We start from the raw sequence: 57671 nt of genomic DNA on the forward strand, positions 1-57671 counted from the left end.
ATCTCTGTGTCAAACAAGGCGTATTTTTCTGCTAAAAACTATTTAAATCGTCGTTTCAGTCAGGCTCTGAGGGTGCGGGAGTGGAGAAATACCTTTCGTTGTATTGAGTAGGTAATATTTTTTCCATTTAGAACATAAAGTCGAATTTCTCGCGTAATCAATGGTCCTGCAGTCATATTCTCAAATGACGCAAAAACAGAACAAGCCGTTTCGTATCCTAACGAAACAACCATATCTTTCATTTTCTCTCCTTGTTTATGGCCTCGAAATTTTCCGTATGTGGCGGCAACTTGTCGAGCAAGGAACTCAGAATGTGTCCAAATATTTGATGTTTGCTCAATCACCTGAAGAATGTGTTTTCGTAGACCATATTTACACATTATCCACAAAGCGGCCATTAAGAAAAAAGGGTTGCGATCTACATATTGGGAGGAAGCCAATTGTTCGGCTAAATTACGGATATCTCTATGTAATATACTGTTTGGAATAACGTGCCAGTCAGTAAGAACCTTAGATGCGAACATAATCGACGCGTCGTCCAGAATATCTGGACCGGTCAGATATGTTGCTATGCTGTTAAATCTGTCTCGCCTTGGTCCGAGCTCACTAAAATACCGTAAAATGCTATCGCGCATCCCTGGATCTGACGACAACCTATTTTTTGCGAATTTAAGTGCGTAGTTATCATCTACAGTTGTAAAATGGTTCAAATACCGCTTTGAAACTTTCTCCCACTGCCCTGTGGGTTCTATTTTCTGGAATTTATCAAATTATTTTCGTACTTTATTAATAAATTTTTTCTCCTATTTCCGGAAATAGGAATAGTTTTAAGATCATTTTTCACTTTATCTAAGAATTTATTTTCCTGTGCGTAGAAAATTTTCTTGCTTGGCTAGCAGAAAGTATTCTGGTTTTACCAGAGTTTAATCGCAATCCCCGTGTCTGCAGTATTTGATCTAAGTCTCTAAGTAGACGATTGCCTCTCTGAGAGGGAATTTGTGGTTGCTGTTATGTCGTCAACCCACCTAACGAAGCAATTATTATTTGTTATCTTTAAAAAAGAATCTACTTTGTAAAGGTATACATGACTCAGAAGGCGTGGGGCGTCGAAATTTACTTGAGGGAGGCTTCGATTGGATGGTGGTAGATAATCTGGGCGCCAGCTAATTTTGTCAAGAACCAAAAATAAAATATCAAGAATTACTTCCCCTGTGCTGTGAAGTTCTGAAATAATGTTGCGTAAGTGGGAATAGTCAATATTGTCAAAATATTTGGCTATATCGGTTACGCAAACATAATTATGACCACTGGACATTGCTAATCGCATATTGGAAAATTTTTGCCATTGGCGAAACCAAATATAATCTCGTTCAAAAGAAATATCGGCTTGAGCAAATCCGTGAATTCTGCTAGAAAATTAATTTTTGGATGGTTGTTTTTTTTAGGGCGGTAGGTAAAATATTTTCCACAATACATTGAAGGATCAAGCAGTCATTGACGGATGGCAATACTAACGTTCTTGTTACACCCAACTTCTTTTCAATGCGAACGGGAACCGATCTCTGAGGAATATAATTTCCAGAGTATATTACATTACAGAGTCGTGAGAATATTTCTTTTCTATTCCAATGAAAATTATTATAGTCGTGTAGGTCTGGTATTTCTTGATCTCGAAGGCCGGGCCTTATATATTTCTTCCATAAATTCTCCATAATTTTAGGTGAAAATACTTTTTCGAGTTCGGATATTCGGCTGGTAAGGCGTTTTGTATGGAAAGAATGGAATGGAGACAGCATTATATAGCTCATTTTTTTGGGTGGCGAATATTATTTTTTAATATGCGCAATTTTTGATTTTTTTGCATATATAAAAATATTATTATTCGGTTTATTGAAATAATTTCTCTATTTAATACAAATATCCTGAAAACTTCGTAGCCTCATTGTGGATGGTTTCTCAAAAAACGTAAACAGAGAAAAAACTAAAGATTTTTCTGGTTTTGGTGAACCTTGCGATCCAATCAAACGTCCACGTGGAGGCGGAAGCGGCCATTGGAGACGGCATATTTTTCTATCTTTCAGGGGGTCAACGGGGGAGGCACTCCCCCTTGCCAGTTGCTCGATGCGACCCTTTGGGTAGCCATTGAGCACTGCTGGCTCCCGGCCTAACTCCAGCCTTTTCTGAAGATATCGTCGGGATAGGAAATCGCCTCGACGGTCTGTCTGAGATTGGTCGTCGTGATGCCGCTCAGATAGGTCGAAGTCCCTTGGCTCTTGTGCGTTGCCTCATGGCCGAGAAGCCTATCAATCCAGATTTCCCGAATGTCGGCTGAAGCGTTCCGCAGTTGCGTCGAGACGCTGTGCCGAAACGAATGGAACGTAATCTCAGCAGGAAGTCCAAGACGTGTTTTCATCGTGGAGAATGACCGTCCGAAGATTGTCCCTCGAACACCGTCCTTCGACATGTTGAGGCTGGGAATGAGATACGGGCCGTCCGTTGTGTCTTTCAGGATGAGCAGTCCTGCCTCAATGAGTTTGGAGTGCACAGGAACAATTCGTGTTCCAACGTCGGTCTTGGGTGACCATCCGCTGTCTGTATGAGGCTGGATGACAAAGCAGGGAATACCGTCAATCGTTTGAAGGTCTTCTGTTCTTAGATGACAGATTTCCCCCAGCCTCAGGCCTGAGTAAGCCCCTATCATCGTGACGAGCCGGAATGTGCTTTCTGGGACGGAGCTACTGGGCCACTCTCCTGTCATGACGGTGTGTAATTCCTGAGTGCTCCAACCTCGCCGAATGGTCTTGGAGCCGTTCTCAAAGCTCCATCCGGTCAATGGGTTTTTCTTGACCAGTTCCCGTTGCAGCAACTGGTTCCAGAGGGCTGAGAGCCGCATCATGTGGTTCTTCACGCTCTTGCCGCTCAGAGTGGGGCGTTCGTCTTCTCTGGCACGGTCTGCCTCCTCTGTGAGTGTGAGACTGCTTTTCCGCTTTCCCAGTGAGGCAGGCAGGGAAAACAGTAAGTCCCGGAAGGCTCCGGCTTTCTCGCCGCCGATGATAGAGACAGGCGCATCACCAAAGGCTTGTAGGAACAGCTCTACGGCTCTCTGGGTGGCTTTGCAGGTGTCAGCGCTAGCGTGTGGGTTTTTGAGAACAAACCGCGTCAGAGCCTCAGACAGAAGCAAAGGCTGGGGCTTCGGCTTGGGTATTGTGACTGCCAAAGCCTTTCGCATGTTCTGCGGTCGTGGTCTCGGTCTTGAGACGGGTAAAGGTACCGCTTTAATGCTTGCCGGACTGTCGAGCAGGCGATGCAGGTCACTCAGTGCGTCCCGCACGTGCGGGACGGCTTGTCGCGCCTGTCCCGCAGCCAAAGCCTGAGAGGTCTTCTCAAAGAGTTCGGTTGTTCTCGCATGAAGCAAAGAGGCCCGCTTACGGGCTTCGTTCTGATAGCCTGTTTTTAAAGAAACCCAGATTTCTCGCTGGTTCAGCACAGAGCGTAGGGCAGGGGGTACGATCCGGCGGAAGTGATAAGTGGTGCCGCGAATACGGAGCATGAGACGTCCTTCAGTAGGGAAGGACGGTGGAGCAAAGAGTGTCTTTGCCCCATTCAGGCCGAAAAACCGTTCATTTCCGGGAAGTCTGTGGTGCGAGCTGCGGGACTCGAACCCAATGTTGCGGGACGCGTCCCGCAGCCAAACTCTTGAAAAGATGTCGAAAACGCCGACGCCAGTCTTTCAGTTGCCATATACTCATCGGGATTCTGGCAGACATTCTGGTAACGTCAAGACGCCATAGAGCCCTCTGCGCGAGGGGGCCTTATCAGGAGCGTAGGCCGTGGAGCAGCCTGCTGGCCGTCATTAAGACGGCGCGAAACCTTGCACTCCGACCTGAAGTGTAAAGAGGGAGCCTGCGGCACACATAAACAGATGGTCACGCTTGGGACCACCAAAGGTCAGGTTGGAGCAGCCTTGTGGCAGCCTGATGCGCCCAATGAGTTTTCCGGCAGGGTTGAACACCATGACGCCACAGAGGCCAAGCGGGCCTGAAGCGCCACACCAGAGATTTCCAAAAACGTCGACGCGGATGCCATCGGGATTCATCTGGATGCCATTTAATTGCATGGTGCTGAAAATGCGACCGTTGCTCAGAGTGCCGTCTTTGACGTCGTAAACATGAATGGCCTGATCTCCCCCGACGGATTGACCGGGGCCTTTGGGCGTGGAGACGACGTAAAGCTTTTTATAATCTGGCGAAAAGCAGAGGCCATTCGGGTCGCGAATGTCCTTTTCTTGCAGAACAGCTGTCAGTGTGCCGTCTGGAGCAATGCGAAACACGTGGTCTGCCTGGCGTTTTGTGCCGCCAATTTCGCCGATAAGTTCTCGCCCGATATTCCATCTGATTTTGCCGTCTGGATTTGTCGGACCACCGGGCGCATCGGGATGACCTTCGGCGAGATTTGTGCCGTATCCCGGGTCTGTAAACCAGACGCTGCCGTCAGGGTGCGGAACGATATCATTGGGAGAATTGAGACCCTGCTCATTATAGCGGTCAGCAAGGATTTTGACGCTGCCATCATGTTCCCAACGGACCACGCGACGGAAAAAATCTTCGCAAACGATGAGACGTCCTGTGAAGTCGAAACAGTTTCCGTTGGCGGCATAGCTATCAGGACGGAAGTCTGAAATCTCGCCCGTCTCCCATGTATACCGCAGAGCACGAGAACGGATGACATCGCTTAACACCAGAAAGCGGCCTTCCGTGCTCCATGCGGGCCCTTCCAGCCATCCGCCTTGGTCCCAAACGCGACGAATAGGGGCTGCAAAATAGGTCAGGTCTTTGAAGGACGGGTCGAGAAAGAGGACGTCAGGGTCAGGGAGGAAGCTGGGGCTAGCTTGTGCTCCCCAGGCTCGTGCAGGCTGGCTGACGACGCTGGAAGGGGTAATGCTTCCAGAAGGATTAGCCGCTTTTGCGTTTTTGAAGCCGAGGAGAGAGGCGCCTGCCAGCCCTGTGAGAATAGTACGGCGGGTCGGGGGCTTTTTCAAAAGGTCGGTCTTGGAAGATGAAAAGGGCGCAGTCATCACGTTCTCCTTGGCTCATATGCGTCTTGTCACGACTGCCCAAGTGAGAGAAGTCACCATTTCGTATGGTTTTCCTTGAGGGATATTTTTTGAAAATTTTGAATTTCTCAAAATAAATCCACTCTACTTTCGAAGTATTTTTATTTTTCGTCTGTCATTTTCTGAAATTCAGTTTCTGAATTGCTATTCTGTTTTTGGGAGTTCTTCTGTCCTGAGCCAGCAGTGCTTCGTGGCTACCCACGAAACAGCTGGCAAGGGGGAGTACCTCCCCCGTTGACCCCCTCAAACGCAAAAGAAAACAGGATGCCTCGTTATGCCTACTGTTCCATCTCCATCTCATATCCGCTCTTCCCGTCTGTCCGTTCGTGCGTCGCCTGACGAAACAGAACGCTGGAACAATGCCGCTCATGCTCGTGGTCACGCCACAACGGCTGCATGGGTTCGAACCTTGCTGCACGATGCAGAAGTCTCTCATCGTTTTGGCGGAGATGTCGGTGCTGAAATCCGTGGCCTGCGCGGCGAACTATCTCGCATCGGCAATAACCTGAACCAATTGGCTCATATGGCCCATCTTGGCGATGCTGCGGCTTGTGCTGATACGCTGGAGCACATCGACCGCCTTAAGGACCGGACAGATAGTTTGCTGAAAACTCTGCGTCCGGCACGTATCCGCAGGGTTAAGCTTCCGTCGCATTCTGCTCCCGTGCACTTGGTGCACTGAACACGCATCGGCCTTCGCAAAGTGCGATACGATGATTGTGCAAGAAACCAGAATTAAAACGAGTAGCGGGCACAAGGCTGTCTCAAGGCATGTTCTGTCTGCCGCAAAGAACGAAGCCATCCGCCTCATGGCTGGCAGTGACTATCTGCTCAAGGATTGGATGAAAGAAGCGAAACGCGAAGGCATTCGATACGGCCTGCGGCATATCGCCTTCAATCCGTCTGAAGCGATGACAGACCAGCAGCTCTCTGACTTTGCGGGAGACATCTGCCGAGAACTTGGGGCTGATCCCGAACGAACAACATTCGTTATTCATCAGAAAGACGGGAAAACTCACGGCCATCTCTTATTGCCTGAGTGGCAAGAGGACCATGTTCTCAGCAGCAAATTTTCATGGGTCAGATTGGAAAAACTGGCTCGTCTGACGGAGGTGAGGCTGGGGCATGCTTTGGTTCCAGGACGGCATGACAAAGCTATCGTCAAAGCCCTTAAAGAGGGTGGGGAGCATGACGCTGCCCGAAAAGTTGAAGCCCTGATTCCGACTGAGAAGACACCGCCTCCCGTTGCAGCCTATACGTCACAAGCAAGACGGATGGCGGAACGCCAGGATTTTGATCTTCCCACTGCACGACGGGAGATCATGACGTTCTGGGAGAACTCCGGGAATGATTTGCGGAAATTCAGGCATTTCCTGTCGAGCAAGAACTGGCACATGCGGGCTGGAGATCGAACAGATCGCGGGCGTGAGGCCCACATCATCGAGACAGCTGATGGCGTGTTGATTGGGTCATTCACGCGACTGACGAAAGTCAGAATGAAAGACTTCCGACAGCTTCTTGAAGACGAAGCGTCCAAAAAGCCGCTTCTGGATCTGCGTCCTATCGCTCAAAAGAGCCAGGCACGAGAAGCCAGACGGATCTTCCTGAGCCAGCGGGAACATACTGACGAGACGACGGCAGAACGGCTTCGGATTCAAGAGCGTCTGCCCAGCATTGTGCCGTTCAAAAACCCTGAGCGTCTGAGCCCCGGATTGCAGATCTATTTCAAGGACTGGAAGACGGAAATGCAAGCGGCCCGTGGCGTTTTGAACGCCAAGCATCCGTTAGAAAAGAGGTATGGACCGGAGATACCGCTCGATATTCAATCTCAGCGGATCATGGCCTGGATTCAGCAAGGACGAGAGCGGTTAAAGAAAGCCCATGAGGCTGTGCAGCGTGCTCGCGAAGACTTGGAGCAGCTGGAAGCAGGGCGTTGGGTCCTGTTCAAAGGACAGAAAGTCTCGAAGGCAGAAGAGGCTCTACAACAAGCGTTAGCGCAGCTCGGTGAAATCCTGCGCTATATTGTGCAGGCAGTTCTTTATTATCTCGGACTGAGCGGCACAAAGCCTGCACCGTTGCAGCGCTCCCGGTTCCGATTGAACGGCAGATGAATTGTGCGGAGTATGCGGAGAGTAGGCAAAAGCTTCTCCGCACCCTTCTTAACGAAAAGGCATGTCGCGTTTGGGTGAAAGGGCATTGTCGCGATGCGGAGCACAAGCGTGCCCAACTTATTGAACAATGGCATGAAGAGCGTGCGCCAGAAGTTGAGAAGGCGGAACAGGCAGTCGTTCAGCTTCAAACGCTTGCACGACCGCCACGCCGTATCCCTGATGACGTCAGGACCCGCATCGTGACACTCAAACGGCGTGGAGACTTTCAGGGGGCTTTGAGTGAAATCGGTCTGTTTTGCTCTGCGCTTAAACTCCGGCCATCAGAAGATTTACCGCACATAGTGTTACATAAATCTTTTGATGTGATCCGTCGAGAAAATAACACTCAAGGAATTTTTCTGTAGAGAGCTCATTTTGTGCTTTCGTCTAATAGACTGGCTCAAGAATCGTTCTGAATTATTTTTGTTAGAAAACTGCGCGTCGTTCGGATTAAAGTTTATGACGTTTGGGGATTATTATCATAATTTCATAACTATAAATCGTGATTTGAAGTTTAAAATGCCTAATCGAACTTTAGATGAATAAAATTTTTCTATATATAAATAGGTTATCGTTAATATAAAAGATTAATTTTATAAAAGGATGAATTTTTTAAAAAATTAGAAAATATTTACCATATATATTTCATGATACTTTTAAATATTTTGACAGAGCATCGAGTGTCATCGATACTTTTGCACTTGTTTCGCGTTGTTTGGGCCAGACCAAGTGCAACTTCAGGCCTGAGGCGCTCATATCCGGCGCGAGATCGACCAGCTCGCCACTCTGCAACTCTTTTTCAATGAGCCAGCTTGCAAGCTGCGAGATTCCAAGTCCAGCCTTCACTGCTTCGACCTGTGCTTCCGCGCTACCTAGCACAAGAGATGAGGATATGTCGCGGCGCTCTGTGCCATCACGCCCTATATCGAACTGCCATGGTGCTACAGTGCCATCCGAACGCCCGTAAGTGACACAGTCGAAACGAGAGAGATCAAATCGATCCGTTGGGCGTCCATGTCGTTTAGCAAAGGTCGGTGCTGCACAAAGAACCAGATTTTCCGTCCCAAGATATAAGGAGCTGAACCCTTCCCGTGCCTGATTTACTGATAAAAGGCGTACTGCAACATCGGCTTTTTCCTCGACTAGATCTAGCATTTTATCGTTAAACGCGACCTGCGGTCGTAAAGCCGAATGGGTGGAAGCAAGACGCAAAATGATAGGCATTACGCGCATGCGCCCAAATGCGACCGGCACATGGAGACGTAAAGCTCCGACAGGTTCCGCTCCCTGTGCTTGTAGCATTGCTTCGGCTTCGGCGAGCTCGGTCATTACCCTCACGCAGGTTTCGTAATACGCGGTGCCAGCCTCGGTTATCTCCAGGCACCGGTTTGTTCGTTCGAACAACTTCTTGTTTAGCCGTATTTCCAGTCGCCCTACCGCTTTGCTGACCGCAGAAACTGTCAGGTGCAAATGCTTAGCGGCGGCCGTAAAGCTGCCGCTTTCCACCACCGCTACAAAAACCTCGAGACCTTTCAGATTGTCTGGCATATCGATCAAATGGTTTCCAAAAATTCAATCCTCATGCGAATTAATACCTCATGACTAGAATTTATATCAAGTTTAAGGGAAGGAAAACTGGAGAGTATCGCTATGCATGGTCCTACCCCCAGCCTATCTGCTGGTGAGTCCAACACGGGGCTGACGGTAACCCTTTTATCTATCGCTGCATTCGCAATGACGACGACGGAATTCATTATTGTTGGCCTTTTGCCGGCTCTGGCAAAGGAGTTTTCAGTTTCGATTGCGTCGGCTGGACAACTTGTGACGCTTTTTGCCTTCACGGTAATGGTATCTGGACCTCCCCTGACAGCCTTACTATCTCATTATAATCGTAAGCATCTGTTTCTTGTACTTATGCTCGTGTTGATGGCAGCCAATATACTGGCTGCGGTTGCTCCTACCTTTTGGGTCCTGGCAGTAGCCCGCTTCGTCCCAGGTATGGTCATCCCGATCTTCTGGGGCACGGCGAGTGAAACAGCAGCTGATCTCGTTGGCACAAAAAAGGCAGGTAAGGCGGTTGCACATGTTTATATGGGTATCGCGGCCGGTATGGTGTTGGGGATCCCCATCGGCACGCTTGCGGCCACGGTTGTTGGGTGGCGCGGTACATTTTGGGGGCTGTCCGTTCTTTCATTAGCCATTTTCGGTTTACTCGCCCAGAGTATGCCATCGATTGCCGGGAATGACCGTGTCCATTTGTCACATCAGTTAAAAATTTTACATCAACCGATCTTTCTGGCTCATTTGCTGTTATCTGTGTTGGTCTTTACGGCAATGTTCACAGCCTATACCTACCTTGCTGACACGCTAGAAAAGATCGCTCATGTGCCTTCCTCGCAGATCGGATGGTGGTTGATGGGCTTTGGCGTGGTTGGTTTGGTCGGGAATTCTTTTGCTGCTCACTTTGTTGGTCGACACCCGATGCGCCCAACTATCGTCGCAATAATAGTTCTTGCGATTAGTACTGTTGCGACGGATATGTGGGCTCATAATTCTTGTGAGCTGACAATCCCGCTCGCTCTGTGGGGCATGGCTAATACCGCGCTTTTTGCTATTTCGCAGGTTCGGGTGATGAGCGCTGCAAGTCATGCCCAAGCTCTCGCTGGCACTCTCAATGTATCGATGGCCAATTGCGGCATTGGTTTAGGCGCCATCATGGGAGGATTTGTAATTGAAAATTTTGGCATCCAATTTTTGGGTTTGATAACCAGTATCATTGCGCTTTTAGCTATAGTACTGGCGATCGGTATCGGACGAAAAACAGGGAAGGTCGCGCACTAAAAACTAAAATGGAGGAGTAGGCCGCGTTGACAAAAGGTCTATACCTCATCCTAAGATCTGATTCACTGGTTGCTTCGGGTGAAGCGGGGATGGCACGAGGGGATCTGACGGATCGTGAATGGTCGCTGATTAGTCCGCTTTTGCCATCCGAGTGTGGCCGCTGGGTACGGCCATCCGGAGACAACCACCGGTTTCTCAACGGCATGTTGTATGTCCTACGCACCGGTTGTCCGTTGCGGGGCATGCATGAGCGTACGGAAAATGGAACTCGGTCTATGTCAGGTTCCGGCGTTGGGCTGAATAGGGTGTCTGGGATGCCCTGCTGCAAACTCTGGTGGACCTAGATGGTTCGAACAACCCTCTTTTCCTGTTAATTCAGAATTGTAATCTATTGATATCGTTATGTAGTAGAAGCGCTTATGGTGGGTTTCTCGAACCCTCCAGCTGGCTGCCCTAATCTAGTTCTGAAAGATGTTGCCCGGCGCATAAAGGAGCGGGGTAACCCACATAAACTGGCGATCATCGCGATCGCGCGGTGCCTCATCATAATCGCCAATGCCGTCCTTAAAACAGCAGGCCTGCGGTGGCGTATTGGCTCGGCTTCTTAAGCACAGTTACTGGGCCATCCAGTCCGAAGTCGCGATGTTGGTCATTTTGCTAAGAACCGGGCATGTGCGTAGTTCATCCTGCAGAGAAAGTCGCAGAAAATCAATAAATGCTTTAACGCGCAATGGCTGATGATGACGAGAGGCCGAAACCGCTTGAATTGGAATAAATGGTGGACGCCAACCAGGCAACACCTCGACAAGTCGCCCCGATGTAAGTTCGGAACGTGCACTCCAAATTGACTTAAGAGCGATACCGGCACCGCCAATGCAAGCTCCTTGGGCGGCGCCGCCGTCACTACTCAGAATGGTCCAGCTAACATCTGTCGACACCTGTTCCACTCCCCGCTTCAAACGCCAGGTTGTCACTGGCGGATCACCTAGTACAATACAACGATGTGTTGCGAGGTCAGCGGGTGTCATAGGAGCTCCATGCTGAGCTATGTAGTCCGGCGATGCAACGAGGACGCGCCAATCCGGAGCGATTGCACGCGCCACCAATCCAGAATCACGCAACGGAGCCTGACGAACCGCTATGTCAATATTCTCCCCCACAATATCTAACAATTTGTCCGTTGAAATCAGTTCAATTTTCAGGCCTGGGTTCTGATGTAAAAATTTTCCAAGGATAGGAGCGATCAGTCCGGATGCGAATTCAATTGTAGCAGTGACGCGCAAGGTCCCAACCACTTCCGTTTTGTGCATGCTGACAGAAGCCTCGGCAGCTTCAATACGTGATAGAATATCGCGCACCATTGGGATAAACGCGTAACCTTCATCAGTCAGGCGCGTCTTGCGTGAAGATCTATTCACGAGGCGCACACCAAGGTCACGTTCTAACCTGTTTAATCTCTTGGAAACAACAGTCAGCGAGATACCTAGATTTCGCGCCGCTTTCGACAGGCTGCCAGTACTGGCAATCTGCGCAAACACACCCATATCCTCATGGTTGATCATCAGAACAGCCTATTAATTTAGTTGCCCCTAAACGAGGGGGATTTGCTGTGCGCGCCAGATGCAGAAAAGGCTAAAAAACTCTTACACATCAAACCGCACATGCGAGTAGCGTGACCTAATGCCGATGTTGTAATCTTTGCGCCAATAACAATTTAGATATCTCCCCCAGAGAACTCGTCCCCTTCGTCGAATGAGAAATCCAGCTTTCGCACTTTGATATCTTGATTCCCTGAGAAAACAAGAAAATATTGCATAGATAATAAAACCTATACCAACCACTTGTGAAAATAAAAAATGGAATAGATTTAAATATAATGTCGGGAGGAGGTTGATGAATTGCGTTAAATACATAAACAATTCAAAAGAAATATTTCATAATCTATATTATTGCAACGAATCTATTATCAATAAAGTAAATATTTCCATTGTAGTAATATTATTCGGCGCCGTTCTTCCTGAGGTCTCTATGGCGGCCCCCGGTGATGGTGGCGTATTTGCAAAATCAGATGCTGAACTCCAAATGGCAATGCCCTCTATGGCGTCCTCAATGGAGACTATCCCTGGATTTTTACAATCACCTGGTGGAGTTCCGTCTTTTGGCCCTCCATATGGCACAACACATGCGTTTGGGGACTGGTTGGGTATACAGCCCTGGCTGCAGAAACGCGGCATTTATGTCGCGCTCGATGTTTATGAGAGTTTTGCAGGAAATATAACCGGCGGTAGGCAACGCACTCAGACTGCCGCAGGACAAGTCGCTGCTACGGTCGACTTAGACTTCAACAAACTTATTGGGGGCAGGTGGTCTCAGGATTTCTGGCTGCACACATTGGCTGTAAACGGTAATGGACGGAACCTGAGCGGCAATATCGGCGACAACGTCACACAGGCACAGCAAATCTACGGTGCACGTGGAAATGTCGTGGCGCATCTTGTCGATGCCTATTTTGAGAAGGCTTGGCTAAATCGAAAAGTTGACTGGTCTATTGGCTGGATTCCAACTGGCACTTTTTTTAATCAGGCTCCTTGGGTCTGTAGTTTTATGAATGTCTCTCTTTGCGGCAACGTCACACCTACCAAATACCTTAATGGTGGGCGAGACTGGCCATCTGGCAATATCGGGACTGTCCTGCGACTTATGCCAAACCCCCATTATTACGTAATGGGAGGCCTATTTGCAGTCTCGCCCCACAATTATAATGGTGGCATTTCTGGCTGGTCCTGGGGGCAAAGCGGACTCAAAAAGCTATCTGCCGAAGCTGAAATAGGTTGGAATCCAGAATTTGGACCCGACAGGTTGATCGGCCATTACAAACTAGGCGCGATGTATGACAATTCGCGATACAAAGACCTGTATGACGATGGAACCGGCCATGCATGGGTTCTTTCAGGCAAACCTGCACGGTATCAAAGTGGTCAGGCATCAATGTGGGTGATGGCCGACCAAATGTTGATACGCCACGGTGAAGGGCCCATGAACGGTTTGGTACTAGCCGGATCCTATTCTTATGCTCCCGGCCAGACATCAGCCGTCAATCATCACCTTGTCGGTGCGTTGCTGGATACAGGACACGCATGGGGTCGGCCGAAAGATGCTGTTGGCATCGCCTTTCAATGGCTTAACTTCAGCCGCTCCGTAATCATGCAGGAAGAGGCATCAGCTTCGGCAGGTCTCCCCTTTCAATCATCAAACTTTGGCACACCGCAGGGCATCCAGTCTCACGAAGATATTTACGAATTTTTCTACACCTATCACATCATGACAGGTATGAGCCTTCAGACTGACTTCCAATACATGAACCGCCTTGGTGCGACGACACGATACCATGATGCCGCAATCCTAGGCATGGCATTCAATGTCTCGCTTTAATCAACCTTGCTCCAGTCATCTGACAACCCTGAAAGGGTATGATCACTTTCGTACAAAATCGTCTTCATCCACGCTTCGTACGTGTCGTCAATCGGCGCGATTTTCTCTGCCGTTAAGAATATCCAACTGTGGAACAAACAAATGACATATGAAAAACCGCTCACACGACAGCCGCAGATATTAAGCCGCCGTATCCTACTAAGAACGGCAGCTGCAATATCTGCATTGGGGGCCATTCCTTCAAATTTTTCTCGCGCGCAGGCAGCAGTATCCTACGGCCGACAGGATTTTCTGGCACTGTCACAAATCCTGACGGTTCGCGATAAATTAAATCCAGAAATTGCCGCGCGTATTAGCGCTGCCCTTTCTGCCAAAGATGCAAATTTTACGTCTTTGGCAGAAAGGCTGTTTACAACAATAAAGGCTGATAATTTTTCTGATATGCGCAAGTTCAACGACTTCGCCGATGCGTATCCGGATTTAAAACCCACAGCCATGACGATCATTTCGGCATGGTATCTGGGTTACATCGGAACGCCGTCCATGAGTGCGACCCCCGCCGTCAACCACCCCGTCGACGACGCGCAGTTTGTCTCATACGCAGAAGCACTGATGTACGAACCGACAATCGATACAACGGTGATCCCCACTTATTCGCGTGGGCACACCAATTACTGGATCGATGCCCCAAAAAACGTTGCGGCTGACTGAATCACACATCCTGACAGAACAGGGAAAAATTAAAGACATGGCAATGCAATATGATGCCGACGTAATCGTCGTCGGTTCTGGCGCAGTCGGCAGCAACACTGCTTATGAACTCGCCAAAAAAGGGAAATCCGTTATCATCCTTGAATCTGGCGTCTGGATTCCTCGATGGAAAATTGTTGAGAATTTTCGATCCTCGCCTCGCAAGGGCAATCACAACGATCCCTATCCTAACGAACCATGGGCACCGACATCGTTCGATCCAAATTATATTGAAAACGTTGGGTCGTTTAAGTTTCTTCCTGGCATGTTGCGTCTGGTGGGCGGCACAACATGGCACTGGGCTGCAGCAACATGGCGCTTCCTGCCGAACGACATGAAGCTTAAAACCTTGTATGGTGTCGGTCGTGACTGGCCAATTTCGTATGACGAACTAGAGCCATATTACGATATTGCCGAATATAATCTTGGTGTTTCCGGTAGTGATACTCAGGATCAATCCGGACAGGGGGGGGCAGCTTTTCCACCTCGATCCCGTCCTTATCCAGTGCCACCGGAAGCTGAAACCTATTATTTTCAACGCCTAAAGGCTCGTATCGGCGCAGAGGGTTTCCATTTCATTCATGAACCAAACGGCCGCACAAACCAGCCATGGGATGGCCGGCCCGGTTGTTCAGGTAATAACAATTGCATGCCCGTTTGCCCGATTGGTGCCATGTATTCCGGCGACGTACATGCCCGTCACGCGCAAGCCGCAGGGGCTAAAATCCTGACAGACGCAACAGCATACAAGCTAGAAAAGGGCGAAGGCGGTAAGATTGTTGCCGTGCATTATCGCACGTCCAAAGGTGACGATGTCCGCCTGACAGCACGGTATTTCATTATAGCATGCAATGGCCTTGAAACACCGAAATTATTGTTGATGTCCGATGTTGCGAATTCGTCCGATCAGGTCGGGCGTAACCTGATGGACCATACCGGTATGGGCCTACAGTTTCTCGCAGACGAACCCCTTTGGCCGGGTCGGGGGCAAGTCCAGCAAGGTGGTATCTTCAATTGGCGTGATGGTCCGTTTCGCAAGGAACGTTCTGCCATCAAACACGCGTTGACAAACACCGTCCCTAATCGTGCCATTACCCAACTGCTGTTAAAGCAGGGTGTTGTTGGACCGGAATTAGACGAAAAAATAAAACATATGGCGGCACATTGGGTTGATATATCAACGGTGTTTGAAATGCTGCCAAATGCTGAAAACCGTATTCAGCCGTCGACAACACGTAAAGATGCGCTGGGCATTCCAACGATGCGCATCAATTACAACACTGATGACTATGTCGAACGCGGCGCAGTTCAGGCCAAAAAGGACTATGCCGATTTCGTCAGGATCATGGGCGGCACGGTGATCGAAGACAATACAGGCTGGCAGAACCGTGATCATATCATGGGTACAGTCCTGATGGGCGATGACGCAAAGACTTCGGTCGTCAATTCAGAATGTCGCAGTTGGGATCATAGTAATCTATTCATGGCGACGACCGGTGTTATTCCAGCCTGTGGTGTCGTGAACCCAACGTTGGCTGGCGTTGCGATGGGTATTCGTTCGGCGCACATTATCGCAAAGGAAATCTGAGGATGATGCGTTTTCGCATTGCAGCCCTCGCATTTGCGAGCGTCGCATTGATGCCGCTTTCGGGCCAGGCCGCAGTAGATACCGGAACCCTAATAAAGAAGGGCGAATATGTCGCCCGTGCATCAGACTGTATGGCCTGCCACACAGGCAACGACGGCACACCTTATGCTGGGGGTTATGCCATTTCGTCACCGATGGGGGCGATCTTTGCAACCAACATTTCACCCTCCAAAAGCTATGGAATTGGGAATTGGACTGAAACACAATTCGCAGATGCCGTACGTAAGGGGGTGTCTCCAAACGGGCATCTTTATCCTGCGATGCCTTATACAGCATATGCTGGCATGTCCGATGCAGATATTCACGCGCTTTATGTCTATATGATGCAAGGCGTTAAAGCAGTTGATCGCGCGCCAAAAATCAAGACATCGCTTCCATTCCCCTTTAATCAACGTCTGTTGATGGCTGGATGGAATTTGATGTTTGCTGGAGGCGAACCTATGGATGCGGCTAAGACGCAACCTGGAGGTTCGCAGCGCGGTGAATACCTGGTCAAGGTTCTGGAGCATTGCTCGACCTGCCATACCCCACGTAATGCGATGATGGCTGAACAAAACAGCCGTTTCCTTACTGGCGCGGATCTGGGTGGCTGGCATGCCCCCAACATCACTTCCGACCCAATCAGCGGCATTGGTGGTTGGAGCCGCGAGGACCTGATCAACTATTTGCGCAACGGATCGGCACACGGCAAAAGTCAGGCTGCTGGGGCCATGGCAGAAGCCGTTGAGCACAGTCTTCGTTTTCTAGATGATGCCGACCTTGCTGCCATCGCGGATTATCTGAAAACCGTCCCGGCAGTTCGTGACCCTTCACAAACAGAAGCAGGTTTTGCAACAACCAACGCCAAACCTGTTGATATCGCCACTTTCGATAAGCCAATTGATCGTAGTCCTGATGCGATGAGAAACGGAACGAGCACCAATGGTCAGGAACTCTACGCGGGTGCATGCGCGAGTTGTCATCAGTTGAAAGGTGAAGGAACCCAAGATCAATTCTATCCATCGCTGACAGCAAACACAGCAACGGGGGGTGTGATCTCGGAGAACCTCGTCATGGCTATTCTTCACGGTATACACCGTGCAACTAACCATGATGTTGTTGCAATGCCGGCGTTTGCCGATGAATTGAACGACGCGCAAATTGCGTCTGTCGCGAATTATGTCTTTTCAAACTTTGGTAATGCCAAGCTGAGCGTCACAGAACAACAGGTAACGACCCTACGTAACGGAACAGGCCATCGTCCACTGTTGGTGACGATGGCACCAGTCGCGTCAATCGCAGGGATTATCTTTGTTATCCTGATTGTCGTTGGAAGTTTGTTTGCATTTACACGCCGTAAGCGCGCGTAAGTTTGGAGAAGGAGGAAGAAGCTGAAATCCGCTTCTTCCTTCACTCGGCAACAGATATTTAATTTTGATCAAATTCGGCTGCTCTCGTTGTTTTTTAGCATCTACGATGCCAGCCTGGCACGCTGCCTTAACAAGAAGAATTTAAAAATGTCGTCATGATGAATGCCCCCCCCCTCAGTCGGAACAGCACATAATGATTGTCTGACGTTCACAACGCTCCGTTTATGAACGCATTGAATCAGCAGACACAAATACCATCCGCCACCGCCACGAAGGTGCCCTTAAAGCAACAGGAGAATAATTATGCGACGACGCGTCGTCTTAAAAGCCGGACTTGTGCTGATGAGCACCGCAACAGCCGCTGCTATTATGCGCCCGGTTGGCGCTGCAGCCCGTGTGCTGCGTGGCGGCGCTGGTAAGTGGATCGCCCGCGAAACACCTCCGCCCGTGCCAGTTGACCCGTCGAAGCGTATTTTCTTTACGCCACAGGAAGAAAACCTGGTCAAAGCGATTTTTGACCAACTAATTCCGGCAGATGATTTAAGTGTCAGCGCATCAGATGCCGGCTGCGTTGTGTTTATCGATCACCAGCTTGCTGGCAGTTACGGAAAGGCGTCCTCGCGCTTCAAGGGTGGGCCGTTTCAGGAAGGAACACCTGAACAAGGTGATCAGAGCAAACTTACACCGGCAGATATTTACAAAATTGGCCTTGCCGAAATGAATGACCACTGCCGCAAGATGAGCGGTAAAGCCTTCGAGGAATTACCGGCGCCTCAACAGGTTGAATATCTCGAGGCCATGGAGGCCGGGAAATTCACCTATAAAACCATTAAATCATCTGAACTTTTCACACAGTTTCTGACAAATGTTCAGGAAGGGTTTTTATCTGACCCCGTGTATGGCGGTAACCGTAACATGGTTGGTTGGCGCATGATCGGATTTCCCGGCGCACGATATGATTATCGCGATGTCGCGGAACTCAAGGGGCAGCGATTAGAAATTGAGCCCGTCAGCATAAGCGATCGAATTTAAACGATAAAAAGATAGCAGGGAAACAGAAATGGATTACACAAGACCAAAAGCTGACGCCGTGATTGTCGGGCTCGGTTGGGCGGGATCTCTGATGGCAGAAGAGTTGACCCGCGCCGGCTTGAATGTCGTAGCGATTGAACGCGGTCCGTGGGAGACGACGAGCGTCAATTTTCCGCCTGCCATTGCGGCCGACGAACTGCGTTACGGCGTCAGACGCGAAATCCTAAAGCCACCGAGTGTAGAAACACTGACATTTAGAAACGATAGTTCACAGACAGCATTGCCAGGTCGTGACTGGAATAGTTGGCAGATGGGCTATAGCGTCGGTGGAGCAGGCAAACACTGGGCAGCCAATGCATGGCGCTTTTCCGTTGCCGATTTTCAGATGGCAACGCGCGTGCGCGAACGATATTCGAATATGAAGCTGGCGGACGGGTTAATTGTTCAGGATTGGGGCATTACCTATGATGAGCTTGAGCCCCACTACGACCGCTTTGAAAAAATTGCTGGAATTTCAGGAAAAGCCGGTGTCATCAATGGGCAGGTGCAGGCAGGTGGCAATCCGTTTGAAGGATCGCGAAGGAACGAATTTCCAACACCACCTCTGGTGCGCTCGCATTGGAATGATATTTTCCATGACACGACCGAAAAAATGGGTTACCATCCCTTCCCCATTCCTGCGGGCACCATTGGCGGTGCATTTCGCAATCCACTGGGTATTGAATTAGCCCCTTGCACCTACTGTGGGTTCTGCGGGTTTTACGGCTGCGGAAATTTTTCAAAATCGTCGCCAAATATATGCGTTATCCCTGCGCTAACCCAGCGTAGTAATTTTACACTTCTGACTGAGTGCACTGTATTGCGAATAAACAAATCCAAAGACGAGAAAACGGTCACAGGTGTGACTTTTCTAGATTCAGACGGGAATATTGGTTATCAGCCAGCAGATATTGTCTGCGTATCTGCCTACCAATTGGATAATGTGCGTCTTTTGTTCTTATCCCAGATTGGTCGCCCCTATGACCCAACGACCGGCGAAGGCACTTTAGGCCGTGCCTATAATTATCAGACCATGTCATATGGCTTCCTGTATTTTGAAAATGAATACATGAATCCGTTTATATCGACGGGGGCACTGTCCACCCAGATTGACGATTTCAACGGCGATAATTTTGATCACACAGGATTGGGATTCCTTGGTGGCGCGGGCATTCAGGCTCTTTCCGATCAGGGAACACCGCTAGGCATGACAGATCGGCTTCCTGCTGGGACGACGCAGTGGGGTTCTGCTTGGAAAAAAGCTTTTGCCCATTCCTATCAGAATTACGCTAAGATTCAGGGCCAAGGAACATCTTATTCCCATCGCGGTTCATATTTGTCACTTGATCCGACTTATAAAGATGCAAATGGTCAGGCTCTATTGCGTATGACATTTGACTATAACGAAAACGACCGGAAAATGTCGTCATTCGTACGTGGTAAAATCGATGATATCTGCAAACAGACCGGCGCAAAATCGTGGGAGACCGTTTCTTTCCCCGACAAGCATAATTCTCCCTTCAGACCATACGACAGTTCCCATACGATTGGCGGAGCCGTTATGGGTCTGGATCCCGCGACATCGGTTCTGAACCGATATCAACAGCATTGGGATGCACATAATCTATTTGTGTTGGGTGCTTCATCTTACCCCAATAACGGAGGATACAACCCGACCGGGACACTCAGTGCCCTGACATTATGGACGGCGAAGGCCATCATCGACAATTATGTCAAAAGCCCTGGCTCGCTCATGCGCTGAGGAAACATCCCATGAAAACCTCAATCAAGAAAACTCTGGGTATCACGGCTCTAGCGGGTGGCATCGTTGTCGCAGCAGGCGTTGGTGTGATCGAGTATAACCTGCATCGTGATTATCCGATGACGATCACAGTTGCCTCTGGCGACGCCTTAAAAGCAAAAATTGCTCGCGGCCAATATGTCGCATTTGCCGCCGATTGTGCCGCATGCCACACAGTGCCTGGTGGTGCGTCGTATGCCGGTGGGTATTCATTGGATACGCCGTTTGGAAAAATCCTCGCATCGAACATCACAAGCGACAAAGAAACCGGTATTGGTGCTTGGTCGGAGCAACAGTTTAACAGGGCCGTGCGCCACGGTATCGGTAGCCATGGCTATCTTTATCCGGCCATGCCTTATACCGCGTATGCAAAAATGACCGATCAGGACATTGATGATCTTTGGGCTTACATTCGCACTGTGCCCGCAGTCGACAAAGCGGTCGTCGAGAATCAGTTACCATTTCCCTATAATCAAAGGTTTCTTCTTGCCGGATGGAATTTTTTATTCTTTCACACCGGGGTTTTTGAGCCACGCAAAAGCCTGAACCCAGAACAGAATCGTGGTGCGTATCTGGTGGAAGGCGCAGGTCACTGCGCAGCATGCCACACCCCGAAAAATGCCCTTGGCGGGGACAGTTCCGGCCATGCTTTTCAGGGCGGTACACTTCAGGGGTGGTATGCACCCGATCTGACTCCCAACCCATATATTGGTCTGGGCGGGCAAAGTGTCGCAGACATCGTGACCTATCTTAAGACCGGCTCCAACAAGACGTCGGTTGCATCCGGCCCGATGACGGAAGCAGTTGAGAACTCTACACAACATCTTACAGACGCAGACCTACACGCGATTGTGACCTACCTTAGGACACTACCGGCAAGCTCGACCAGCGTTCCAATCGTGCTTGCCGCCAATGATCCTCGTATGTTGAAAGGCAAGCTAGTTTTCCAAGCAGCGTGCATGGCGTGCCATGTCCCAAATGCATCAGGAATCCCAAACATGATTCCTGCTTTTGCCAAGAACCCAATTATCAATGCGCCAGACCCTTCCTCTTTAATCCATACTGTTCTTCGAGGTATGCTTGGTCCGCAGACTTGGCAAAACCCCACAGGAGCTGGGATGCCGCGTTTCGACTGGAAGATGCCTGACGATAATATGGCTGATGTTTTGACATTTATCCGTAATAGCTGGGGTAATGCTGCACCTCCCGTTACAGCTGCCATGATCTCGCAAATGAGAAAAAATATACACGCAGATATGTGGAGTGGCATAAAAAAACCTGAGAATGGGTTAAACTAAAAAATCAGGAATTAGGCTTATAAATCCCCTTAGTTTTGAGTTTTTGTCTGTGCATGTATGCCGTTATGTAAGAGAAATCTCGCTGGTTTCTGTGATGTTGGTGAGCGTCGATCCGGATGTAGTCAGGTTGACGATCTATATATATGATATTTTTCCGGTTGACCCCGATATCAATAAGTATTGATTAATATAAATTTGACATATACACTTTACGAATATAGGGATAAACAAAACGATAATGTATCACATAATATAAAATAATGATGTATATATTAATAATTTAATGTTTATTTTAATTTTTTCTATCTTTAAGGTGTAATTATCTCTTTTTAACTTAATCTAGTAGGATGTCCAAAATGTTTCCAATATTCAGAATTGGTTCTCTTTTTTTTTCACTCTGCATGATGGTTTTTTGCCTTACTTCTAGCGCGTATGCCATTTCTCGGCGTCCTGCACTGGACGATGAAGACGTAATTAAAATTTCCAATGCAGCCCGCGATTCATTCGCCAAATCACATATTCACGGTTGTATTGTCGTAGCCGACGAGGACGGCATGCCATTATTTGTGCTCAGGCAGGCCGATGCTGTAGCTAATTGTCTTTCATCGGCATTGGCAAAAGCAAAGTCAGCCGCACTTTTCCAGTCGGATACGAACAACGCGTATGTATCTTTAATGAAGGGTGAAACGCATGAACTGGCAGTTCCGGATTTATCCGCTAATCCCGGTGGTTTGCCTTTATTCGTCGGAAAAAGACTAGTTGGCTCTGTGGCCGTTAGTACACCCGACGGCAATGCTGATTTGGCCGCAGTACGCGCTGGATTGGCGGCATTTGAAAAGTGAATTTTTTGCCCTTGGAGGGTTCGAAAAACCCTCTGGTTTTGAGGATTTCTCTGTGATTCCATTTTCCCTTAGTTGATTGGGGAGGATGGAAGATGAAGCAGCCGGGTTTCTTTGATGTTGAAGAGCGGCTTGCCCGGTTAAGCGGGCTTGGCGATCAGCTCGAAGCATTTTCCCGGACTGTGGATTTTGAAGCGTTCCGTCCTGATCTGGAGAAGGCTCTGGCCTATTCAGATGGAAGCAAAGGCGGGCGACCGCCATTTGATCCGTTGCTAATGTTCAAGATCCTAGTCATCCAGACGCTCAACAATTTGTCTGATGAGCGGACGGAGTATCTCGTCAACGACCGCCTGTCCTTCATGCGCTTCCTTGGCCTGGGACTGTCAGATCGAGTTCCGGATGCCAAAACACTCTGGCTGTTCCGTGAACGCCTGACCCAGGCGGGAGCAATCGAGGGTCTGTTCAATCGCTTTGATACAATCCTGCGGCACGCAGGCTATCTGCCGATGTCGGGCCAGATCCTGGATGCAACGCTGGTCGCTGCTCCAAAGCAGCGCAGTACGAATGCTGAGAAAGCCGACCTCCGGGCAGGACGTATTCCTGAAGACTGGCAGGACAAGCCGTCAAAGCTGTCGCACAAGGATCGTCATGCGCGCTGGACACTGAAGTTCACGAAGGCGAAGCGGCAGGATGATGGAAGCATGCCATCCAGCGATCTCGCCATTCCGTTCTTTGGCTACAAGTCGCACATTTCAATCGACCGGAAGTTCCGGTTCATCCGGAAATGGGTCTGTTCATCCGAACTGTCGGTATCACCCGGGCCACCATGAGGATCGGGCTGGCCAATATCGTCTACAACATGCGCCGCTTCTTCTTCCTCAAAAGGTTGAACGCGAGCGCATAGTCATCCAGAGGGGGCAGCACTCGATTTTCTCAAAACGCAGATCAAAAGCGAACCCAAAAGTAGCAAATCAAATCGTTTCGAGCATGAAATAACCAGCTAAGCGTATCAATCAAGGGTTCTTTGATCCCTCCAAGTGACGACATTAACGCCGGTTCGCCCCGAAGAAGCGTATTAGGAAAACTCATAATAATTCCCAGCACGAGCGGCTGAGTCATCTGAACTACCTGTTTGATTTGCGCTGCGGGATCAGACAGGCGGCAGTCGCCTCATCGCGGTCATACAACTTGCCAACAGGCGTTTCCGCTTAGCAGACGCAACCTTCACGACATTAAATGATCAAATTGGGCCGGGAGCGGACGGACGGGTTTCGGGTGGTCACCCAAAAAAAGCTGCCATTTCCTAGTCGCCCCTTCTCGGGCATTTGAGCCAGTTTTTATACCACCCTAAAACTGATACAGAGTGGTGTATAATTCGAGCTAAGCTTGCGCGAGAACTCTCATGGACATTTCCATCTTTCGGCAACTTGCCGATCAAACCGCTCAAATTATCACGTCGTGGCCAAACGATCTAATTGCACAATACCAGTTTCTGAGCCTGCCCCAGACAGGAAATTATACGAAGGACTTCATAGGAGATGAGTTATACAATCGCATTCGTGAAGCATTCATTCCAGGCGAAATTAAAATCGCTGAACAATGCAGAGCGCTAATAGGTGAACTTATCTATGATCAAATTTTAGACAGCCGACCTATCGAGCCATATTGTGAACTGCTAGAGAAAATTAGAGATGCTACTCAGTTCCAACAGACAGTTGGAAATAATACCTGCGAAGAATGGCGTAATGCTATCGAATATGCTCATCTCAGCGTTCAGCAAATAAGTCTTAATACAACAAAAAGTTTACAACGCACATATCCAAACTACTTTGCAGTGGAATTCGCTACTCTACGTCTGAGGAGTATAGGATACTCGATCGATCGTGATGGAAGCAAGATGACTCTGAGCGACCAAATGGAGTTGCACTTAGTCGCAAAAATAGAAAGCTTGGTTCACGAGTTTGGAGGTTTATCTGTCACAAGACAGATTAGTGACTTCCTACGAGCAGTGTATGACGAACAACAAGAGCGATACCACCTTGTCATTCTTAAACCAAAAGTATCAGAACCCCAGCAACCATTAATACCTTGGGGATACTTATTCCAATTAGCCGTGAAGCATTACCAAGGCGGAAAATCCAGTGGAATAGCTGATCATAGAAGATTCAAATTCTTTTTTTCTCTGTATTTTCAATAGGTTAGTGGTGCGAGCTGCGGGACTCGAACCTGCTCCCCAACATTTTTAGGGTGCTGGGACGCTCTTAATTCCAGCAGAAAACTGCGGATATGATGCTCTTCTCAGTGAACATTATGGAGAACAGGTTTGGAGAAAAACTGAGGCCCGTCAAGGGTTCTGTTGTGATGGTCATACTGGCGTAAAGGGAGGTGCGTCTCATTCTGAAATCATTCCGGGGAGCTACGGGTCGCTCCGGGTTAGCGTGCGGGATAATCGGTTATGTCGGGTGATGGATAGATTGCGCTTCTATCAATCATATTTTGTAGTTAAAGTGATTGATAGAGGGTTGAGGTATCGATCATGCGTTGGAATTGGCAGCGTCCGGACTGGCCGCAGTTTCAGTTTGAGAAAAGCCATTTACGTGAGGCTGAAACGCAGTTCCTGAAAGGTTCGGGCGTTGTCGTGGGCGCGATGCAACATCTGGACAAAGATGCTAATCAACAGCTCATTGTTCAGCTGATCTCACAGGAAATGGTCGAGAGTTCTGCCATTGAAGGTGAGGTTCTTGATCGGGCCAGTGTGCAATCTTCGATTGCCCGCCAGTTGGGCTTTGCTCCAGACAAGCGGCGCTCCACGCCAGCAGAGGCTGGGGCTGCGGAATTGATGGTCGATCTCTATCGACATTATGCGGCTCCTTTAACCGACCAAATTCTGTTCGACTGGCATGCCATGCTGATGAATGGTCGCCGTGATCTGGACGTCATCGGTGGATATCGGATGCATGCAGAAGCCATGCAGATTATCTCAGGCCCTCTCCACGCCTCACATATTCATTTTGCAGCCCCGCCGTCGAAAAATGTGTCCTTCGAGATGGCTCGGTTTATTGAGTGGTTTAACAGAACGGCCCCAACCGGAGCGGAGCCTCTCCCTGCTATCGAACGGGCGGCGGTTGCCCATTTGTGGTTTGAGACCATCCATCCCTTCGAAGATGGCAATGGCCGTATCGGGCGGGCTCTTGCTGAGAAAGCATTAGCGCAAAGCCTTGAGGCCCCGACGCTTACGGCACTGGCCGCAACCATCAACGTACACAAGAAAGCCTATTATCTCGAATTGCATTGTGCCAGCGAAACCAATCACATTGATGCGTGGATGGAATGGTTTGGAAATGTCGTTCTGGAAGCCCAGTCTCGTACGCTTCAGAATATTCGTTTTTTAATTGAGAAAACGCGTTTTCTGGATCGCCTCCGCGACAAGCTGAACACGCGTCAGGAAAAGGCTCTGCTTCGGATGCTGGCAGAAGGGCCTGACGGCTTCCAAGGCGGTCTAAGCGCCCAGAACTATCGTTCGATCACAGGCGCCACATCTGCCACGGCGACACGTGATCTGGCCGATCTGGTGTCTCTCGGTGCCCTTAATCGGACGGGAGAAAACCGCTATGCACGATATTCTCTTTGTCTCGGGTAAACAGGGTATTTGCCGTTCCGCTGCAGAAAAATAATGAGGGGGCGTCGCCTTTATGCGACGCCCCGTTTTGTTGCCCAGACCTTCCAGATACGGGGGGAGCCATTGCTCAAGATCCTCCTGCTAGCCTCCTATCAATCATGCAATCAGCGACATAGAAATCCTAAAAATCATATTTTTGTCAGGATGGTGCTAATGATGCGCTACGGATCCCGAAATATATAATATCACGGCAATGCATAAGATTAGTATGAGAATACCAAGCGTTGCGACACATAATATCTGCATGAATCCTGTTTTGCGCTCGAGCTCAGTTATGCGGATTTGCAGTGCGGCGTTTTTTTTGTCGATAGATTGGGAAACTATGCTCACAGTGCTAGATAGAGATTCACTGAGTTTCTCATTGCGCTGCATTGCGGCTTCTTGGGCAGCCGCGATGGCACTATTCAGTTCATGCACCTGAGTTTCAGATTGCAACTTAAATTGCACCTGCAATGCTTCGCACATAGCTACGATATTTAGTCGCGCTCCGTGAATTTTCGTACTTAGACCCGCATTAGATTCGGTAAGGACCTGTATCAGCTGTTCGCTTTGTTGCGTGGAAATATCTCCAACTTTAGTAATATTGGAATTTAAATACTTGGTTTGCACTTCGAATTGCTGTTCCAGTTCTTCTTCGACTAGCTCCGTAATCTTCTTGGGAAGCCTGGGCAACTCTATGCAAGATTTTGTCAGAGTGGAGACTGAATCTGATAATTTCTGGACTTGTGCGGTCAGCCCGTTCAACTGTGTGGACAATACGCGATCAAGCAACGCGCGTAATTCGTCCTCCAACTGCTCATCTGTGTTGTTCATTGCAAATCCTCTGTGCTCGCCAACAATGTAGTAAAGCGCTCGCGAAAGCGATAGCTTATGGTCACCGCCTCGATGAGTTGCAGAAAGCGCTTGGTTGGAACGGTCTCTGTGATCATGGCATCGCGACGGGCGCGTAGATCTTTGCGCAGAGCTGCGCGAAGTATTTCGTCGAACTCCGACGCACGCTGCCTGTCGGCGGCGAGGGCACCCCGGAGGTTTGCGATCTCTTTGGCCTGTTTCATCATTGCATCTTGTTGTGCTGCTCCGTCGCCTTCTAACTGCTCAATACGCGCCTGTACGCGCTGCAGGCCACGTCTCATCCGCGTCTGCTGTTGCTTTAGTGCGTTCTTCTGAACTTTAACGGCTCTATTGCACGCCTCAGCGAAGCGCTCGCGCAGCCAAATGGTAGCTTTCTCCATGCAACTGCCGAGTTGAGCCCGGTCTGCAATGAACTTGGGTCCTGGTACCAAGAGCCAGTAATTATCGAATATAGGACTGTCGATCTTCTTGATGAATTCCTCGAAGAAGAATGCGGCGTCGTCGTTGTTTTCTTTCTCTCGGAGCTCCGCTATCAGGAATGTGAGGATTTTAGATGTGTATTCGTTATCAGAATCTAGACTTTCCAGTCTGGAGATACAGCGCCAGAGAGCTGTCTGGAAGTTTAGGCTGAAGCGACGGAGGTAACTTTTTTTCATGGCGCTGGTATCGTCAGCAGCAGGTAGCCGTGGCAGCATTTCTTTCAGGTTTTTTTCAAATTCTAAACGCACTTCATGGGAAGCGTTGGAAATCGAGTTTTCGTCCCCAATTTCGACAAGACGTTTTTTACGCTTTTCTTGCTGTTTTTTGTATTTATTCAGCGCAGATTTTCGTTTTCGCATAGCTAAGTCCGCGTCTCTCTGTGCGTCGTTAAGATGCATTAACGCCGCGCTGTCTAGTTTGACCGCAATGTTGAAGGCGTCACGCACGTGGTGCAAGCGGCCCAGGGGATCCGCAGCATTAGCGATACGTTCACACAATTCCTGGCGTAACTCATTCATTAGTGGGCCAGCTAGTTCACGCCGTCGCGCGGGAGCATTGGCCCAGGAATCACCGAAATCCAGCGGGAAAAGGCAATCCGGGGGCGGGGGCGTGATGCCGAAAGTATCCAGTTGCTCAGCACAACGCTGCCGCAGCGAGCTTACGGTGCACGTCTTTCCCGGTGTGTCGAGCCAAATCTGTACCGACTCAAACTTGCAGGCGTAAGTGGTGACTATACAGAAGCGGGCGGGGGAGAGGCGCCAATCCAATGCCCACAAACCGTCTTCCGTGAGTGTTTCCGGATTCAGAAAACTCAGACTATCCGCACGAGTTATCAGCAGCACGAGATCCGCCGTAGGTACGTATTTTTGCGCTACGCTTCGAACAAATTCTGCTTCGTTTTGATTTTGGGGATGGATACCAGGTAAGTCAAGAATCCGCACGCGTGGCAGGGCGTGTCGGTCCGGATCGAAATATCGTCGTGGAATGTATAATGTTGCAACGCGCGTGTGTTCCATCCCCCCGGCTTCGACATGCTGGCGAATGGTCTTAAGTGCGTCCTTCAGACTATCGACACTCAGTGGAGTGCTATTATCGAGCCGCCAGTGCTCATCGGCACTTTCATGATAGATCATCGGAATCGATGTAGAAGATGTTCCGACCGGTTGGCCCGCACGGAGTGTATCACTTACATTCTTTAGTTCAGAAGTGGAAACGCCTAGAAGCTCTAGTAATAGTGTAGTTTTACCTACTTGAGTGGGGCCACAGAGAACGATCGTGGTCTCGCTCTTGGCTTCGGGGAGCTGGCACTGGGTCCACGTACTCAGTTCCATACGGAAATGCTCATAGGCGTTCAGCGCCCAGCTCTTACGCGCTCTTTCTCCCTTAGCCCAGAGGGATTGCAATGTTGGAGCGGGTTTGCCCATAGCCATTAGTTCAGTGGCGGGAGGAGGTTATCTAGTGTATCGGCCGCTTTTTGCAATCGACGCAGGGCACGGGCTAAACGATCCCGCTCATAGACGCCTGTACTCAGTCCCAACTTCTTGCGCTGTACTTCCATGACGCGATCTTTGACCTTTTCGATGGTTTCATCGAAGCTGGCCGCATAGGCTGCGCGGTGGGCGTCCTCTAGAGCGATTAGTACCGCTTCTGCTTGGCCAAGCCGCTCTTTTTCTGCGGCGCGAACTAGCAGACCGACAGCTACGATGCCGGTCCCAGCCACTGCCGCGGCGCCGGCGCCGGCGATGAAAATATCCGCGGACAGCAGTAGGGCGCCCGCGACCCGGTCGATGCGTCCTGCATCCTTGCCCTTCGGCACGCGGCTTTTGAGTTCATTGATCAGCGTGTAGAAATTACTATCGGGCTTGACGCCGAATACGGCGCCGATGGTAACAACCACCTCATTCTGAATGCCCATCAGCGCGTTAAAATTATCCTTCGCCTGGGTGGCAGCGTCGAGGGCGGACATGTTCTCTCTTTGGGGCCCTAGGCTTTTTAAGTCGACCGCGGCAAGTTGGGACAGCCGGCTGAATTCCGCCGCCAGCGCGGGCAAGAGCGCAATATCCTCATCCACGCTGTGGCTCGGGTCTCGTTCATCCTCCGCGGTAAGAAGTATGGTAAGATTTTTCTCTGCCTCGGACGGGAGAACCCATTGGTTCCGGTTCGTCATTTCCTGGTAACCGGTACGCTCGACGAGGGGGGTCTCGTGTGAAAATGCCGGGCGAGGAAGTAGCTCCATGCCAGTGTCACTGAATTTCTCCAATGTTGCATGCGTTAGGGCCTGCAGATGGCATTCCTGGCAGTCGCCTGGGGCCTTCCAGGCCTGCTCGATCAAGGCGCGCTGGCGTTCCAGACGTTCGCTCGTGGATCTGGTCAGCCCACCGAGCCATCCTTGGAACCCCTCATCAGGCTTGACGGCTTGCAGAACATGTTGCCAGGCTTCGTCTCGATGCTTGGCGAGTGAGCTGTTCAGTTGCTTGAGATAGGAGGTGCGCAGTTTCCTCGCGGCTTTGTCATAAGGTTTGAGTTGCCCCTCGATGAAATCTTCCCATAGGTCGTCTTCCTTGTCTCGATCTATGGACAGCTCTTCTTCGACATCGTTGGTGAGTTGTCGGACTTCGTCCAGCAATTGGGTGAGATGCTTGGTGCGTAAGCCCTGGACGCTGCTAGCGCTGTTGCCAGTGCTTCTAATCGCGTCGATGAGCGCGCTGCTCCATTTTTTGATAAAGTCGGGGTCGAAACTGGTGTCGAGACCAGTGCAGATAACGGTGCTGACCTGGCCACCAGCGGCTTTAAAGGTTTGGGCCGCGCTCGCACGCAGCTCTTCACGTAAAACTTCGTCGTCTTCCTCGGTCTTGGTGATGATCACCACCGGTTCGATGCCAGATAATTCGCGGTCGCGCAGGATTTCCTGATTAGCTGCGTCCGCAAGACGCCTTTGATCTGTAACAATAACGCAGCCGCCAGCCAGCGCCAGGGCCTGACGCATCAACTCCTGCCAGACTTCATTCAGACGGTGGCGGTGCTCGTAGCCGGGCAGTAGCAGCAGTGCCATGCTGCTGGCGTAAAAATGCCGCACCGGAACTTTGAGGACGGGCAATAAGTAGGAGGGATTGGTGCCGCGTGTGGCATGATGAAATTGCTCCGCATCGACCCGCTTCAACTCCACAGTATAGACGCCCTGCACATCGGTGGGGGGAATAAGCTGATACACCCAGCCTTCGGGTTCGGTAACATCCGGAGATTCCTCAATGAGGACGGGGATGCGCTCCCCCTGTCCTTCATTAGCGGGAAGCCACTCGGAACTGTTGCCTATGTCATAGAGTTGACGGACCAAAGTGGTTTTTCCGGCGCCTTGGGTGCCCCCAATAGCCACCACTACATGTTGCGAGATAAGTCTGGCGACGAATATACGCTGTAGGAGAGTATCTAATTTAGCACGCAGAGCCGCGTCATTTTTTAGGGTGAGTGTACCGCGTAACTGCAAGGACGCACTCAGCATATCATCTAAAACGGTTGTCGATACCAGAAACATAATCCATCCTGAACATGATCTTGAATTGAGTTAATAATGATCTAGATTTAGAATGCTTTCGTTTAACTAGGCAGTTGGTAGTCGAATGAATGTAGTGGATCAAATTTGAAGCAACCTGTTGCAGACCTTATGAAGGAAGGCGGCGTGGCCGCTTGAGTAACATTTTGACATGAGGTCACGCAATCCGGATACATAAGACGATCTTCATGGATCTGCTACTAACGCTTACGATGAGTGGTGGTCCCAAGTTCGACGAACTGGTATAAGAATTCGGCTAGGTCTACAAGGCGATAGTCGACGGAAGTGAAGAGGCTTATCGTAGGTCGCACTCTGGAAATGGTCTGACGGTAACACATTCGATGATGCAATCATCCTTGTCCATTGCTTGGTTTGACTATTCCTACATTATGACAGAGATTATTTCGCAGGTATGATCGCGGCAAAGGTCTGGTGAGTGAAAGAGTTTGCGGATCAGGTGGGTAATTTTTCGTTTCTGGCAAAAGATGCGCCGGAACTGACCAAACTGGGCCGGCTCGCCGAACATTTCTTCATTCTCGATCCGCCGACATCTCTCATCAAGACACGGCAGTTCGCTGAACTGACAGCCAAGGATATCGCCGCCAGACATGGTGAGCTGCCTGACACACATGCTACTTTCGACGTAGTCCTTCGCGTTCTTCAGCGCCGCGGATTTCTGCAATTTCAGATTGCCGACTTGTTCTTTTACATCAAGCGCGTCGGTAATACAGCCGTCCATGAAAACGCAGGCACACGCTCTGAAGCGCTTGAAGCGCTTAAAATGGCCCGCCTGATCGGCATCTGGTTCCATCAGGTTTACAATCAGGCCCCCAATTTCCGCGCCGGACCGTTCGTCCCGCCCCGGCCACCGGAAGACGCGACACCGGCCCTGCGTGAAGAAATCGACGCCTTGCGCAAAGCCGTTTCCGATAGTGCCGACGCTGAAGCCAAGGCCCGTATGGCCGCGCAGGAAGCCATCGCAGCACAGATAACCCTCCAGGAACGCGCGGCCAGGGAAGCCGAAGACCGTGCATTCTGGGAGAACTATGCTGCCGAGGCGGACCGGGAACGTCAAACAGCCGAACGCACTCTGGCGCAGGTACAGGCTCAGGCCGTCGCCTCGCCTGTGACAGAGCTTTCGGATCTGGCACAGATGGCCGATCAGAAAGCGCAGGCACTGGAGATCGACGAGGCGACCACGCGCGTACTCATTGACGCGCAGCTTCGTGCCGCAGGCTGGGAAGCGGATAGCAGGACACTCCGCCACGCCAGAGGCACGCGCCCCGAAGCCGGGCGGGCGATCGCCATTGCGGAATGGCCGACCGAAAGCGGTCGCGTCGATTATGCGCTCTTTATTGATGGTCAGGCCGTCGGCGTCATTGAGGCCAAGCGCGCCATCAGGAACGTGGCCGAACGCCTCGGCCAGTCCAGACGCTATGGTCGGGACATTATCCTGACGCCCGAACAGAAACTGACCTTCACCTCGTCGGAAGACGCCACAGCGTTTCGCGTTCCGTTTGTATTTGCGACCAATGGCCGCCCCTATTTCAAACGGCTGGAAACCCTCTCCGGTATCTGGTTCTGGGACGCCCGAACCGGGGAGCCACAACGCGCCCTGATGGACTGGTTTTCGCCGTATGATCTGACCGCAAGACTGGAGCAGAAGTTCGATCTCGCAGTCCTGGAAGATCCCGACCGCCAGCTCGGCGTCACGGGCCTGCGTGATTATCAGGTTGATGCGATCCATGCCGTCGAGGCGGCCATCGCCAATGGGCAACGGCGCCTTCTCATCGCCATGGCGACCGGAACCGGGAAAACCCGCCTAGCCATCGCGCTGATGTACGAGCTTCTTCGCGCCCAGCGGTTCCGGCGCATCCTGTTTCTGGTCGACCGGAAAGCTCTCGGTATCCAGACGTTGGATTCCATGAGCAATACCGAAACCGCCAGCCTGCTCAAATTCGATAAGATTTTTCCGATTGCCGGAATGGACAAGGCGATCCCCGACCTTGAGGACCGGGTTCAGGTTTCCACCGTGCAGGCCATGATCCGTCGTCTCTTTGATAACCCGGACAGCCAGCATCCGACACCGGGCAGCTACGATCTGATCATCGTCGATGAGGCGCATCGTGGTTACGTGCTGGATGCCGAATTACGGGATGACGATCTGGGTTTCCGCAATCTGGACGACTACCTCTCCGCCTATCGGCGTGTCCTCGATTATTTCGACGCCACCCAGATCGCCCTGACGGCAACGCCAGCCCTGCATACAAGAGAGATTTTCGGCGCACCGGTCTTTCATTACAGCTATCGTCAGGCCGTCATCGCGGGACATCTCATCGACCATCGCCCGCCACGCCGCATCACGACAGCTCTCAGCCAGACGGGCATTCACTTTGACGCAGGCGAGGAAGTCGCCGTCGTGGACTCCCGCACCAATCAGGTCGATCTCTTCGATCTTGAAGACGAAGTTGATTTCGAAGTCGCCGAGTTCAACAAGAAGGTTCACACAGAACCCTTCAACCGCGCAGTGGCCACCGCCGTCGCGTTGGAATGCCCGCCGGACAAGCCCGGCAAGACGCTGATCTTCGCGGCCCGCGACACGCATGCCGATATTCTGGTCAAGGCGCTGCGTCAGGCGTTAAACGAAGAATACGGTCCCCAGCCGCATGACATGGTCGAGAAGATCACCGGTGAGGTGGACCGGCCGAATGAACGGATCAAGGTCTTCCGAAGTGACCCTCGTCCGAAATACGTCGTCACCGTCGATCTGCTGACCACAGGGATCGACATCCCTTCCATCGTCAACCTCGTCTTCGTGCGGCGCGTCAACAGCCGTATCCTGTATGACCAGATGATCGGTCGCGCGACACGCCGTTGCGATGAGATCGGCAAGGAATATTTCCGCATTTTCGATGCGGTCGATATCTACGCCAATCTGCAAACCGTCACCGACATGAAGCCAGTGGTGGTCAATCCTTCACTCAGCTTCGCGACCCTTCTTGTTGATCTGAACCGCGCTACCACGGATGAAGACCGTGCCTGGGTCCGCGATCAGATCATCGTCAAACTGCGCCAGCGCGTCCGCCACATCGACCCCGAATACGCCGCACCGCTTGAAGCCGTACTTGGCCCGCTGGCTGCCCTGCCAGACCAGCTTCGTGAAGCACCACCATCGGCGACGGCGGACCTGTTCGCCCGGCATCCTTCCCTCGCGACCATCCTCGACCACGCGGGGACCCGCCCGCGTCCGAACGGTATCTATATCTCTGAGCATGAGGACGAGCTTGTTTCCATCACCGATACCTTCGGGAAACAGGCCAGCCCCGCCGATTACATCGAAAGTTTCGAGGCTTACATCCGCGCCAACATGAACGCGCTTCCCGCTCTGATCGCGGCAACACAGAAGCCCCGTGACCTCACACGGCAGGATCTCAAGGACCTCGCCACCGCACTGGATGAACATGGGTTCTCCGAAGCCAGTCTCCGCCGCGCCTACGGCACCGCACGCAATGCCGACATCGCCGCCCACATCCTCGGATTCGTGCGGCAGGCAGCTCTTGGCGATCCACTGGTGCCTTACGCGACCCGCGTGGAAAACGGCGTGCAGAAGATACTTGCCTCGCGGAACTGGACGTCGAAACAGGCCCAGTGGCTGAACCGGATCGGCCGTGCCCTGAAAGACCAGCCCGTGGGCGATCCGGCCCTGCTGTCCGACCCGCTGTTTGCACAGCAGGGCGGATTTGACGTGATCAACCAGACCTTTGATTCTGGCCTCGGTGATGTATTGAAGGATCTCAATGCCGCCATCTGGTCCGATGGATCAGAAGGAGGCCGAGCCGCGTAACAGGAAGTGTCTGACGTATGAACCCCGCTGCCGATCTGGTGAACAAGCTCTGGCGCCTTTGTGCCTTGCTCCGCAAGGATGGCGTCACCTACCAGCAATACGTCACGGAACTGACCTATCTGCTCTTTCTGAAAATGGCGTCCGAGCAGAAGGACGAGACGCGTATTCCCGCGCAATACCGCTGGAACACCCTGAAAAGCGCGAACGAAACCGAAGTTCTCAAACTCTATCGACAAGCCCTGATCGACCTTGGAGACGGGGAAAAAGTTTCTGACCGCGCCATCGTCTCCATTTTCCAGAATGCCGCGACCATCGTGCGTGATCCGGCGAACTTGCGGAAGCTGATCAACGCGATTGATGAACTGCACTGGTTCACGGAAGAGCGAGATTCCTTCGGCGACGCCTATGAAGGCCTGCTCCAGCGTATGGCTGAAGAGACCAAACGCGGCGCCGGTCAGTATTTCACCCCCCGCGCCCTGATCGACGTCATGGTCCGTCTGATGCAGCCGGAAGCAGGCGAGATCATCGAAGACCCGGCCTGTGGCACCGGCGGCTTCCTGATTGCCGCCAATCTGCACATGAAAGCCGAAACGGACGATTACTTCACCCTGTCTCCCAAACAGCAGGCCTTCCAGCTTCAGGATGCGTTGCGCGGCGTCGAGAACGTCCCCGACACCTATCGCCTGCTGCTGATGAACCTCTATCTGCACAGCATTGACCCGAACAACGTCCTGCTCGGCGACACGCTCAGTCCGACCGGTGCACGGGCTCAGTTCAAAAATGTCGATCTGATCCTGACCAACCCCCCTTTCGGTCCCGCAGGTGGTCCGCCGACACGCGACGATCTGACGATCACCTCGGCCGTCTCCTCCTACCAGCTTCCCTTCGTGGAACACTGCATTCGCGCCCTGAAGCCGGGCGGCCGCGCCGCCGTTATTATCCCGGATAACGTGTTGTTCGATGACGGGCGCGGCAAGGCTCTGCGCAAAATGCTGATGAACTGGTGCGACCTGCACACGATTTTGCGCCTGCCCGTCGGCATCTTCTACGCGCAGGGCGTGAAAACAAACGTGCTGTTCTTCACCCGTTCGGAAGACGAGGCGCCGGTCACGGACGCCACGAAAGCCGTCTGGATCTACGATGCCCGCTCCGGCGCGCCCTCCTACGGCAAGACCAACCCGTTCCGCATCAGCGATCTGGATGACTTCGTCAAAGCCTTCGGCTCGGACCGTAATGGACGTGCAAAACGCAAGGATCAGGGCGAGGAAGGCCGCTTTCGGCGCTTCACGCGCGAGGAGATCGCGGCAAGAGGCGACAACCTCGATATCACCTGGCTGAAAGACACCACCGATCAGGCCGAAGACGGGCTGGAAACGCCGGAGGATATCGCCGCTGCTATTGAGGGGCACCTGAAATCGGCGCTGGAAGAGATAGCGGCACTGATGGTGGAACTTGAAGGCAATGCGGTGGATGCTGAGGCGGAGGCAGCGGAGTGATGTTGCCAAAGGGGTGGAAAAGCATCGCACTAAGCGAACTACAAACAAAGACGCCTTCTGTCGATCCAAGGCGCTATCCAACGGAAATGTTCGATCTTTTTAGCGTGCCGTCTTATACTTCTGACGCGCCAGAATGCGTTACTGGTGACAAAATAGGAAGCGTAAAGCAAGAAGTTCAAAGTAATGACATTTTGCTTTGCAAGATTGTTCCGCATATACGACGCGCATGGAGTGTTCCGCAAAGAACACAGCGAAGGCAAATTGCGTCCGGCGAATGGATTGTCTTCAGAAGCGATTATATAAATTCCCAATATCTTAGAAATTTTCTAATTTCAGACGGCTTTCATGAGCAATTTATGCATACCGTTTCTGGCGTCGGTGGCTCGCTTATGCGAGCTCGACCGTCTGAAGCAGTAAAAATTTCATTCCCGCTTCCCCCTCTCGCCGAACAACGCCGCATCGTCGCCAAACTGGACAGCCTGACCGCCCGCATCGCCCGCGCCCGGGCAGAGTTGGAGCGTGTCCCTGTTCTCATAGAGCGGTATAAAAAAAATCTTCTGAAAAGAGCATTTGCAGGAGAATTGACAAATAAATGGCGTCTGATGAATGGCGTTTCTGAAATTGAAATGACCCCTTTATCCGATGTTTGTACAAGCATTACAGATGGCGATCACCAAGCTCCTCCCCGTGCAAAACATGGAGTGCCCTTTATTACGATTTCTGCCATGAATAATGGCGAAATAGATCTTTCCAAGGCGACCCGATTTGTCCCGTCAAGTTATCTTGACGCTCTTAAAGATTCTCGCAAAGCAAAAACAGGAGATGTTCTTTTTTCTGTCACTGGCTCAATCGGTATTCCTGCGGTAGTCAAGCATGAATGCCCATTCGTTTTTCAACGTCATATTGCCATCCTGAAGCCGGACACCAAACGTGTTTCAGGTCTTTTTCTCAAATTGATGCTTCAGTCGCCCGATGTACAAGTTCAATGCGCTGCAGTCGCTACGGGGACGGCCCAACTAACTGTTCCTTTGAATAGATTGCGCAATTTCCTTATCCCATTACCCACGATTGCAGAACAAATCGAAGTCATTCGTCTCGTTGAATCTACCTTCAAACGGCTTGAACGGATGCAAGAAGATTATGTTGACGCTGATCATCTTCTATCAAAGTTAGAATCCTCCCTTCTCGCCAAAGCCTTCCGGGGCGAACTCGTCCCACAGGATCCGAACGACGAACCCGCCAGCGTGTTGCTCGACCGTATCCGGGCCGAACGTGCTGCGGATACGAAACCGGGACGGAAACGCCGGGCATGACCGACGAACCGTTGCTGCCGCCGGACAAATGGCTCGCCATGGGTGGAGACCTGACAAACTGCCTGTGGGACAGCACCGGCGATCTGGCGTTTTACGAGGATCTTCCGATCACCGATGCGCTCAAGGCACGTCTGGAAGCATGGGAAAGATGGGCAGGCGACTATGAGGACTTTTTGCCACGCGAAAAGCGAGCGCCTTTCGATCTGAAGGGCTTCACAGCCTCGGGCCTCGAAATCGCGCGTGCCCTGAAAGCGGAACTTCCCGACTGGACCATCATCTATCGCGACGAGTTCAGATGGCAGTACCAGAAGGAACTCGGGCTCACACCCGCCGAATGTGAATACGAGGTTTGATCCAACTCATGGCCATTCCTGATTACCAGTCTCTCATGCTCCCCGTCCTGCGCCTCGCCGCTAAAGGCATGCGTCGCGTGCCAGAAGTCGCGGAGGCGATTGCGGACGAGTTTGCGTTGTCATCGGAAGACCGGGCTGCACTCCTTCCGAGCGGCACGCAAAGATTGCTACCCAACCGCGTTCATTGGGCCAAGACATATCTGATGAAGGCGGGTCTGCTGTCTTCTCCCGCGCGGGGACAGTTCATTATCACGCCGGCGGGTAATGACCTTATTGCCTCCAACCCGTCTGCCATTACGCGCACCATGCTCGAGCAGTATCCGTCGTTCGTCAGCTTTGTAAGTGGCAAGCCAGAGGGAACTACGGAACAGACAACCCTATCCCTAACGACCGATGCTACTGCGGCAGACAACCAGACGCCCGAAGAGCGAATTGAAGCAGCTCATACGGAACTGATGTCCGAGCTGCGCTCGGACCTTCTGGAACAGATCCTGCAACAGAGTCCCGCTTTCTTTGAACAACTGATCGTCGATCTGCTGGTCGCGATGGGTTACGGGGGCAGCCACGAAGATGCGGCAAAACGCCTTGGCGGCACGGGGGACGGCGGCGTGGACGGTGTGATTAACGAAGATCGCCTTGGGCTGGATCGGATCTATGTGCAGGCGAAGCGTTATGCCGCTCATGTCAGTGTCGGGCGCCCCGACATACAGGCGTTTGTTGGCTCGCTTGTGGGGCATGGATCGAACAAAGGCGTATTTGTCACCACCTCATCCTTCAGCGCCCCGGCAATGGACTTCGTCCGCCATCTGAGCCAGCGCGTCATTTTGATCGATGGAGCAACCCTGGCCGACCTGATGATTGAACATGGCGTGGGTGTTCGTGTCAGCCGCGCGGTAGAGATCAAGAAGCTCGATCTAGATTTCTTCGATCCGGGCTGAACGATCTTGCGTAGTAGGTGTGTATGTCTGGTTTATTGAACTCCAAGCACAAACTGGCAATTCCGTAATCCCCCCTGGCCCCACCAGTCATCAAGGCTCTGGATTGTGATGCCGACCAATCGAGCGGGAGCTGTTTGGCGTGTGTGACACAGGTGCCGTCGCGTCCCTTTTGTTAAATGCAGCCATCGCGTCCAGAGATTGACGTAACTGCCCCTGCTGCTTCAGGTCTCTGATGGTGTTTCTGACAGTGTCGGGAAGTGCTTTTGGAGGCCGTGCGACGTCAAGTAACGCAGTGATATGTTCTTCAGCATGATCTTTTTCAGGCTGACGCTCGTCGTGCCATTTCTCAATAACACGTGCACGCTGCTGCTCCGCTTCCCGACAACGGTCTTTAATCCAATCACGTCGGGTTTTCTCGCTGAGTAAAGTCTGAAGCAGCTCTTGCCTGTTCTCCAGATACTGTTGGCGGCTCATTTCCTGTTCCATAGGAACCGGGATCTGAAGCGGCGCAGGTTTCCGGCTGCTTAGTCCGAGATGATAGAGGATAAATTCGACCACATAGCGCAGGATCTCAGCCAGCTGGGCTAAAGCCTGCTGGAGCTGCTTTTCAGCTTCCGAAATTTTCCTCTGTCTTGAGAAAACCCATTGCTGGGCCTCAAGATCATTCAGGTCTTTGCGTGCCTGAAGAACTGCATGATTGGCGTTTCTGAGCCTTTTCCAGCCGTCTTGCATCATCAGGATTATGCAGTGTGTCTGAATGTCCAAAGGACTTTCCGGCCCATAGCGTTTTTCCAAGGGATGTCTTGCATTCAGAACCGCCCGTGCGGCTTGCGTCTCTCGTTTCCAGTCTTTCAGATAGATCTGAAAGCCTTCGCTGAGTTTTTCCGTATCCAAAGGTGAGGCAATGGACGGGAGGTGCCTTTGTATGGCTTTCACTTCGGCCTGAGCACGCTCTGCAAGTCTCTGTCTTTGCGGCTCTGACAAAAGCGATGGTTCGGTCCAGAGCAGCTCTTGTTCCGCCTGATTGACAGAAGCTCTTTGCTGACGTCGAAGATCGGAGCGTTTTAGCCGTCGTGCGACGGGACGTAAGTCAATCGCAGCATGGATTGTGGCCTCTTTCTCTAAAAGCTCCCGGAAATCCTTCATTCTGACTTTCGTCAGCCGCGTGAAGGAACCGATCAGCATTCCGTCACGGGTCTCAATGATATGAGTATTCCGACGCCCGTCTGTGCGATCCCCTGATCTCATACGCCAGTTCTTGGTGGCTAACAGATTTCGAAAGGCTGTCAGGTCATTGTCTGAGGCTTGCCAGAAGCTCAGGATTTCGCGCCTGGCTGTCGGGAGGTCAAAATCTTGCCGCTCCGTTATCCTGCGAGCTTGTGATGTATAGGCTGCAACCGGACGAACAGATTTGTCTTCAGGCACAAGGGCTATAATTTTGTCCGCAGCGTCGTGGTGACCTTCTGCTCTCAACGCCTTTGCGATAGCGTGATCATGCCGTTGTCGGCAATCTTCTCCTGTAATGCATCTGCTGCATTTTGCAGATCTTTGTATGGGGGGGGTCTGATCGAGTTCGGCATTAAAGAGGTCTAGCAGTTGTGCACCCGTGCCGAGCGTTTCTTCAGGCTTGAAATTCAGACAATCCGCAGAAAACCCAGCGCCGCAAAACAGAATACCACCGCCGTTGCGAGCTAGGTCGAGACGCCTTGCCAACTCATCCAAAGAGTTTAGTTCCATAGATCCTAACTCCTAAATTTGATTTTATTTCCAAAAACACTATATTTTCTTGCTTATATTTTCTCATAGAGATGTCGAGAAGCTTTGGTCGACGCAGTCCAGATGAGTTCGACATGCATGGATGGCCGATTATGTAATGATCGGACCCAAGGACAAAGACCTTATCGAAGGTCGGCTTTCAACATTTCTGCATGTCAATATCCATTTTGTGCGACTACACATCCAAAAGCGTTCTTCCTTCTTATTGTTCACCTCGGGGGCAAAGAGATTGTGATGCTTATGTCTGCTATATGGAGAGTTCTCCTAGGCATCTATGTCCGAGATGGAAGCGAAAGCAGCCGGTTTTCTTTTCTAACCACAACAAGAAATTAGTTCCTAAATGGTACTTTGTATCACGTGGGTTTTGCCGTGGAATAAAGGAAGAGACATTTGAGCCCTCATCCAAGAAGGGGGAGGTTGAAGGCGGTATACTGAATTGCTTCGACCGTTCTCTTCAGGTTCTGCATCTCAATGCCGCTCAGATATGTCGTCGCTCCTTGGCTCTTATGGCTGGCTTCATGTCCCAGTAGGGCATCAATCCAAAGCTCCCGAATATCGCTGTTCTGGTTTCGCAAAAGCGTCGAGACCGTATGCCGGAACCCATGGAATGTGACTGCTGGGGGAAGCTCCATCATCATTTTGTAGCGTGAGAAGGCCCGACTGAAGTCAGCACCACGATTGCCATCCGTTGATGTCTTCAACTCAGAGAAGAGATATTTCTCGCCCGTCTTCTGGACATTCAGAATGCCCCAGTCGAGTAAGGTGGAGTGGATGGGAACGAGGCGTTCTCCAGCCTCAGTCTTAGGCGACCAACTGTCTTCCGGATGGGCACAAATGCGGAAGCATAGAACGCCATCGATAGTCTCAATGTCCTCATTGCGCAGATTGCAGATTTCTCCCAGACGCATGCCGCTATACGCCGCGACCATCGTGATGCCTTTGAAAGTATCAGCAGGAATACTGCACAAGGGCCATGGCGTTTGCAGGAGTTTGTCCATCTCTTCTGCTGTCCAGGCGCGACGCGGGTTCTTCTTGGTCAGATTGAAGTCCCAATTTCCCCAAGGGTTTTTCTCAACCATGTCTCTTCGGAGTAGGTCGTTCCAAAGCGATGAGAGGCGCATAAAATGGTTTTTCACAGTCTTTGCGCTCAGCGTCGATACATCGTGAGATGCGGCTCTTTCGATTTCCTCTTGTAGAGAGAGGTTTTTGGTTTTGCCATGTGATGCTGGCAACGAGAATAAGACATCCCTGAAATCACCGGCGACTTTGCCATCGATGTTCCGTATCGACAGGTCTCCGAAAGCTTCGATGAAGAGCGCCACGGTTCTGCTGGTGTCTCTCTGAGTTTCGAGGCTTTTGGTAGGCTTGCTGTTCAAAAAGCGGTTAAGAGCCTCAGTGAGCAAAATGGCGGGCCGTGTCTTCGGTGTTGCGGTGACCTTTTTGGGCTTTGTCTCAGTTTCAGCAGTTGCAGGCACTGAAATCTCGGTTGCAGCACTCCGACTGTCGAGAGCCTTGGTGAAGGTGCTCAGAAGGGTGTCATGAAGACGCTTAATTTCGTTCTCGAGAACTTTTTTCTCAGCGGAATTGATATTGGCTGCTTCGATGAGCTTTCGTGTCATCGCTGTCATATGATTCTGGCTGTCGAGCGCGACGGCAATGACTTTTTCGATGCCCGCGCTCAAAACACGGACGTCGTGAGCGTGTTGCATCACGCTTTTGTAGTATTTGATTTGTCCGGCCATCTCAGCAGATGAGATGTCATTCTTTCGAATGGTCTCCTGTGTTGCCAACATGTCTTTGTATTTTTTCAGCAAAGCCCGATAGACGTCGTCTTTAGTTTTGAAGCCGTGCTTCGTCATGAAGTCCGCGTTATCGTCCATGGGCATCACATTCATTTCAGAAGGCGGTTTGGAACGGCTCACGCTGCGAAGTCCTCTAAACACATCACTCGTCTGCGCATGCAGCTCTGCTGCGCGACGTCGGGCTTCAACTTTGCCTGCTGTTCCCAGCGAGATCCAGATCTCGTTTTTTCGAGAATCGGACGAAGTGCTTCGGGTACCACACGGCGAAAGTGGAATCGTGAACCAACTTGTTTGAGCACGAAGCTTCTCCAGATTTTGGAGAAGAGCTTTGGAGAACCAACCCGCAGATTGCGGGTCATATCCTCATATTTCCAATGAAATCAGAGAGTTATGTGGTGCGAGCTGCGGGACTCGAACCCTCACGCTCTGCAAAGCACCAAGCAGACAACACACTGAAAACGAACGACAATTTCAGCCGTTACCGTCCTTCAAGGTTGGTAATCCCGTACAACCTGCGGGCAACCCGGTGGAGCAGTCAAGCTGCGCGAAAGACATTGCCCTTAAGTCGGAGAATGAAGTAGATACATCGTATAAACTTTTCGCTTTGGAGGCTCCTATGCAGGGTATCGTCAGAAAATGGGGAAACAGCGCTGCTGTCCGTCTTCCTGCCTCTGTGCTGGAGGCTGTCAGTCTAAAGGTTGATCAGGCTGTGGACGTCCGTGAAGAAGACGGACGGATTATCATCGAGCCTGTTCGTGCTACGGCTCTCAGCCTGGAGGCTTTGGTGTCTGGTATTACTGAGAGCAATCGACATGAAGAAGCCAGCTATGGACCTGCTGTCGGTGGTGAAGTCTGGTGAGTGGTAAGAGTAAAGCCTCGTGGGTTCCAGATTGCGGAGATATTGTCTGGCTTGAGTTTGACCCACAGGCAGGAAGAGAGCAGGCGGGGCACCGTCCTGCTGTTGTGCTCAGTCCTGCCAGCTACAACGCCAAGGCAGGCATGATGCTGTGTTGTCCGACGACCACGAAAATTAAGGCCTATCCGTTTGAAGTAGCCATCGCTGGTAAGACGGCGAGTGTCGCTTTGTCTGACCAGGTCAGAAGCCTTGATTGGCGTGTTCGGAATGCGAAGCTCAAGGGGAAGGTAACGCCGGAAGAACTGGAAGCCATCCGTCAACGCGTTCGGCTTTTGGTCGGCTGAAAAGCCGAGAGTTTTTCTAGGGTTTAGAAGGCGAAAGAACGCGGGAGCCAGCAGTGCTCAATGGCTACCCATTGAGCAGCAGGCAAGGGGGAATGCTTCCCCCGTTGACCCCCTTGGTTTTTTGAAATCCGTTCCGTTTGGGGATAAACAGAACGTCCGGCTTTGGAGGTAATCGTTCAAAGCTGGGCATTCTGATGCAATCAGAACAGCAGCATAACATCATACAAGCCGCTTTATATCTTCACCAGGGCAGCATATGATAAAATACATTCTTATAATCATGCATAAAAATAGACGCAGTGTTTATCTTCTGACTACGTATTTTTCCTTTAATTAAAGATGTTGAATCGTCACCCCAGTCATTGCTTCCGAAAGGTATTCTGCCGCCAGCCTCCTGTGGCAGTGCTCAGGCGTTGCTTCACTGCAAAGTAAGCAAACATGATCGAGATTGGTGTGCGCCATATGATGCTCTACTTTACGGTTGGATAGAAGTTCCAAATATCGTCGAGCATACTCATTCCATCCAATTTCTTTTTTTCTATAAGAAGACAAAATATCTTCTGTAGGAGCTAGAATATGTTCTACTGAATATTCGATTGATCCAATTTTTTCTAAAAAAAACTTTAGATCATCTTCTTTGGCGAAGCCAGAAAGCTGAGATGAACGATTAATTCGCGTATCAATAACCCGTCTGATCCGTGAGTGCTCGAGTCGACCAAAGAAATTCCTAGCTTTACTTTTTGTGAAGCCAATAGTGAATAATTTCATTCATCCTCTCCCTGCTTTTTATCGTTGTCAGGCTCTCGATAAGCGATTGCACGACCTTGTCGCTCATAGGCCAAAGATACTGATTTTTCCCAGTCTTTTGGAACTCTAAAAAGTGGAGGAGGGGCCGAATTATGATATTGAACTAAGCGCTCGTCGAATTGATCCTGTGTCTCGATTTTCCCGTCCGTATGGATATGCGAGATGACCGTCCGCAAATCTGGCAAGTTCCGACAGATCAGTAGAGCCCGGTGGCATTCGATTGGATCACGCTCCGAGCATACAAGTGCCAAATTTAATTGTTTAACCCCTAATCTCAGTCGCTCAAGCCCTTTTTTGAATGGCTGGGTTGCAGCTATTCTTTCGTAAGTTGCTTGGCTTCCTACATAGCAGGTGCGATCCTTCGGTCTCGCCCCTAGTTGGTCTCCCATGAATGCATATTTTATGTCTGATTCATTAAGAAAAGCTCGAAATGGCCCTCTCGAGAAATCAGGTTTGTAGGTTGAGTAGGGTGAGGACCTCACATCGCATACAACGTTCACATCGTTTGCTTGCAGGAGTTTTACGAACCCAGCGCTATCTAATCCTGAATATCCAATGGTGAAAAGTTTACTCATTTTATCATTGGTCCGGAAAAATAATACCATTTACTTGCACGTAGCACCTTTTTGGATTGTAATTATTATTAGTTCCAGCCCAAGGACGCGCAAGTCCTAGCCGAAGCGCAATCGGTTGTACGACGCTTGAGCATGCCAACCTGTTTTTTAAGCATTCTATGCCAGTACTTATTTCTTCATAACTCTTGGTAACTAAGTCGGTTATTTTTAGGTTGTGCCAAATACTATTTTTATCCAAATAAGAAACCTGTATTTTTCCGAATGATTCTTGGATTTTAATCTCTCTACGGGGAAGCATGATGCAGCCAAGAGACCGGCAGCAGGTACCTGCCACAACGTATTTATTCTCGATCAGGTTGTTATCAAATATGCTCTCTATATCGTTATATGCTGTTTCATGACAGGCCTCATAAAGATCATGTTGAGAAACCTGCCCAAGACAATTTACCTGAGAGACTCGAAAGTCCTCACTGGCGTGGGGATAATCTGGATGTCCTTGGTTGGCAGAGACGAATGAAAGAACGTTACCTACGCGCATGTATCCGTTTGTAACCCATTTTGTCTCTTCCCAATTCGTGCCATCTCCTTGAAGGGGCCGGACCATAGTTCCCACATGAATATCCAACCCAGCCGCACATATAAGGCCACCAGACATTCGAGTTACCTCGGTAATGAGGACTTGGCGCTCGCCATTAATCCGATAGTCTTCCCTCAGTCTTTCGAGACCCATTTTCTCTTTCCTATCAGATATCCATATGCCCGCAGTTAGTTATTGTAGAAGACAATATAAGTCTTGCCTATGCAATAGGTTAATAAGAGATGGAGAAAAACTCGTCGTAACTCAGTAGGCGCACGTCTGTTTTTGTCAGGATTGATGAAGATTGGGATGTCTTGAAAGAAGGCGGAAGCGGCCATCAGAGAAGGGCTTATTTTTTCTCTCGGTTAGGGGTTCAACGGGGATGCAATCCCCCTTGCCAGATGCTTAATGGGTAGCCATTGAGCACTGCTGGCTCCCGCCTAACTCCAGCCTTTTCTGAAGATGTCGTCGGGATAGATAATGGCCTCGACGGTCTGTTTGAGATTGGCCGTCGTAATGCCGCTGAGATAGGTCGAAGTGCCTTGGCTTTTATGGGTTGCCTCGTGGCCCAAAAGCCTATCAATCCAGATTTCCCGAATATCGGCTGAAGCGTTTCGCAATTGCGTGGAGACGCTGTGTCGAAACGAATGGAACGTAATTTCCGCAGGCAGCCCAAGGCGGGTTTTCATGGTCGAGAACGACCGCCCGAAGACTGTCCCTCGAACACCGTCCTTCGACGTGTTGAGTCCGGGAATGAGATAGGGGCCGTCCACTGTGTCTTTCAGGATGAGAAGTCCCGCCTCAATGAGTCTGGAGTGCACCGGGACAATTCGTGTTCCAGCGTCGGTCTTGGGTGACCATCCGCTGTCTGTGTGCGGCTGGATAACAAAGCAGGGAACGCCATCAATCGTTTGGAGGTCTTCTGTTCTCAGATGACAGATTTCCCCCAGCCTCATGCCTGAATAAGCCCCTATCATCGTGATAAGCCGGAATGTGCTTTCAGAGACAGAACTACTGCGCCAATCTCCTGTCATGAGGGTTTGCAATTCTTGAGTGGTCCAGCCCCTACGGATGGTTTTGGAGCCATTCTCAAAGCTCCATCCGGTCCATGGGTTCTTTTTGACTAATTCCCTTTGAAGTAACTGGTTCCACAGGGCTGAGAGCCGCATCATGTGGTTCTTCACGCTCTTGCCGCTCAGGGTGGGGCGTTCGTCTTCTCTGGCACGGTCTGCCTCCTCTGTGAGTGTGAGACTGCTTTTCCGCTTTCCGAGGGATGCGGGCAGGGAAAACAGCAAGTCCCGGAAGGCTCTGGCCTTCTCTCCTCCGATGATAGAAACAGGCGCATCTCCAAAGGCTCGCAGGAACAGCTCTACGGCTCGCTGCGTCGCTTTTTTGGTATCGGCGCTGGCATGTGGGTTTTTGAGAACAAAACGCGTCAGAGCCTCAGACAGAAGCAAGGGTTGGCGTTTACTTTGCATCTTGGGAGCCTTCCGCATGTTCTGCGGTCGTAGTCTCGGTTTTGAGGCGGGCAAAGGTATCGCTTCAATGCCTATCGGTGCTTCGAGCAAGCGATGTAGGTCCTTCAGTGCGTCCCGCACGTGCGGGACAGCGTGTCGCTCCTGTCCCTCAGTCAAAGCCCGAGAGGTCTCGTCAAAAAGTTCGGTCGTTCTTGCATGCAGCAACGAAGCCCGTTTGCGGGCTTCGCTCTGATAGCCTGTTTTTAAAGAAACCCAGATTTCCCGCTGGTCCAGAACACTACGAAGGGCAGGGGGGACGATTCGGCGAAAGTGATAGGTGGTGCCGCGAATACGGAGCATGAGACGTCCTTCGGTGGGGAAGGACGGTGGAGCAAAGGATACCTTTGCCCCATTCAGGCCGAAAAACCGTTCATTTCCGGGAAGTCTGTGGTGCGAGCTGCGGGACTCGAACCTAGTGTTGCGGGACGCGTCCCGCACACAAACCGTTGAAAATACGTCGAAAACGCCGACGCCAGTCTTTCCATTGCCATATACTCGTCGTGAGTCTGGCAGACATTCTGGTAACGTCAAGACGCCATGAAAGCGATATGAGCTGCACGTGTTTGGACGACTGGAAGCTCATCAGAGGGAAGGGGGCTGAGATGCCGGAAGACAACGATAAGGACGTTTGGGAGCCTTCGCGCAAAAGCCAGGAAGAGGCTTTGCAGTCCCTGAAAACGATAGGCCGGAAGTTACCCGCTGATTTTCGTTTTGAACGTCCTCAAGACCAGGAGCGTTGAGAGCCGCCAATTGTCTTCACCGGCATGTGACGGCAGCAAAGCTGTGAGGGTATCGTCTCGCAGTTTAACGTTCGGTCCGAAGTTCCAGCGCCTTTCTGTGCTGTGTTGATGTCAGGACAAACGATGCCCCTTATTTATATCAATTACCCGGTTGGAACCTTCAGCAAAGAAAAACAGGACGGTTTGGCAGAGACGCTGACCACTATCGCCCTCGATGCGGAACAACTGCCCGACACGCCTTTTGTTCGGAGTACGACCTGGATTTATTTTCGAGAATACGCCGAGGGCATGGTTTATCACGGTGGCAAAACAGATGGTCGCAATGTGATTGGCATTGAGGTCAATGCATTCGAAGGCGGCTTTGACACCGCCGCCAAGCAAAAACTGTTTGCCGGGTTTACAGACGCTGTCCGCGAAGCAGCTGGTTTGGCCGCTGATGATTTGGTGCCTGTCTATATTGTTCTACGGGATGTTCCCCCTGAAAATTGGGGTGTGTTTGGACAAACAATTTCATTGAATGACCTGCGTTATCCACCAGAAAATGCTGAGCCCGTTTAAGGGGCGTTTTCAGTCAAACGATGGGAAGAAATAATAAAACGCGAAGTATTTTGATTTTTCTTCTGTCGTTTTCTGAAATCTGATTTCTGAATTGCTATCCTGTTTTCTGAGGTTCTTTTGAGCTGAGCCAGCAGTGTTCCGTGGCTACCCACGAAACAGCTGGCAAGGGGGAGTACCTCCCCCGTTGACCCCCTCAAACGCAAAAGAAAACAGGATGCCCTGCTATGCCCGATGCTTCATCTCCATCCCGTACTCGGTCCTCTCGCCTCTCTGTTCGTGTCTCTCCGGATGAGCTTGAACGCTGGAACAATGCAGCGCATGCGCTTGGCCATGCCACAACGGCTGCATGGGTTCGGAGCTTGCTGCACGATGCAGAAGTTTCTCATCGCTCAGGCGGCGACATTGGTTCCGAGATCCGTAGCCTGCGAAGCGAATTGTCTCGTATCGGCAATAACCTGAACCAATTGGCTCATATGGCCCATCTTGGCGATGCTGCGGCTTGTGCCGACACACTTCAGCACATCGACCGCCTCAAAGACCGGACAGATAGTTTGCTGAAAACTCTGCGTCCTGCACGTATCCGCAGGGTTAAGCTTCCGTCGCATTCTGCTCCCGTGCACTTGGTGCACTGAACACACATCGGTCTTCGCAAGGTGCGATACGATGATTGTTCAAGAAACCAGAATTAAGAGCAGCAGCGGGCATCAGGCGGTTTCGCGTCATGTTCTCTCGGGAGCCAAGAACGAAGCCATCCGGCTCGTGTCTGGCGGTGACTATCTGCTCAAGGATTGGATGAAAGAAGCGAGGCGTGAGGGTATTCGGTACGGCCTGAGACACATCGCGTTTAATCCGTCTGAACCGATGACAGACCAGCAGCTCTCTGCCTTTGCGAAAGATATCTGCCGAGAACTGGGCGCTGATCCCGAACGCACAATCTTTGTGATTCATCAGAAGTGCGGGAAAACTCACGGGCACCTCCTGCTTCCCGAGTGGCAGGATTCTCATGTTCTCAGCAGCAAATTTTCGTGGGTCAGGTTGGAAAAGCTGGCCCGGCTGACGGAGATAAAGCTGGGACACGCTTTGGTGCCAGGCAGACATGACAAGGCTATCGTCAAAGCCCTCAAGGAGGCCGGGGAGTATGAAGCTGCCAGCAAAGTTAAAGCTCTTATTCCCGATGAAAAGACACTGCCTCCCGTTGCAGCTTACACGTCACAAGCAAGACGGATGGTGGAGCGGCAGGATTTTGATCTTCCCACTGCCCGACGTGAGATCATGGCGTTTTGGGAGAAGTCGGAAAATGACCTGAAGACGTTCCGCCGCCATCTTGTCGAGAAAAACTGGCGCATGCGACCGGGAGACCGCACGGACCGACGGCGGGACGCTCATGTCATTGAGACAGCTGAGGGTCTGCTGATCGGATCATTCACACGCCTGACAAAGGTCCGCCCAAAAGAATTTCGTCTTCTTCTGGAAGCAGAGGCGTCCAGGCCATCCCCTCTGGATCTTCGTCCTGTCGTGCAACGTCTGGAACAACAGGAAAGACGGCATCGTCAGCGGGCAGAGCGGAAACGTGCCGTGAAGGACCTGATCTGGGCGCCGCCAGCCTCATTGTCCGCCATGGATCGCCAGAGGCTCCATGAACAGGGCCGAAGAGAAGCGGCTGCGATCCGAAAGCGTCTGCCTGCTCTGACGTCTCTTCGATCTCAGGAACAGGGCTGCGAGGGGTTTCGGATCTATTTGAAAGACTGGAAGCAGGACATGCAGGCTGCCCGAAGCGTCCTGAATGCCCGGCATCCTCTGGAACGGCGCTATGGGCCGGACAGTCCGCTCGATATCCAGAGTGCGTGCATCGTGCGGATGATGAAAGAAGGATGGAGCAGACTGAAGCAGGCCCATCAGGCTGTTGAGCGGGCGCGACAGGAACTGGATGAATTGGAAGCCCGGAAAATCCTGTTCTCCCGGAAGAGGAGATTGTCTCAAGCAGAGGAGCAGTACCGCCAGGCGCTGGCTCAACTGGCCGAAATCCTGCGCTATCTCGTCCAGTTCATTTTGTACCACTTAGGACTGAGCAGTCAGAAGCCTGATCCGATCCAGTGTCCGGTTCCGATAGAACGGGAAGTGACATTGCAGGATTATCTGCAAGAGAGACGCGAGTTGCTTCAGACCCTGCTGGATGAGAAAGCCCGTCGCCTGTGGATCAAGGATCGCTGCCGAGAGGCGGAGCACAAACGGGCCCGGATAATTGCCGAATGGCATGCGGAGCGTGTGCCGGAATGTGAGCAGGCCCAGCAGAGCATTGCCAGGCTTGATCGCTTGCACCGGCTGTCATGGTCGCTTCCTGAGGAAGTTCGCATGGAAATCAGGGATTTGAAACGACAGGGGCAGCTTCAGATGGCCCTGCGGGAGCTGGAGCGTTTTTATGAAAGGGATGCCCCAGTATCGTCGACGCCTGCTCAACGCTCTGATGTCACTCGATGGTCTCAGATCACGCCATTGCAAAAAAGGACGTTACCGAACTCGTCTCTATCTCCATAGGAAGAAGGAGAGCATGCGACCGCTGATGTCTTATCTCAGAGATGGCGGCTTCGCGAAAGATAACATTATTAAGCGAAGCATGATGGGCTGGAGTTGGGACAAAGCGGATCCTGCTGGATAGTTCGAAAGTTCAATCTTTCCAAAGAGTGGCGTGCGGCGTCAAAGGCTCCTGAGTTTATAAATCTTGGGGACTAGATGTTCCTTCAATGGCTGCATCCGGACGGCTGCCATTATACCAACCGTTGATTGCTAAATTTTTTGAAGCAGCAGTCAGGTGGCCGATCTGTGTTATTGAAGATTTGGAGCAAGCAACGCATTGAGAGCTTTGACGATAAACCTAGCGGATAACACACATCCATATTCGTGATATCTGTCATCTTTGTTTTCGTCAGCTAGATCGACCACCGTCTTGGCTGCGAAGAATATCCCGCCTCCGTTAAAAAAGTCGTGGGCAGCAGCAAAAACTGAAGCAACCTCCATGTCCAGCGCTCCAACTTTTCGGCTTTGCAGCGCAATACTGCTTGCAACATCCTTATCTGACACAACCTGAGAGCCCGAAACCATGGGAGGCGTGAGGATCTTCCGCTGGGAAAGCTCAGAATGAAATAGTCCCTTCCTTATTGCCCGCGACATATCTCCGTTAGCCATCTGCTGTAGTTTTGTTTGCGCGTTGGGTGGAATGTGCGTCTGCACAAGTTCGGGCTTCAACCTTCCACCAACAATTTTTCCAGCCTGATAATTCCAGCTGATGTCGGGAACGATGAGGTCGCCAAGTTCCGACTCTCCTTCGATCCCACCGCAGATTCCACACATCGTGATCGCCTTGGGTCGAAACATCTCAGCCGCTTTAACCGTACCAATGGCCGCACTCACCAAACCGGCCCGTGGAAGTGTGACAGCAACGCCGCTCAGGGTTCCAATCTTGATGTCTCGGCAGTCTAGCCCAGTGACTGTCATAAAATTACCGAGACTGACATCGTCGCAGTGCTGCAGAGCCGCTCTTTCTTTTTCAAGGGCGCAGATGATCACGAAGTCCATGGGGGGGTTAACAAATTGCTCTTTAATTCGATTCGATAAAATTTTTCTCCAAGAGTCTCCATCATCGTATTCGATGACGGCAACGCCATGGCGAGCAAAGCTTTGCCGGGCGTCTTTAGCTATGTCCGAGTAGCCGGTCATAATTACCCAAGATGACAAGCGCGAACTTGCATGGTTTTCGATATGCTCGCACCATTGAGATGTCGCGTCCTGTGAATCTAAGGATCCTGTAATCTGAGGGAGAACCAGGTCCGCAATAATTAGATCGAAGTTTCCGCCGCCAAGAGCATGTATTGCTTCATTTATACTACGAACTTCTGTCACATTCGGCTGGCTCGGGTCGCAAGTCTCTACAATGAGCGTTCGTATCTTTTCGGACTTTAGTGCCTCATCCTCGATAATCAAAATATTCATGTGTTTGGCTCCAAAATATCGTGCAGTTGTGACTGCCACTTCCCATCGTCGGCGAACAAAATAACACCGTCGACATTGAAAATGTCATCAGCCTTCAGCGTTTCACGTAGCTTGCTGAGTGGAACGTGCTCTCGATTATATTCGACAGTTGGGTATTGGGTCATAATAATCACTCGCTCGGGACGGTCTTGAACAGACAAGTAGAGGAGGACATCGAGACCGCCCACTGGTTGCGAATAAATATCTGCAGAGCCAGCCTCGCCAGCGTGGCTTGGAATAGCCATGTCGAGTAGGACGATATCATATTGGTCTGCAACAAGACCATTCATGGCTTCTTGGAGCGAGGCTCCACGAGCGATCGGGGTTCCGCCCCGATATTTATCCACTTCTCTTGCTAGTTGACTAAATTTAAAGTTGTCGTCCTCGACTATAAATATTTTCATCAAACAATTCCTGTGAGAGGAAATACCACAGATACTTTTATTTCAGATGGAGAATCTTGACACTCTCTGTATTTGAAGTCCAACAGTGCTTTGTCCATTTGCATTTTTTGCAATTTTCTTGTTCCGCTCCATCCCTCGACTACGTCAGCACCGACAGGACCAGCGAGACCCGCTTTCGCCATCCGTGCGGCAGCCTTGGCACCGCTGTCGCCGGTTTTAGTCCGTGAAATTACGTCGATTGTGAGAATTCTCCTAAGATCGTGTTCATCGACCTGAGCAGATATTTCTAAGGTTCCTGGATGGTCGCCATGCTTTCCTGCATTCCGTACGATGACCGATAAAGCATCATACACATGATAGTAAACTCCGCCGCTGAGTTCAAATTTTGTGCCAATTAGACGAGGTTCAGGATTGAAATCTGGAAATTCTGCTCTTGTTTCTCGAAGAGTCACTTCGACAATATCACTGATTTCGGCGACGGGCGATATATTAGGCGGCTTGTGAAACCATGACGCGACGGTATTGAATCTATTTGCAAGCGCTATATTGACGGATTTTTCAAACCCAATTGCTTTTTGCTCCAATGCAGCGTGTTTCATTTTAAAAACGCCAAATTCCGAGCGGGCTTCTGCGATTGCATTTTGTACATGTCGAAGCTCTACTTCGAAAATATACCAACAATATTGTTCGACAATTAGTGACGCTGAGCCTTGGTCTGCTTGAGATTTCTCGTGCATCGTCTTGAGGCAAGCTAGAAGAATTTCCCATTTGTCCTTATTGTCGATCTCTGCGCTGATAACCGCTCCGCTAGGCGTCCCTTTCCCAGAAAAATGTAGGCGGGCGGTAATTGCCTCAATCGACTTCCGGAACGTTTCTAGCCATACTTCATATTGCGCCGTTGAAGAGGCACTAAGTTTATACTCTGCGGGCTCGGGAAGGGCGTCGAGAAGTGTTCCGCGAAGCGTACCATGTCGAATACGGCGGCCGAGATACGACGCGACGCCGAAGTCTGGATTTACACAGAATTCCCTATAACAATCTATGACTGCAAGAAGCGCTCGGACGTTGGGATCCCGATGTGCGGTCAGCTTCAGTTCCGAAAGCATTTTCTTTCCCTTGAAGTCGAAGCCCAATGGGATCGTAAATATCTCCTGGCGGATTAGGCCTGAAAAATCAGACAGTTTGGTCGAGTCGATCCACTGGCGGAAGCGAAGTGCATCGATGTTTAGTCGAGTTTCATTGATCTGGCCCCGGACAGCTGCGATTTTGCGATCAATTCGCAATTGCTTGGCTTTGTCTCGAGAGTTCTGATCCCCGGATATTCCCGCGTACCACTCAAGGACTTTTGCGCGGGTCTCATATACGCCCTCCGCCGTCTTAACCAAGAAAGGTATCTTGCTCAGCATCGTTTCATCTAAAAATAATACGAAATATGGTACGATTGCTGGGTCGAGTTGGTAAACAGATTTAATAAAAGAGACTATATCGCCATCATGATGACTTATAACATAATCCTGAAAGTCGTATTTGAATTGGAAATTATCTTTTGTGCTCGGGCTGTGTTCTCGCAGGAGGGTTTGGAGAATTAATCTAACAAACGGATCATTTGCACTTTTGGCACCGGCCCGGAGCGTGGAGGTAGAAAGAAGCCTATCGACTTCGATTGTGAGTCCCATCAAACCGCCTATGTCTTCCCGAGTCAATCCTGAGAAGTCTGGATTGCGCTCGGCAAGTTTGACCAGACCGCAGCTGCGCGAAAGGACACCTGCTGTCGCGTTGTTAAATATATTCGGCACGGGGTCGAAAATTTCAGACTGCGTCGGAACAAGATCGGCTATCGTAGCGACGCCATCGTAAAATTTTGACTCATACGCGTTAATGCCCGTCAAATCTCGTGCTCTCATCTCAGGGGTGTCGTAAAGCCGTTGAGTAGACGCACGAAAATTTCTGAAAGCTTCATTTTCCAAAAATGCTGGCGATGCTCGGAACGCGCTAAGATCTAAATGAGATTTCTCATCGCGGGGGAAGAGACCGAAGTCATAGTGAGCTGGTTGCAATCTTGCCCAAGTTTCCTCGATATCAGGATGAAATCGGATCTCTGAGGATATCACGCCGAGATCTCTATGGCATAGAATGTATAAAACAGCGTCCAGAAGGCTAAGATTGTAACTGGCGGCGATACCTTCCCTTGCGATTTCCGGAGAGAATGTGATGGGGCGAAAGCTGAGATATGAGATTTTCCGGGAGATTGTGGAACGTGGTGATAAACTTGAGAAATGTTCAAAGCCGGATTTGATGTCGAGGTATGAGAATTCAGCGCCGATTGAATCGGCGAGTGCCATCATTCCATAGTTTCTTTCGTTAATTCCATAACTGGCGAAGGTCCTTGTTGCCATTCTCCAGCATTCGGTATCTTTATTCCAGTGCCCAAGTATGAACGCAAGCTTTCGTGCTATACACAACGAATGCCCATATCGTTCGAAATTGAGTTCAAAGTTCGCGACAACTTCTTCATCATTATCGAGAAATATCGACCGATTGATCATACCTAACGATTGTATTGCACCCGCGATTGCGTCGCTGTTTAAATTTGCGCGCAGGACTATATAGGCCGCGCGCAAGTCAGCGCGAGGAGAAAAGACAAGATCCGGTGTGCCAAAGAATGGTGGTATTGTGATGGGGAATTCTTGATGCAAATTGATGTGATTGAAGAGCGGATCGTTACGCAAGAGCTCATCAACAATAGGGAGATCTGTAGCGGTGAGGCTGCTCATCAGATTCGAGAATGTAGCTCTCGGATTTGCCTCTTCGTTTTTTGCGAGAAGACCACGAAGTAAGTCGCGGGTCCGAGTGTGTTTGATATCTCGAATGGACATTTTATTGAACTGCCGGTCTTTATTTGTTGGTGTATTTTTAATCATGGTATTTAACTTTGTATATCAGTGAAAAAGCCCGTCAAGGTTCGAAATTCTCCAATATTATATGCTTTATTGTATTCAAGAAGAATGTCAACCGAGATCCAAGAGGAGGTGCTTTTTTGGTCGAAGAAAGTTGTATTCTTGTGTCTAAACCGGATATTTAAAACGAAAATCCTAAACGTCTTGAGGTAGTTGAGAGCTTCGTAAAGCCGAACGTAGAAAATGACGGCATTCTATTAAGTTTTTCCGATACCTGAAAGCTCCCCCCATAGCTGCCGTCAGGTCTCCGGAATGTCTAATTTGAACATTGGGAATTCCAACGCTTCGATAACGCTCTTCAGGTTCTGCACGTCAATTGAGCTGGTGTAGTTCATCGTCCCTTGGCTGCGGTGTGAGGCTTCGTGTCCCAGCACCCGGTCAATCCATAACTCCCGGAAGCTCGCATTCTGATTGCGTAGCTTCGTGGAAACTGTGTGCCGAAAGCTGTGGAACGTAATCTCGGCAGGAAGGTCGAGCTTCGTTTTGAGTTTTGAGAACGCCTGTCCGAACGCGGCGCCCCTGACACCTTCGCTTGATGTCGGGAGATCCGGGAAGAGAAAGTGCTGGTCGGGCTTTAAAAAGCTCATGATGCCCGCCTTAATGAGCTGGGAGTGATGGGAACGAGCCGTGTTCCTGCGGCAGATTTCGGAGACCAGCCGTCCTCTGGATGGGGGCGGACATGGAAGCACGCCACACCTTGGATATTCTCTATGTCTTGGCCGCGCAGATTGCAGATTTCGCCCAATCGTAAGCCTGTATAGAGAGCGACGTTGACCATCCCCGCATAAGTCCTGCGGGAGATTCCGCGATGCTCCCATTGTGCCTGTGTGAGAAGAGCCAATTCTTCATCGGTCCAACAGCGTCGTTCTGTCTTCTTGGTCGTATTGAAGGACCACTGCGCCCAGGGGTTCTTGGCAACGATTTCGCGTTGCACGAGTACGGACCAGAGAGACGACAGGCGGGAGAAATGGTTCTTCACGGTCTTGCCGCTGACGGTCTCAAGCCCTTGTTCTTTGGCTGCTTCAACGGCCTTTCGAACGGGCAGGCGGTTCTTGGATTTTCCGTGTGTTGCGGGAAGGCCGAGGAGCAAATCGTGAAAGTCGCCTGCTGTTGTCCCAGTCACTTGGCTGACAGGTAGGTCTCCAAAAGCTTCGATAAATAGGTCGAGGGTTGTTTTCGTGCCCTTTATCGTGTCTGCGCTCTTGCTTGCGTCATTGAGAACAAAGCGTTGAGCCATCGCGCTAATGGTCTGGGCCTTGGTGTTCTTGCGCTTCGTTGTGACTGGAGGCAGCAAGGCTTGAGGCGGTTCGTCTTCTGGTCTCTCCTCAGCAGAGAGGGCAGGCGCAGACGTGATAGCGCTGCCTGAAGCTTTGATGTCGACGACAAGTTTGCGAAGCCCCGCAATCTCATCGCGCAGCATAGCCTCGCGGGTCTTCGTGACGGCCGCACCTACAGCCTGTGTCTGCTTCAAGCCGTTGAGGAAAGCATCGGTCTGTTCGAAATGTCCTGCGATGATGTCTAGAAAAGTGTCGACCTGCTGCGTGTAGGCTTTTGTCCGGAGCGCCTGTTGAGCCATTTCGACCTCATGTTTGGCCTCTTCTTCTTTCAGCCGGACGTTGTGATAGTTTTCCCAATCCTTCACGAACTGCTCGTAGAAACGGATGATATCGACAGCGGTCAGGGATTTTTGTGTTGGCTCTGTCGTCATGCGCCGAATCTCCTGAAAACACTGGCCCGTTTTGGCGTACAGCAGAGCCGCTTTTTGCCGTGCGATAAGCTTACTGGAGGTTTTCAGGGGATGCGAGACTTCGCCTCGACCCAACCAAGGGCGTAGGTCTAGCGGGACAGAACGCCTGAAATAATATTGCGATCCGACGATTCGCAGCATGCGTCTAACTTTCCCATTCTGGGAAAGACTGTGGGACAAAGGCCCAT

Annotated in this window: 43 protein-coding genes and 2 pseudogenes; 25 read left to right on the plus strand and 20 right to left on the minus strand. The window is 50.8% G+C overall.

Translation table 11 applies throughout. From position 1 onward, the window contains the following. Window positions 1-59: 59 nt before the first annotated feature. The 3 genes from GKA01_RS11125 to GKA01_RS11135 all read right to left on the minus strand — a co-directional run bounded on the left by GKA01_RS11125 (window position 60) and on the right by GKA01_RS11135 (window position 5074). Entirely contained in the window at window positions 60-635 is a 576-nt protein-coding gene (locus GKA01_RS11125; RefSeq protein WP_146862943.1) for a hypothetical protein, read from the minus strand. A gap of 1529 nt (window positions 636-2164) precedes the next feature. Beyond that, window positions 2165-3550: a DUF6538 domain-containing protein gene (locus tag GKA01_RS11130; protein ID WP_146862946.1), complete on the minus strand. Its 1386-nt coding sequence runs from the start codon at window positions 3548-3550 to the stop codon at window positions 2165-2167. 303 nt (window positions 3551-3853) lie between these two features. Then, window positions 3854-5074 carry an SMP-30/gluconolactonase/LRE family protein gene (locus GKA01_RS11135; RefSeq protein WP_146862949.1) on the minus strand — a complete coding sequence of 407 codons (1221 nt, stop codon included), beginning with the start codon at window positions 5072-5074 and terminating at the stop codon, window positions 3854-3856. A 313-nt stretch (window positions 5075-5387) separates the two neighbouring features. On the opposite strand from GKA01_RS11135, the gene GKA01_RS11140 reads away from it, so the two are divergent. Then, complete coding sequence (locus tag GKA01_RS11140) at window positions 5388-5795, plus strand: MobC family plasmid mobilization relaxosome protein (protein WP_146862952.1); 408 nt, start codon at window positions 5388-5390, stop codon at window positions 5793-5795. Window positions 5796-5826: 31 nt separating this feature from the next. Beyond that, complete coding sequence (locus GKA01_RS13850) at window positions 5827-7224, plus strand: hypothetical protein (RefSeq protein ID WP_228120029.1); 1398 nt, start codon at window positions 5827-5829, stop codon at window positions 7222-7224. Between the two features lie 684 nt (window positions 7225-7908). Here the strand turns inward: GKA01_RS13850 and GKA01_RS11150 are convergent. Further along, on the minus strand, window positions 7909-8811 hold the full coding sequence (locus GKA01_RS11150) for a LysR family transcriptional regulator (protein ID WP_228120036.1): 903 nt from the start codon (window positions 8809-8811) through the stop codon (window positions 7909-7911). 102 nt (window positions 8812-8913) lie between these two features. Here GKA01_RS11150 and GKA01_RS11155 point away from each other — a divergent pair, with 102 nt between their 5' ends. After that, a complete protein-coding gene (locus tag GKA01_RS11155; RefSeq protein WP_146862958.1) occupies window positions 8914-10104 on the plus strand; it encodes an MFS transporter in 1191 nt (396 codons plus the stop codon). 89 nt (window positions 10105-10193) lie between these two features. After that, complete coding sequence (locus GKA01_RS14085; RefSeq protein ID WP_371859272.1) at window positions 10194-10448, plus strand: transposase; 255 nt, start codon at window positions 10194-10196, stop codon at window positions 10446-10448. A 270-nt stretch (window positions 10449-10718) separates the two neighbouring features. Here the strand turns inward: GKA01_RS14085 and GKA01_RS11170 are convergent, their stop codons facing one another. Then, complete coding sequence (locus GKA01_RS11170) at window positions 10719-11666, minus strand: LysR family transcriptional regulator (RefSeq protein ID WP_146862962.1); 948 nt, start codon at window positions 11664-11666, stop codon at window positions 10719-10721. 331 nt (window positions 11667-11997) lie between these two features. Between GKA01_RS11170 and GKA01_RS11175 the strand changes: the two genes are divergently transcribed. The 11 genes and pseudogenes from GKA01_RS11175 (at window position 11998) to GKA01_RS11225 (ending at window position 25932) form a co-directional block, all read left to right on the plus strand. Beyond that, window positions 11998-13536, plus strand: coding sequence for a carbohydrate porin (locus GKA01_RS11175; RefSeq protein WP_228120030.1), 1539 nt, complete (start codon window positions 11998-12000; stop codon window positions 13534-13536). 141 nt (window positions 13537-13677) lie between these two features. Next, window positions 13678-14247 carry a sugar dehydrogenase complex small subunit gene (locus tag GKA01_RS11180; protein ID WP_146862965.1) on the plus strand — a complete coding sequence of 190 codons (570 nt, stop codon included), beginning with the start codon at window positions 13678-13680 and terminating at the stop codon, window positions 14245-14247. Next, window positions 14219-15874, plus strand: coding sequence for a GMC family oxidoreductase (locus tag GKA01_RS11185; protein ID WP_208653414.1), 1656 nt, complete (start codon window positions 14219-14221; stop codon window positions 15872-15874). Before GKA01_RS11180 ends, GKA01_RS11185 begins: the two co-directional genes overlap by 29 nt. Before the next feature lie 2 nt (window positions 15875-15876). After that, the gene (locus GKA01_RS11190; RefSeq protein WP_208653415.1) at window positions 15877-17283 is read left to right on the plus strand and encodes a c-type cytochrome; all 1407 of its coding nucleotides are present in this window, start codon (window positions 15877-15879) and stop codon (window positions 17281-17283) included. A gap of 303 nt (window positions 17284-17586) precedes the next feature. Then, window positions 17587-18315: a gluconate 2-dehydrogenase subunit 3 family protein gene (locus tag GKA01_RS11195; RefSeq protein ID WP_146862969.1), complete on the plus strand. Its 729-nt coding sequence runs from the start codon at window positions 17587-17589 to the stop codon at window positions 18313-18315. A 28-nt stretch (window positions 18316-18343) separates the two neighbouring features. Beyond that, window positions 18344-20116: a GMC family oxidoreductase gene (locus tag GKA01_RS11200; protein ID WP_146862972.1), complete on the plus strand. Its 1773-nt coding sequence runs from the start codon at window positions 18344-18346 to the stop codon at window positions 20114-20116. Between the two features lie 11 nt (window positions 20117-20127). Continuing rightward, window positions 20128-21453, plus strand: a complete 1326-nt coding sequence (locus tag GKA01_RS11205) for a cytochrome c (protein WP_146862975.1) — start codon at window positions 20128-20130, stop codon at window positions 21451-21453. 356 nt (window positions 21454-21809) lie between these two features. Beyond that, window positions 21810-22295, plus strand: a complete 486-nt coding sequence (locus tag GKA01_RS11210) for a heme-binding protein (protein ID WP_167506363.1) — start codon at window positions 21810-21812, stop codon at window positions 22293-22295. Window positions 22296-22387: 92 nt separating this feature from the next. Next, window positions 22388-23089: pseudogene (locus GKA01_RS11215) on the plus strand (transposase); the annotation flags it as partial. Between the two features lie 605 nt (window positions 23090-23694). Next, window positions 23695-24489: a hypothetical protein gene (locus GKA01_RS11220; protein WP_146862981.1), complete on the plus strand. Its 795-nt coding sequence runs from the start codon at window positions 23695-23697 to the stop codon at window positions 24487-24489. A gap of 339 nt (window positions 24490-24828) precedes the next feature. Continuing rightward, window positions 24829-25932, plus strand: a complete 1104-nt coding sequence (locus GKA01_RS11225) for a Fic family protein (RefSeq protein ID WP_146862984.1) — start codon at window positions 24829-24831, stop codon at window positions 25930-25932. Window positions 25933-26121: 189 nt separating this feature from the next. On the opposite strand, the gene GKA01_RS11230 is transcribed toward GKA01_RS11225, so the two are convergent. Genes GKA01_RS11230 through GKA01_RS11240 form a run of 3 tightly spaced genes read right to left on the minus strand, consistent with a single transcriptional unit; the run spans window position 26122 to window position 30835 of the window. After that, complete coding sequence (locus tag GKA01_RS11230; protein WP_146862987.1) at window positions 26122-26784, minus strand: hypothetical protein; 663 nt, start codon at window positions 26782-26784, stop codon at window positions 26122-26124. Next, entirely contained in the window at window positions 26781-28727 is a 1947-nt protein-coding gene (locus GKA01_RS11235; RefSeq protein WP_167506364.1) for a hypothetical protein, read from the minus strand. The genes GKA01_RS11230 and GKA01_RS11235 overlap by 4 nt, the downstream gene beginning before the upstream one ends. Window positions 28728-28732: 5 nt before the next feature. Next, entirely contained in the window at window positions 28733-30835 is a 2103-nt protein-coding gene (locus GKA01_RS11240) for a hypothetical protein (protein WP_146862993.1), read from the minus strand. A gap of 454 nt (window positions 30836-31289) precedes the next feature. On the opposite strand from GKA01_RS11240, the gene hsdR reads away from it, so the two are divergent. Genes hsdR through GKA01_RS11265 form a run of 5 tightly spaced genes read left to right on the plus strand, consistent with a single transcriptional unit; the run spans window position 31290 to window position 38797 of the window. Beyond that, a complete protein-coding gene (gene hsdR / locus GKA01_RS11245; protein WP_146862996.1) occupies window positions 31290-34697 on the plus strand; it encodes a type I restriction-modification system endonuclease in 3408 nt (1135 codons plus the stop codon). 17 nt (window positions 34698-34714) lie between these two features. Continuing rightward, window positions 34715-36193 carry a class I SAM-dependent DNA methyltransferase gene (locus GKA01_RS11250; protein ID WP_146862999.1) on the plus strand — a complete coding sequence of 493 codons (1479 nt, stop codon included), beginning with the start codon at window positions 34715-34717 and terminating at the stop codon, window positions 36191-36193. Next, on the plus strand, window positions 36193-37506 hold the full coding sequence (locus tag GKA01_RS11255) for a restriction endonuclease subunit S (RefSeq protein WP_228120038.1): 1314 nt from the start codon (window positions 36193-36195) through the stop codon (window positions 37504-37506). The genes GKA01_RS11250 and GKA01_RS11255 overlap by 1 nt, the downstream gene beginning before the upstream one ends. Further along, window positions 37503-37859: a hypothetical protein gene (locus GKA01_RS11260; RefSeq protein ID WP_146863005.1), complete on the plus strand. Its 357-nt coding sequence runs from the start codon at window positions 37503-37505 to the stop codon at window positions 37857-37859. The genes GKA01_RS11255 and GKA01_RS11260 overlap by 4 nt, the downstream gene beginning before the upstream one ends. Before the next feature lie 8 nt (window positions 37860-37867). Then, on the plus strand, window positions 37868-38797 hold the full coding sequence (locus GKA01_RS11265; RefSeq protein ID WP_146863008.1) for a restriction endonuclease: 930 nt from the start codon (window positions 37868-37870) through the stop codon (window positions 38795-38797). A 90-nt stretch (window positions 38798-38887) separates the two neighbouring features. On the opposite strand, the gene GKA01_RS11270 is transcribed toward GKA01_RS11265, so the two are convergent. Both GKA01_RS11270 and GKA01_RS11275 read right to left on the minus strand, forming a co-directional pair. Next, a complete protein-coding gene (locus GKA01_RS11270; RefSeq protein ID WP_146863011.1) occupies window positions 38888-40534 on the minus strand; it encodes a hypothetical protein in 1647 nt (548 codons plus the stop codon). Between the two features lie 437 nt (window positions 40535-40971). Further along, window positions 40972-42687 carry a tyrosine-type recombinase/integrase gene (locus GKA01_RS11275; protein ID WP_371859273.1) on the minus strand — a complete coding sequence of 572 codons (1716 nt, stop codon included), beginning with the start codon at window positions 42685-42687 and terminating at the stop codon, window positions 40972-40974. Window positions 42688-42991: 304 nt separating this feature from the next. Between GKA01_RS11275 and GKA01_RS11280 the strand changes: the two genes are divergently transcribed. After that, window positions 42992-43234, plus strand: coding sequence for an AbrB/MazE/SpoVT family DNA-binding domain-containing protein (locus GKA01_RS11280; RefSeq protein WP_146863014.1), 243 nt, complete (start codon window positions 42992-42994; stop codon window positions 43232-43234). Beyond that, complete coding sequence (gene mazF, locus GKA01_RS11285; RefSeq protein WP_146863018.1) at window positions 43231-43575, plus strand: endoribonuclease MazF; 345 nt, start codon at window positions 43231-43233, stop codon at window positions 43573-43575. Before GKA01_RS11280 ends, mazF begins: the two co-directional genes overlap by 4 nt. A 333-nt stretch (window positions 43576-43908) precedes the next feature. Here mazF and GKA01_RS11290 read toward each other — a convergent pair whose 3' ends face one another. From GKA01_RS11290 to GKA01_RS11305, 4 genes are all read right to left on the minus strand, one after another. Beyond that, a complete protein-coding gene (locus GKA01_RS11290) occupies window positions 43909-44343 on the minus strand; it encodes a DUF488 domain-containing protein (RefSeq protein ID WP_146863021.1) in 435 nt (144 codons plus the stop codon). Further along, the gene (locus tag GKA01_RS11295; RefSeq protein ID WP_167506365.1) at window positions 44340-44957 is read right to left on the minus strand and encodes a DUF488 domain-containing protein; all 618 of its coding nucleotides are present in this window, start codon (window positions 44955-44957) and stop codon (window positions 44340-44342) included. The genes GKA01_RS11290 and GKA01_RS11295 overlap by 4 nt, the downstream gene beginning before the upstream one ends. Window positions 44958-44961: 4 nt before the next feature. Further along, on the minus strand, window positions 44962-45687 hold the full coding sequence (locus GKA01_RS11300; RefSeq protein ID WP_146863027.1) for a dual OB domain-containing protein: 726 nt from the start codon (window positions 45685-45687) through the stop codon (window positions 44962-44964). Between the two features lie 287 nt (window positions 45688-45974). After that, window positions 45975-47351, minus strand: coding sequence for a DUF6538 domain-containing protein (locus GKA01_RS11305; protein WP_146863030.1), 1377 nt, complete (start codon window positions 47349-47351; stop codon window positions 45975-45977). Between the two features lie 563 nt (window positions 47352-47914). On the opposite strand from GKA01_RS11305, the gene GKA01_RS11315 reads away from it, so the two are divergent. The 3 genes from GKA01_RS11315 to GKA01_RS13855 all read left to right on the plus strand — a co-directional run bounded on the left by GKA01_RS11315 (window position 47915) and on the right by GKA01_RS13855 (window position 50884). After that, window positions 47915-48349 carry a tautomerase family protein gene (locus GKA01_RS11315; protein ID WP_167506366.1) on the plus strand — a complete coding sequence of 145 codons (435 nt, stop codon included), beginning with the start codon at window positions 47915-47917 and terminating at the stop codon, window positions 48347-48349. 224 nt (window positions 48350-48573) lie between these two features. Beyond that, window positions 48574-48981 (plus strand): plasmid mobilization protein, encoded by a 408-nt coding sequence (locus tag GKA01_RS11320; RefSeq protein WP_146863036.1) that lies wholly within the window; start codon window positions 48574-48576, stop codon window positions 48979-48981. A 31-nt stretch (window positions 48982-49012) separates the two neighbouring features. Continuing rightward, window positions 49013-50884: a hypothetical protein gene (locus GKA01_RS13855; RefSeq protein WP_228120032.1), complete on the plus strand. Its 1872-nt coding sequence runs from the start codon at window positions 49013-49015 to the stop codon at window positions 50882-50884. Window positions 50885-51172: 288 nt separating this feature from the next. On the opposite strand, the gene GKA01_RS11330 is transcribed toward GKA01_RS13855, so the two are convergent. The 6 genes and pseudogenes from GKA01_RS11330 to GKA01_RS14050 form a co-directional block, all read right to left on the minus strand. After that, a complete protein-coding gene (locus tag GKA01_RS11330; RefSeq protein ID WP_146863039.1) occupies window positions 51173-52336 on the minus strand; it encodes a phosphorylase family protein in 1164 nt (387 codons plus the stop codon). Further along, window positions 52333-52779, minus strand: coding sequence for a response regulator (locus GKA01_RS11335; RefSeq protein WP_146863042.1), 447 nt, complete (start codon window positions 52777-52779; stop codon window positions 52333-52335). Before GKA01_RS11335 ends, GKA01_RS11330 begins: the two co-directional genes overlap by 4 nt. Beyond that, on the minus strand, window positions 52779-55700 hold the full coding sequence (locus GKA01_RS11340) for a hypothetical protein (RefSeq protein ID WP_146863046.1): 2922 nt from the start codon (window positions 55698-55700) through the stop codon (window positions 52779-52781). Before GKA01_RS11340 ends, GKA01_RS11335 begins: the two co-directional genes overlap by 1 nt. 275 nt (window positions 55701-55975) lie before the next feature. Then, entirely contained in the window at window positions 55976-56323 is a 348-nt protein-coding gene (locus GKA01_RS13860) for a tyrosine-type recombinase/integrase (protein WP_228120033.1), read from the minus strand. Beyond that, window positions 56320-57444 carry a site-specific integrase gene (locus GKA01_RS13865; protein WP_228120034.1) on the minus strand — a complete coding sequence of 375 codons (1125 nt, stop codon included), beginning with the start codon at window positions 57442-57444 and terminating at the stop codon, window positions 56320-56322. Before GKA01_RS13865 ends, GKA01_RS13860 begins: the two co-directional genes overlap by 4 nt. A 12-nt stretch (window positions 57445-57456) precedes the next feature. Further along, window positions 57457-57624, minus strand: a pseudogene (locus GKA01_RS14050) (DUF6538 domain-containing protein); the annotation flags it as partial. Window positions 57625-57671: the final 47 nt, after the last annotated feature.

This window comes from Gluconobacter kanchanaburiensis NBRC 103587, from assembly GCF_007988905.1.
Lineage (GTDB): Bacteria > Pseudomonadota > Alphaproteobacteria > Acetobacterales > Acetobacteraceae > Gluconobacter > Gluconobacter kanchanaburiensis.

Excerpts from the sequence above, each read along its gene's own strand:
- GKA01_RS11125 (WP_146862943.1), bottom strand. The coding sequence starts at position 635 with ATGCGCGATAGCATTTTACGGTATTTTAGTGAGCTCGGACCAAGGCGA.
- GKA01_RS11130 (WP_146862946.1), bottom strand. The coding sequence starts at position 3,550 with ATGCTCCGTATTCGCGGCACCACTTATCACTTCCGCCGGATCGTACCC.
- GKA01_RS11135 (WP_146862949.1), bottom strand. The coding sequence starts at position 5,074 with ATGACTGCGCCCTTTTCATCTTCCAAGACCGACCTTTTGAAAAAGCCC.
- GKA01_RS11140 (WP_146862952.1), top strand. The coding sequence starts at position 5,388 with ATGCCTACTGTTCCATCTCCATCTCATATCCGCTCTTCCCGTCTGTCC.
- GKA01_RS13850 (WP_228120029.1), top strand. The coding sequence starts at position 5,827 with ATGATTGTGCAAGAAACCAGAATTAAAACGAGTAGCGGGCACAAGGCT.
- GKA01_RS11150 (WP_228120036.1), bottom strand. The coding sequence starts at position 8,811 with ATGCCAGACAATCTGAAAGGTCTCGAGGTTTTTGTAGCGGTGGTGGAA.
- GKA01_RS11155 (WP_146862958.1), top strand. The coding sequence starts at position 8,914 with ATGCATGGTCCTACCCCCAGCCTATCTGCTGGTGAGTCCAACACGGGG.
- GKA01_RS14085 (WP_371859272.1), top strand. The coding sequence starts at position 10,194 with ATGGCACGAGGGGATCTGACGGATCGTGAATGGTCGCTGATTAGTCCG.
- GKA01_RS11170 (WP_146862962.1), bottom strand. The coding sequence starts at position 11,666 with ATGATCAACCATGAGGATATGGGTGTGTTTGCGCAGATTGCCAGTACT.
- GKA01_RS11175 (WP_228120030.1), top strand. The coding sequence starts at position 11,998 with ATGAATTGCGTTAAATACATAAACAATTCAAAAGAAATATTTCATAAT.
- GKA01_RS11180 (WP_146862965.1), top strand. The coding sequence starts at position 13,678 with ATGACATATGAAAAACCGCTCACACGACAGCCGCAGATATTAAGCCGC.
- GKA01_RS11185 (WP_208653414.1), top strand. The coding sequence starts at position 14,219 with ATGCCCCAAAAAACGTTGCGGCTGACTGAATCACACATCCTGACAGAA.
- GKA01_RS11190 (WP_208653415.1), top strand. The coding sequence starts at position 15,877 with ATGATGCGTTTTCGCATTGCAGCCCTCGCATTTGCGAGCGTCGCATTG.
- GKA01_RS11195 (WP_146862969.1), top strand. The coding sequence starts at position 17,587 with ATGCGACGACGCGTCGTCTTAAAAGCCGGACTTGTGCTGATGAGCACC.
- GKA01_RS11200 (WP_146862972.1), top strand. The coding sequence starts at position 18,344 with ATGGATTACACAAGACCAAAAGCTGACGCCGTGATTGTCGGGCTCGGT.
- GKA01_RS11205 (WP_146862975.1), top strand. The coding sequence starts at position 20,128 with ATGAAAACCTCAATCAAGAAAACTCTGGGTATCACGGCTCTAGCGGGT.
- GKA01_RS11210 (WP_167506363.1), top strand. The coding sequence starts at position 21,810 with ATGTTTCCAATATTCAGAATTGGTTCTCTTTTTTTTTCACTCTGCATG.
- GKA01_RS11220 (WP_146862981.1), top strand. The coding sequence starts at position 23,695 with ATGGACATTTCCATCTTTCGGCAACTTGCCGATCAAACCGCTCAAATT.
- GKA01_RS11225 (WP_146862984.1), top strand. The coding sequence starts at position 24,829 with ATGCGTTGGAATTGGCAGCGTCCGGACTGGCCGCAGTTTCAGTTTGAG.
- GKA01_RS11230 (WP_146862987.1), bottom strand. The coding sequence starts at position 26,784 with ATGAACAACACAGATGAGCAGTTGGAGGACGAATTACGCGCGTTGCTT.
- GKA01_RS11235 (WP_167506364.1), bottom strand. The coding sequence starts at position 28,727 with ATGGGCAAACCCGCTCCAACATTGCAATCCCTCTGGGCTAAGGGAGAA.
- GKA01_RS11240 (WP_146862993.1), bottom strand. The coding sequence starts at position 30,835 with ATGTTTCTGGTATCGACAACCGTTTTAGATGATATGCTGAGTGCGTCC.
- GKA01_RS11250 (WP_146862999.1), top strand. The coding sequence starts at position 34,715 with ATGAACCCCGCTGCCGATCTGGTGAACAAGCTCTGGCGCCTTTGTGCC.
- GKA01_RS11255 (WP_228120038.1), top strand. The coding sequence starts at position 36,193 with ATGTTGCCAAAGGGGTGGAAAAGCATCGCACTAAGCGAACTACAAACA.
- GKA01_RS11260 (WP_146863005.1), top strand. The coding sequence starts at position 37,503 with ATGACCGACGAACCGTTGCTGCCGCCGGACAAATGGCTCGCCATGGGT.
- GKA01_RS11265 (WP_146863008.1), top strand. The coding sequence starts at position 37,868 with ATGGCCATTCCTGATTACCAGTCTCTCATGCTCCCCGTCCTGCGCCTC.
- GKA01_RS11270 (WP_146863011.1), bottom strand. The coding sequence starts at position 40,534 with ATGGAACTAAACTCTTTGGATGAGTTGGCAAGGCGTCTCGACCTAGCT.
- GKA01_RS11280 (WP_146863014.1), top strand. The coding sequence starts at position 42,992 with ATGCAGGGTATCGTCAGAAAATGGGGAAACAGCGCTGCTGTCCGTCTT.
- GKA01_RS11290 (WP_146863021.1), bottom strand. The coding sequence starts at position 44,343 with ATGAAATTATTCACTATTGGCTTCACAAAAAGTAAAGCTAGGAATTTC.
- GKA01_RS11295 (WP_167506365.1), bottom strand. The coding sequence starts at position 44,957 with ATGAGTAAACTTTTCACCATTGGATATTCAGGATTAGATAGCGCTGGG.
- GKA01_RS11300 (WP_146863027.1), bottom strand. The coding sequence starts at position 45,687 with ATGGGTCTCGAAAGACTGAGGGAAGACTATCGGATTAATGGCGAGCGC.
- GKA01_RS11305 (WP_146863030.1), bottom strand. The coding sequence starts at position 47,351 with ATGCTCCGTATTCGCGGCACCACCTATCACTTTCGCCGAATCGTCCCC.
- GKA01_RS11315 (WP_167506366.1), top strand. The coding sequence starts at position 47,915 with ATGCCCCTTATTTATATCAATTACCCGGTTGGAACCTTCAGCAAAGAA.
- GKA01_RS11320 (WP_146863036.1), top strand. The coding sequence starts at position 48,574 with ATGCCCGATGCTTCATCTCCATCCCGTACTCGGTCCTCTCGCCTCTCT.
- GKA01_RS13855 (WP_228120032.1), top strand. The coding sequence starts at position 49,013 with ATGATTGTTCAAGAAACCAGAATTAAGAGCAGCAGCGGGCATCAGGCG.
- GKA01_RS11330 (WP_146863039.1), bottom strand. The coding sequence starts at position 52,336 with ATGAATATTTTGATTATCGAGGATGAGGCACTAAAGTCCGAAAAGATA.
- GKA01_RS11335 (WP_146863042.1), bottom strand. The coding sequence starts at position 52,779 with ATGAAAATATTTATAGTCGAGGACGACAACTTTAAATTTAGTCAACTA.
- GKA01_RS11340 (WP_146863046.1), bottom strand. The coding sequence starts at position 55,700 with ATGATTAAAAATACACCAACAAATAAAGACCGGCAGTTCAATAAAATG.
- GKA01_RS13860 (WP_228120033.1), bottom strand. The coding sequence starts at position 56,323 with ATGAGCTTTTTAAAGCCCGACCAGCACTTTCTCTTCCCGGATCTCCCG.
- GKA01_RS13865 (WP_228120034.1), bottom strand. The coding sequence starts at position 57,444 with ATGACGACAGAGCCAACACAAAAATCCCTGACCGCTGTCGATATCATC.